At 68.2% G+C, this 57671-nt stretch carries 53 protein-coding genes (1 of these 53 running past the window's edge); 37 read left to right on the top strand and 16 right to left on the bottom strand.

Annotated features, from left to right (window positions below; translation table 11 throughout):
- On the bottom strand, positions 1 to 1179 hold the 5' portion of the coding sequence (locus tag B1790_RS15030) for a CoA-acylating methylmalonate-semialdehyde dehydrogenase (RefSeq protein WP_079924034.1). Its footprint begins 330 nt before the window's first position; the window shows 1179 of its 1509 coding nt (coding positions 1-1179); its start codon is at positions 1177 to 1179; its stop codon lies off the left edge, out of view.
- 80 nt (positions 1180 to 1259) lie between these two features.
- Between B1790_RS15030 and B1790_RS15025 the strand changes: the two genes are divergently transcribed.
- The gene (locus tag B1790_RS15025) at positions 1260 to 2870 is read left to right on the top strand and encodes a PucR family transcriptional regulator (protein ID WP_079924033.1); all 1611 of its coding nucleotides are present in this window, start codon (positions 1260 to 1262) and stop codon (positions 2868 to 2870) included.
- 29 nt (positions 2871 to 2899) lie between these two features.
- On the opposite strand, the gene B1790_RS15020 is transcribed toward B1790_RS15025, so the two are convergent.
- Complete coding sequence (locus B1790_RS15020) at positions 2900 to 3856, bottom strand: DUF808 domain-containing protein (RefSeq protein ID WP_079924032.1); 957 nt, start codon at positions 3854 to 3856, stop codon at positions 2900 to 2902.
- Positions 3857 to 3917: 61 nt separating this feature from the next.
- On the opposite strand from B1790_RS15020, the gene B1790_RS15015 reads away from it, so the two are divergent.
- A complete protein-coding gene (locus tag B1790_RS15015) occupies positions 3918 to 5057 on the top strand; it encodes an FAD-binding oxidoreductase (RefSeq protein ID WP_079924031.1) in 1140 nt (379 codons plus the stop codon).
- Here B1790_RS15015 and B1790_RS15010 read toward each other — a convergent pair.
- Positions 5023 to 5517, bottom strand: coding sequence for a MarR family winged helix-turn-helix transcriptional regulator (locus tag B1790_RS15010; protein ID WP_079924030.1), 495 nt, complete (start codon positions 5515 to 5517; stop codon positions 5023 to 5025). The two genes, B1790_RS15015 and B1790_RS15010, sit on opposite strands and share 35 nt — an antisense overlap.
- 81 nt (positions 5518 to 5598) lie before the next feature.
- On the opposite strand from B1790_RS15010, the gene B1790_RS15005 reads away from it, so the two are divergent.
- Both B1790_RS15005 and B1790_RS15000 read left to right on the top strand, forming a co-directional pair.
- Entirely contained in the window at positions 5599 to 6816 is a 1218-nt protein-coding gene (locus B1790_RS15005) for an FAD-dependent monooxygenase (RefSeq protein WP_233165135.1), read from the top strand.
- Positions 6817 to 6885: 69 nt separating this feature from the next.
- The gene (locus tag B1790_RS15000; RefSeq protein ID WP_079924028.1) at positions 6886 to 8238 is read left to right on the top strand and encodes an MFS transporter; all 1353 of its coding nucleotides are present in this window, start codon (positions 6886 to 6888) and stop codon (positions 8236 to 8238) included.
- Between the two features lie 3 nt (positions 8239 to 8241).
- Here B1790_RS15000 and B1790_RS14995 read toward each other — a convergent pair whose 3' ends face one another.
- Together B1790_RS14995 and B1790_RS14990 are read right to left on the bottom strand one after the other, a co-directional pair.
- Positions 8242 to 9105, bottom strand: coding sequence for a MurR/RpiR family transcriptional regulator (locus B1790_RS14995; RefSeq protein ID WP_079924027.1), 864 nt, complete (start codon positions 9103 to 9105; stop codon positions 8242 to 8244).
- Entirely contained in the window at positions 9102 to 9935 is an 834-nt protein-coding gene (locus tag B1790_RS14990) for a class II glutamine amidotransferase (protein WP_079924026.1), read from the bottom strand. Before B1790_RS14990 ends, B1790_RS14995 begins: the two co-directional genes overlap by 4 nt.
- Positions 9936 to 10141: 206 nt before the next feature.
- Between B1790_RS14990 and B1790_RS14985 the strand changes: the two genes are divergently transcribed.
- From B1790_RS14985 to B1790_RS14950, 8 genes are all read left to right on the top strand, one after another.
- Positions 10142 to 11410, top strand: a complete 1269-nt coding sequence (locus tag B1790_RS14985) for a glutamine synthetase family protein (protein ID WP_233165134.1) — start codon at positions 10142 to 10144, stop codon at positions 11408 to 11410.
- A gap of 37 nt (positions 11411 to 11447) precedes the next feature.
- The gene (locus tag B1790_RS14980) at positions 11448 to 12935 is read left to right on the top strand and encodes an APC family permease (protein ID WP_079924025.1); all 1488 of its coding nucleotides are present in this window, start codon (positions 11448 to 11450) and stop codon (positions 12933 to 12935) included.
- Positions 12932 to 14239 carry an aspartate aminotransferase family protein gene (locus B1790_RS14975; protein ID WP_079924024.1) on the top strand — a complete coding sequence of 436 codons (1308 nt, stop codon included), beginning with the start codon at positions 12932 to 12934 and terminating at the stop codon, positions 14237 to 14239. Before B1790_RS14980 ends, B1790_RS14975 begins: the two co-directional genes overlap by 4 nt.
- Complete coding sequence (locus B1790_RS14970) at positions 14226 to 15401, top strand: amidohydrolase family protein (RefSeq protein ID WP_079924023.1); 1176 nt, start codon at positions 14226 to 14228, stop codon at positions 15399 to 15401. The genes B1790_RS14975 and B1790_RS14970 overlap by 14 nt, the downstream gene beginning before the upstream one ends.
- The gene (locus B1790_RS35730; protein WP_198952014.1) at positions 15398 to 16843 is read left to right on the top strand and encodes an aminotransferase class I/II-fold pyridoxal phosphate-dependent enzyme; all 1446 of its coding nucleotides are present in this window, start codon (positions 15398 to 15400) and stop codon (positions 16841 to 16843) included. The genes B1790_RS14970 and B1790_RS35730 overlap by 4 nt, the downstream gene beginning before the upstream one ends.
- A 259-nt stretch (positions 16844 to 17102) precedes the next feature.
- Entirely contained in the window at positions 17103 to 18815 is a 1713-nt protein-coding gene (locus B1790_RS14960) for a BCCT family transporter (protein ID WP_233165139.1), read from the top strand.
- A gap of 67 nt (positions 18816 to 18882) precedes the next feature.
- Positions 18883 to 20064, top strand: coding sequence for a metallophosphoesterase (locus tag B1790_RS14955; protein ID WP_079924021.1), 1182 nt, complete (start codon positions 18883 to 18885; stop codon positions 20062 to 20064).
- Positions 20061 to 20933 (top strand): endonuclease/exonuclease/phosphatase family protein, encoded by an 873-nt coding sequence (locus B1790_RS14950; RefSeq protein WP_198952013.1) that lies wholly within the window; start codon positions 20061 to 20063, stop codon positions 20931 to 20933. Before B1790_RS14955 ends, B1790_RS14950 begins: the two co-directional genes overlap by 4 nt.
- A 12-nt stretch (positions 20934 to 20945) precedes the next feature.
- Here B1790_RS14950 and B1790_RS14945 read toward each other — a convergent pair whose 3' ends face one another.
- A complete protein-coding gene (locus B1790_RS14945) occupies positions 20946 to 21959 on the bottom strand; it encodes a GTP-binding protein (RefSeq protein WP_079924020.1) in 1014 nt (337 codons plus the stop codon).
- Positions 21960 to 21995: 36 nt separating this feature from the next.
- On the opposite strand from B1790_RS14945, the gene B1790_RS14940 reads away from it, so the two are divergent.
- From B1790_RS14940 to B1790_RS14930, 3 genes are all read left to right on the top strand, one after another.
- On the top strand, positions 21996 to 22619 hold the full coding sequence (locus B1790_RS14940) for a DUF3159 domain-containing protein (protein ID WP_079924019.1): 624 nt from the start codon (positions 21996 to 21998) through the stop codon (positions 22617 to 22619).
- A gap of 127 nt (positions 22620 to 22746) precedes the next feature.
- On the top strand, positions 22747 to 23961 hold the full coding sequence (locus tag B1790_RS14935; RefSeq protein WP_079924018.1) for an IS110 family transposase: 1215 nt from the start codon (positions 22747 to 22749) through the stop codon (positions 23959 to 23961).
- A 379-nt stretch (positions 23962 to 24340) separates the two neighbouring features.
- Positions 24341 to 24790 carry a nitroreductase/quinone reductase family protein gene (locus B1790_RS14930; RefSeq protein WP_079924017.1) on the top strand — a complete coding sequence of 150 codons (450 nt, stop codon included), beginning with the start codon at positions 24341 to 24343 and terminating at the stop codon, positions 24788 to 24790.
- A 1-nt stretch (position 24791) separates the two neighbouring features.
- Here the strand turns inward: B1790_RS14930 and B1790_RS14925 are convergent, their stop codons facing one another.
- From B1790_RS14925 to B1790_RS14915, 3 genes are read right to left on the bottom strand one after another with little or no spacing between them, the layout of a single operon-like run.
- Positions 24792 to 26063 carry an MFS transporter gene (locus B1790_RS14925; protein ID WP_079924016.1) on the bottom strand — a complete coding sequence of 424 codons (1272 nt, stop codon included), beginning with the start codon at positions 26061 to 26063 and terminating at the stop codon, positions 24792 to 24794.
- A complete protein-coding gene (locus B1790_RS14920) occupies positions 26060 to 26764 on the bottom strand; it encodes a 2,3-diphosphoglycerate-dependent phosphoglycerate mutase (RefSeq protein ID WP_369832353.1) in 705 nt (234 codons plus the stop codon). Before B1790_RS14920 ends, B1790_RS14925 begins: the two co-directional genes overlap by 4 nt.
- Positions 26761 to 27216 carry an RpiB/LacA/LacB family sugar-phosphate isomerase gene (locus B1790_RS14915; protein WP_079924015.1) on the bottom strand — a complete coding sequence of 152 codons (456 nt, stop codon included), beginning with the start codon at positions 27214 to 27216 and terminating at the stop codon, positions 26761 to 26763. Before B1790_RS14915 ends, B1790_RS14920 begins: the two co-directional genes overlap by 4 nt.
- A gap of 207 nt (positions 27217 to 27423) precedes the next feature.
- On the opposite strand from B1790_RS14915, the gene B1790_RS14910 reads away from it, so the two are divergent.
- Both B1790_RS14910 and B1790_RS14905 read left to right on the top strand, forming a co-directional pair.
- A complete protein-coding gene (locus B1790_RS14910; RefSeq protein WP_079924014.1) occupies positions 27424 to 27747 on the top strand; it encodes a 2Fe-2S iron-sulfur cluster-binding protein in 324 nt (107 codons plus the stop codon).
- The gene (locus tag B1790_RS14905; RefSeq protein ID WP_079924013.1) at positions 27744 to 28988 is read left to right on the top strand and encodes an NAD(P)/FAD-dependent oxidoreductase; all 1245 of its coding nucleotides are present in this window, start codon (positions 27744 to 27746) and stop codon (positions 28986 to 28988) included. The genes B1790_RS14910 and B1790_RS14905 overlap by 4 nt, the downstream gene beginning before the upstream one ends.
- A gap of 3 nt (positions 28989 to 28991) precedes the next feature.
- Here B1790_RS14905 and B1790_RS14900 read toward each other — a convergent pair whose 3' ends face one another.
- Positions 28992 to 29945: a 4,5-dihydroxyphthalate decarboxylase gene (locus B1790_RS14900; RefSeq protein ID WP_079924012.1), complete on the bottom strand. Its 954-nt coding sequence runs from the start codon at positions 29943 to 29945 to the stop codon at positions 28992 to 28994.
- An 89-nt stretch (positions 29946 to 30034) separates the two neighbouring features.
- Between B1790_RS14900 and B1790_RS14895 the strand changes: the two genes are divergently transcribed.
- The 16 genes from B1790_RS14895 to B1790_RS14820 all read left to right on the top strand — a co-directional run bounded on the left by B1790_RS14895 (position 30035) and on the right by B1790_RS14820 (position 47981).
- On the top strand, positions 30035 to 31159 hold the full coding sequence (locus B1790_RS14895; protein ID WP_079924011.1) for a zinc-binding dehydrogenase: 1125 nt from the start codon (positions 30035 to 30037) through the stop codon (positions 31157 to 31159).
- Between the two features lies 1 nt (position 31160).
- Positions 31161 to 31853 (top strand): 4-carboxy-4-hydroxy-2-oxoadipate aldolase/oxaloacetate decarboxylase, encoded by a 693-nt coding sequence (locus tag B1790_RS14890; protein WP_079924010.1) that lies wholly within the window; start codon positions 31161 to 31163, stop codon positions 31851 to 31853.
- A complete protein-coding gene (locus B1790_RS14885) occupies positions 31850 to 32869 on the top strand; it encodes an amidohydrolase family protein (protein ID WP_079924009.1) in 1020 nt (339 codons plus the stop codon). Before B1790_RS14890 ends, B1790_RS14885 begins: the two co-directional genes overlap by 4 nt.
- A 3-nt stretch (positions 32870 to 32872) precedes the next feature.
- On the top strand, positions 32873 to 33859 hold the full coding sequence (locus tag B1790_RS14880; protein WP_079924008.1) for an ABC transporter substrate-binding protein: 987 nt from the start codon (positions 32873 to 32875) through the stop codon (positions 33857 to 33859).
- Positions 33860 to 33968: 109 nt separating this feature from the next.
- Positions 33969 to 35072, top strand: a complete 1104-nt coding sequence (locus tag B1790_RS14875) for an ABC transporter substrate-binding protein (protein ID WP_079924007.1) — start codon at positions 33969 to 33971, stop codon at positions 35070 to 35072.
- 62 nt (positions 35073 to 35134) lie between these two features.
- Positions 35135 to 36202 (top strand): cupin domain-containing protein, encoded by a 1068-nt coding sequence (locus B1790_RS14870; RefSeq protein ID WP_079924006.1) that lies wholly within the window; start codon positions 35135 to 35137, stop codon positions 36200 to 36202.
- Positions 36193 to 37098, top strand: coding sequence for an AAA family ATPase (locus B1790_RS14865; protein ID WP_233165133.1), 906 nt, complete (start codon positions 36193 to 36195; stop codon positions 37096 to 37098). The genes B1790_RS14870 and B1790_RS14865 overlap by 10 nt, the downstream gene beginning before the upstream one ends.
- A gap of 10 nt (positions 37099 to 37108) precedes the next feature.
- A complete protein-coding gene (locus B1790_RS14860; protein ID WP_079924005.1) occupies positions 37109 to 37768 on the top strand; it encodes a cysteine hydrolase family protein in 660 nt (219 codons plus the stop codon).
- A 59-nt stretch (positions 37769 to 37827) separates the two neighbouring features.
- Positions 37828 to 38859 carry a cupin domain-containing protein gene (locus B1790_RS14855; RefSeq protein WP_079924063.1) on the top strand — a complete coding sequence of 344 codons (1032 nt, stop codon included), beginning with the start codon at positions 37828 to 37830 and terminating at the stop codon, positions 38857 to 38859.
- A gap of 275 nt (positions 38860 to 39134) precedes the next feature.
- Positions 39135 to 40238, top strand: a complete 1104-nt coding sequence (locus B1790_RS14850) for an ABC transporter substrate-binding protein (RefSeq protein ID WP_079924004.1) — start codon at positions 39135 to 39137, stop codon at positions 40236 to 40238.
- 56 nt (positions 40239 to 40294) lie between these two features.
- Complete coding sequence (locus B1790_RS14845) at positions 40295 to 42043, top strand: iron ABC transporter permease (protein WP_079924003.1); 1749 nt, start codon at positions 40295 to 40297, stop codon at positions 42041 to 42043.
- 30 nt (positions 42044 to 42073) lie between these two features.
- Positions 42074 to 43234: an ABC transporter ATP-binding protein gene (locus B1790_RS14840; RefSeq protein WP_079924002.1), complete on the top strand. Its 1161-nt coding sequence runs from the start codon at positions 42074 to 42076 to the stop codon at positions 43232 to 43234.
- 6 nt (positions 43235 to 43240) lie between these two features.
- Positions 43241 to 44515, top strand: coding sequence for an MFS transporter (locus tag B1790_RS14835; protein WP_079924001.1), 1275 nt, complete (start codon positions 43241 to 43243; stop codon positions 44513 to 44515).
- A 54-nt stretch (positions 44516 to 44569) separates the two neighbouring features.
- Positions 44570 to 45715 carry an ethanolamine ammonia lyase-activating protein gene (locus tag B1790_RS14830; protein WP_079924000.1) on the top strand — a complete coding sequence of 382 codons (1146 nt, stop codon included), beginning with the start codon at positions 44570 to 44572 and terminating at the stop codon, positions 45713 to 45715.
- A complete protein-coding gene (locus B1790_RS14825) occupies positions 45712 to 47244 on the top strand; it encodes an ethanolamine ammonia-lyase reactivating factor EutA (protein ID WP_079923999.1) in 1533 nt (510 codons plus the stop codon). The genes B1790_RS14830 and B1790_RS14825 overlap by 4 nt, the downstream gene beginning before the upstream one ends.
- A complete protein-coding gene (locus B1790_RS14820; protein WP_079923998.1) occupies positions 47241 to 47981 on the top strand; it encodes a class II aldolase/adducin family protein in 741 nt (246 codons plus the stop codon). Before B1790_RS14825 ends, B1790_RS14820 begins: the two co-directional genes overlap by 4 nt.
- A 4-nt stretch (positions 47982 to 47985) precedes the next feature.
- Here B1790_RS14820 and B1790_RS14815 read toward each other — a convergent pair whose 3' ends face one another.
- Positions 47986 to 48855, bottom strand: coding sequence for an NAD(P)-dependent oxidoreductase (locus B1790_RS14815; protein WP_079923997.1), 870 nt, complete (start codon positions 48853 to 48855; stop codon positions 47986 to 47988).
- A gap of 168 nt (positions 48856 to 49023) precedes the next feature.
- On the opposite strand from B1790_RS14815, the gene B1790_RS14810 reads away from it, so the two are divergent.
- From B1790_RS14810 to B1790_RS14795, 4 genes are read left to right on the top strand one after another with little or no spacing between them, the layout of a single operon-like run.
- Complete coding sequence (locus B1790_RS14810; RefSeq protein ID WP_233165132.1) at positions 49024 to 50256, top strand: Rieske 2Fe-2S domain-containing protein; 1233 nt, start codon at positions 49024 to 49026, stop codon at positions 50254 to 50256.
- The gene (locus tag B1790_RS14805) at positions 50253 to 50798 is read left to right on the top strand and encodes a 3-methyl-2-oxobutanoate hydroxymethyltransferase (RefSeq protein ID WP_233165131.1); all 546 of its coding nucleotides are present in this window, start codon (positions 50253 to 50255) and stop codon (positions 50796 to 50798) included. The genes B1790_RS14810 and B1790_RS14805 overlap by 4 nt, the downstream gene beginning before the upstream one ends.
- A 38-nt stretch (positions 50799 to 50836) precedes the next feature.
- Positions 50837 to 51661, top strand: a complete 825-nt coding sequence (locus B1790_RS14800; RefSeq protein WP_198952011.1) for a 3-methyl-2-oxobutanoate hydroxymethyltransferase — start codon at positions 50837 to 50839, stop codon at positions 51659 to 51661.
- Positions 51658 to 52527 (top strand): alpha/beta fold hydrolase, encoded by an 870-nt coding sequence (locus B1790_RS14795; RefSeq protein ID WP_233165130.1) that lies wholly within the window; start codon positions 51658 to 51660, stop codon positions 52525 to 52527. The genes B1790_RS14800 and B1790_RS14795 overlap by 4 nt, the downstream gene beginning before the upstream one ends.
- Here the strand turns inward: B1790_RS14795 and B1790_RS14790 are convergent.
- The 5 genes from B1790_RS14790 to pcaH form a co-directional block, all read right to left on the bottom strand.
- Positions 52519 to 53268, bottom strand: coding sequence for a FadR/GntR family transcriptional regulator (locus B1790_RS14790; RefSeq protein ID WP_079923994.1), 750 nt, complete (start codon positions 53266 to 53268; stop codon positions 52519 to 52521). The two genes, B1790_RS14795 and B1790_RS14790, sit on opposite strands and share 9 nt — an antisense overlap.
- Positions 53269 to 53678: 410 nt before the next feature.
- Positions 53679 to 54842, bottom strand: coding sequence for a 4-carboxymuconolactone decarboxylase (pcaC, locus tag B1790_RS14785; RefSeq protein WP_079923993.1), 1164 nt, complete (start codon positions 54840 to 54842; stop codon positions 53679 to 53681).
- Positions 54839 to 56035 carry a lyase family protein gene (locus B1790_RS14780; RefSeq protein WP_079923992.1) on the bottom strand — a complete coding sequence of 399 codons (1197 nt, stop codon included), beginning with the start codon at positions 56033 to 56035 and terminating at the stop codon, positions 54839 to 54841. The genes pcaC and B1790_RS14780 overlap by 4 nt, the downstream gene beginning before the upstream one ends.
- Positions 56032 to 56592 (bottom strand): protocatechuate 3,4-dioxygenase subunit alpha, encoded by a 561-nt coding sequence (pcaG, locus tag B1790_RS14775; protein WP_079923991.1) that lies wholly within the window; start codon positions 56590 to 56592, stop codon positions 56032 to 56034. Before pcaG ends, B1790_RS14780 begins: the two co-directional genes overlap by 4 nt.
- The gene (pcaH, locus tag B1790_RS14770; RefSeq protein ID WP_079923990.1) at positions 56592 to 57350 is read right to left on the bottom strand and encodes a protocatechuate 3,4-dioxygenase subunit beta; all 759 of its coding nucleotides are present in this window, start codon (positions 57348 to 57350) and stop codon (positions 56592 to 56594) included. Before pcaH ends, pcaG begins: the two co-directional genes overlap by 1 nt.
- Between the last annotated feature and the right edge of the window lie 321 nt (positions 57351 to 57671).

Below are 57671 nucleotides of genomic sequence, written 5' to 3'. Positions count from 1 at the left end.
CAGCACGGGGCCGAAGATCTCGTCGGTGTAGACGCTCATCTCGGGGGTGACGTTGTCGATCAGCGTCGGACCCAGCCAGAAGCCGTCGGACTCACCGTCGACGGAGATCCCGCGCCCGTCGACCACGATGGTCGCGCCGTCGGCCTCTCCGGCGTCGACGTAGGAGGCGACCTTGTCGCGGTGGGCCTTGGTGACCAGCGGCCCCATGTCGGAGTCCCGCGTGCCGTCACCGGTCTTGAGTCCCTTGGCGCGATCGGCGATCTTGGCGACCAACTCGTCGGCGATCGGGCCGACGGCGACGCAGGCGCTGATGGCCATGCAGCGTTCACCGGCCGAGCCGAAGCCGGCGTTGATCATGGCGTCGGCGGCCAGGTCGAGGTCGGCGTCGGGCAGCACGATGGCGTGGTTCTTGGCGCCACCGAGGGCCTGGACCCGCTTGCCGTGCAGCGTGCCGGTGGAGTAGACGTACTGCGCGATCGGCGTCGAGCCGACGAAGCTGATCGCCTTGACCGACGGGTTGGTGAGCAGTTCGTCGACCGCGACCTTGTCCCCCTGCAGCACGTTGAACACGCCGGCGGGCAGACCGGCCTCCGCCCACAGTTCGGCCAGCCAGAGCGCGGCCGACGGGTCCTTCTCGCTGGGCTTGAGCACGACGGTGTTGCCCGCGGCGATGGCGATCGGGAAGAACCACATGGGCACCATGGCCGGGAAGTTGAACGGGCTGATGATGCCGACGACGCCAAGCGGCTGGCGGATGGAGGCGACGTCGACGTTGGTCGAGGCGTTCTCGGTCATGCCGCCCTTGAGCAGATGCGCGATGCCGCAGGCGAATTCGACGACTTCCTGGCCGCGGCTGACCTCGCCGAGGGCGTCGGAGACGACCTTGCCGTGCTCGCTGGTGATGATCTCGGCCAACTCGCCCTTGCGGGCGTTGAGCAGCTCGCGGAACGCGAACAGGATGGTGGTGCGCTTCGCCAGCGACGTGTCGCGCCAGGCCGGGTAGGCCGCGGCGGCGGCGTCGATCACGACGCGGGCGTCGGCGACGTCGGCAAGGGCGAGTTCGCCGGTGACCTGACCGGTGGCGGGGTTGGTCACCGACGAGGTGCGGTCGCCGGATCCGGCGAAGCCCTTGCCGTCGGCCCAGTGGGCGATGGTCTTGACGCGGGTGCTGAGTGTCATGCCTCGATTCTCGCCGCGTTCACGGCGTGAGTTGTCCGACGATCTGTAACGAATCAGCCGAATGAACTTACGATGTGTAGATGCAGCCGACCGTGCGCGAGATCCTGGCGTTGCCGGTGCTGCAGGCCGGTGATCCCGTCCTGGTCTGCGGTGCCGACCGCCCCGACGCGCTGGACCGGCCGGTCCGCTGGGTACACGTCAGCGACCTGCCCGATCTGTCCAACCTGCTGGAGGGCGGCGAGCTGGTGCTCACCACCGGGCAGGCGCTGACCGACGAGCAGCACCGCGACGCCTACCTCCCGCAGCTCGCGCAGGCCGGGGCCGTGGCGCTCGTCGTCGAACTCGGGACGCACGTCGACGAGGTGCCGCCCTCGGTGGTGGCGGCAGGCGCGCATCTCGACCTGCCCGTCGTCGCGCTGCGGCGCCCAGTGCGCTTCGTCGAGGTCACCGAGGAGGTGCACCGCCGGATCGTGGCCGAGCAGTACGCCGAGGTCGACTACGCCCGCCGGGTGCACGAGGCGTTCACCAACCTCAGCATGCGCCGAGCGTCGGTGGACGAGATCGTCGCGGCCGCGGCCGACATGCTCGACATGCCGATCGTCCTCGAAGACCTCAACCACCAGGCACTGGCCTTCGTCCGACGGGGGCTCTCGCTCACCGAGCTGCTCGGCGACTGGGAGCGCCGGTCGCGGGTCGACGTCGGTACGTGGGTGACGCGCCCGGTCGGTCCGTATCGGCAGGAGTGGGGCCGGCTGGTTGCGCCGCTGGGGCGGGCCGACGGCGACGAGCCGGACGACCGCACCGTGACGACTCTGGAGCGAGCTGCCCAGGCGCTGGCGTTGCACCGGATGGTCGAGCAGGACCGCACGTCACTCGAATTGCGGGCACAGAGCGGGCTGGTCGACGACCTGCTGCGCGGGCGGATCAGGGACGAGGGCGAGGCGACCGCCCGCGCGCATGCACTCGGATTGCGGCCGGCGCTGACCTACGTTCCGATGACCGTCCGGGTACCGCAGACCGCCAACGCCAACCAGCTGTTGACCCAGCAGCGGCGCAGCCGAACCCTGGACGCGGTGGTCCACGCGATCAGGTCCGGCGGGCACAGCGTGCTGGCCGCCAGCAGGGACGACGGCCAGATCGACCTGCTGCTCGCACCGCAGTCCAAGGCGATGGCCGTCGCCGACCCCGGCCCCGAACGCGCCCTCATCGAGGTGACCACCGCGATGCGCCACGCCGTCGTCCAGGTCGACGGCGTCTCGTCGTGCGTCATCGGCGTCGGGCCGGAGTCGAGCCGGCTCGTCGACGCCGCGGGCGGGCTCGAGGAATCCGCCCACGTCGCCGAGGTCGCGCTGGCGATGGCGGACGGCCGACCGTTCTTCAGGGCGGCCGACGTACGGCTGCGCGGTTTGATCGCCCTGATTCGCTCCGAGGCGAGGGTGCAGGCATTCGCCGAGACGGAGCTGCGCGGACTCCTGGAGCGACGGGCCACGCACGGCGACGAGATGTTCGATCTGCTTGCCGGCTACCTGGACGAAGGCGGCAACAAGGCGGCGCTGGCCAAGCGTTTACATCTCTCGCGGCCGACGCTGTACGCGCGTCTCGCGGCCGTCGAGCGCCTGCTCGGGGTGGACCTCGACGACGCGGAGTCTCGCACCTCGCTGCACGTCGCGATGATGGTGCTGGCGCGCTAGTGCCTCTTCTCGCCGAGTGTGGAGTCGAGCTACGCCGATCTGCCCTCGTGCGTGGCAGAAGTCCACACTCGGCGGGTGACGTGCACGACGGCCACCACGACGGCGCCGACGACGAGTCCGATCACCGCGGAGATGCCGGTGTTCACCAGCCAAGCCAACAGGCCGCCGACGCTGCCTGTCGCGTGGCGGACGTTCTCCTCGAGGTGGTGCACGAACCCGTACGGCGGGTGCCAGCCGAGAGTGTCGGTACCGAGCAGCAGGATGTGGCCGCCGACCCAGAGCATCGCGACCGTGCCGATGGCCGACAGCGCCGTCAGCAGCTTCGGCATGCCGACCACCAGACCGCGGCCGACCTTCTGCGCGAACGCGGACGCGCGCTGGGTGAGGGCCAGGCCGACGTCGTCCATCTTCACGATGAGGGCGACGACGCCGTACACCGCGGCGGTGATCACGAATGCGACGACGATCAGGATGATGAGCCGCGGCCAGAAGGACTGGTCGGCCACCTCGTTGAGCGCGATCACCATGATCTCGGCCGACAGGATGAAGTCGGTGCGGATGGCTCCGCTGGTCATCTGCTTCTCGGCGTCCTCGCCGACCGCGGCAGCCGGCGCGGCGTGCGCGTCGTGCCCCCGGATCTTGCCCCATACCTTCTCCGCGCCTTCGAAACAGAGATAGGTGGCGCCCAGCATCAGGATCGGGGTCAGCAGCCACGGCACGAACTGGCTGAGCAGCAGCGCGGCGGGCAGGATGAAGAGCAACTTGTTGCGCAACGAGCCGAGTGCGATCCGCTTGATCATCGGCAACTCGCGGTCCGCGGTGATGCCGTGTACGTATTGCGGCGTCACGGCCGTGTCGTCGATGACGACGCCTGCCGCCTTCGCGGTGGCGCGACCCGCCGCGGCGCCGATGTCGTCGACCGAGGCCGCCGCGAGCCGGGCCAGGGCGGCGACGTCGTCGAGCAGCCCGAACAACCCCGCGCTCATGCGTGTTCTCTGCTCAGCCTCATGGCTCCCGAGGATACGTGGAGTCTGGGAAGCTGCTGTCATGACTTCGACCGACACCCGCGCCGACGTCGTCGTCGTGGGCGGCGGAATCGCCGGGGTGTCGATCGCCTACGAACTGTCGACGGCGGTGCGGGTCACGCTGCTCGAGATGGAGCCGACGCTGGCCTATCACACCACCGGCCGGTCGGCCGCGACGTTCCTGGAAACCTATGGCGGCGAACAGATTCGGGCTCTGACGACGGGTAGCAGGGCGTTCTTCAGCGATCCGCCCGAGGTCTTCGAATCGACGCTGATGACCCCGCGGCCGTCCCTGCAATTCGCGACCACCGGCCGCGCCGCGGTGATCGAGCGGATGCACGCCGCGGTGCTGCGGCAGGTGGCGGACGCCGAACTGCTCGACGGCGACCGGTGCCACGAGCTGTTCCCGTTGCTGCGACCTGAGGTGGTCGAGCGCGGAATGTACGAACCGCGGGCGATGGCGCTCGACGTGGCGGCCCTGCACCAGGGGTATGTGCGCGGGGCGCGCCGCAACGGAGCCGAGATCGTCCGGACCGCCCAGGTGGTGTCGTTGCAACGGCTGGGGGACGCGTGGACCGCGACCACCGCTGACGGCGGCACCCATCGGGCGCCGGTGGTGGTCGACGCCGCGGGCGCGTGGGCCGACGTGCTGGCCGCCGCGGCCGGCGTGCGGCCCGTCGGGTTGACGCCGGTGCGGCGCACCATCTTCATGGTCGACTCGCCGCTGGGTGAGGCCAGCCGGGGATGGCCCAACTGCAGCGACGTCGACCAGTCCTTCTACGTCAAGACCGCAGGGGCGCAGTTCCTGTGCTCGCCCGCCGACGAGACGCCGTGCCCGCCGAGTGACGCCAAGCCGGACGAGCTCGAAATCGCCAGGGCCATCGACGCGATCAACGCCACGACGACGATCGGGGTGCGCAGCATCGGTGCGTCGTGGGCGGGCTTGCGCACGTTCGCGCCGGACCGCAACTTCGTCGTCGGCGAGGACGCCGACGCTCCGGGCTTCTTCTGGCTTGCGGGGCAGGGCGGCTACGGAATCCAGACAGCGCCCGCCACGGCACGGCTGGGCGCGGCCCTCGTGCTCGGCCAACCCGTCCCCGCCGACCTCGTCGCCCGCGGGCTCGACGTCACTCGGTTGGCGCCGCATCGGCTTCGGTCATGACGCCGACGAGCTGATCGAAGAAGGAGCAGACGGCCTTCTGCTGGGCCGGTGTCATGGCGTGTCCGACGTCGTCGAGGGCGCGCACGATCGGCGCCCACGTGTCGAACAGCAGGTCAACCGCGTGGGGTAGCACCCGAACGGCGACCCGCCTGCGGTCGTCCACGTCGCGGACGCGTTCGAGCAGCCCGTCGGACTCGAGGCGGTCGAGCAGCACCGTCACCGAGGCCGACCGGATGTCCAGTCGACGGCTCAACTCCGTTGGTCCCATCGGGCCGTGAACGTCGAGCAGTCGCAGGGCCTGCATGTCGGTGGCGTTGAGGCCCATCCGCCGCGCCTGCCGCCGCTGAAGCTCGTCGTGAGCTTCCAGGAAGCCGCGCATGGCGATCGTCGGCCCGCTCAGGTTGGACAGCCAGTGGCCCGTCGCGTCGCGCTCGTGTCTCTCGTCGCTCTTCGGTTTCACGCGGCTCTCCCGTGGGCAGATACTTCATAGAACATGTATTACGGTATTCTAGGTAAATCCTCTCCGATTGGACACCATCTCGTGACTCGCCACGCCGTCATCTCCGGATCGGGTATCGCCGGACCCGCCCTGGCCCATCAACTCGCCGCCAGGGGTTGGCGGACCACCGTCCTCGAGCGCTTCCCGCAGGCCCGCAGTGAGGGGCAGAACGTCGACGTCCGCGGCGCCGCCCGTGAGGTGGTGCGCCGCATGGGCATCGAGGCCGACGTGCGGGCGGCCAACACCGGTGAGGTCGGCATGCGCTTCGTAGCTGCAGACGGCTCGCCCGTGGCGTCCTTTCCGATGGGCGGTCCCGGTGAATCCGACGGTCCCACCGCCGAATTGGAAATCCTCCGGGGCGAGCTGTCCCGGATTTTGATCGAGCACACCCGCGAGACCACCGGCTACCGCTTCGGCACGCAGATCGCCGACCTCACCGACCGCGGCGACCACGTCTCGGTTGCGCTTGACGACGGGTCGAGCGTCGACGCCGACGTCGTCGTCATCGCCGAGGGCCTGCGCTCGACCTCGCGGCGATTCGTCACCCCGACCCAGGTCAACGACCTCGGCATGTACTTCGCCTACGTCACCGTGCCGCGGCTGGCCGCCGACGACCAGTGGTGGAACTGGCAGCACGCTCCCGGCTCGCTGGCCGTGCACGTCCGGCCCGACAATCTCGGAACCTCAAGGGCCATACTGACATTCATCTCCGACGTGCGAGGGCTGGAGGATCTCGAACGGGCCGACCAGGTCGCCATCCTGCGTCGCACCTTCGCCGACGTCGGCGGGCTCGCGCCCCGGGTGCTTGCCGAACTCGACGACGCGCCGCTGTTCTTCGACGCCCTCGGCCAGGTGAGCTCGTCGCAGTGGACGCGCGGTCGCGTCGCGCTTCTCGGCGACGCGGCGTACACCAACGCGACCTTCGGCGGCGGCGGCACCAGCCTGGGGCTGATCGGCGCCTACGTGCTCGCCGGCGAACTGTCCCGCGGTGACGACGACCGCGCCGCCCTGGTCCGCTACGAGCAGCTGATGCGCCCGCACGTGGAAACCACTGCGCCACAGTCGATCATGAAGACCATTCGGCGGGCCAATCCGCGCACCGAGGGAGGCATCCGGGCGCTGCACGCCGGGGCGATGGTCGCGGCAGGCCCCGTCGGCCGGGGTGCGATGAAGCTGGCAGGCAAGCGGCTGGTCCGCGTGGCGGCCGACGACCTGCACCTGCCCGAGTATCCAGACGCGGTGGTTCAGCACGCCGGGTGACACCTGGCTACGGTGACAGCCGTGTCGTCGCCCGAGTCGCGAGAAGAACCGGCTCCGTTCCCGCGGGGGATGGCGCTGCTGGTGGCCGGCGCGTTCTTCATGGAGATCGTCGACGCCACGATCATCAACCCGGCGATACCTCTGATCGCGTCGTCGTTCGGGGTCGACCCGGTGGACGTCAACCTCGCGATCTCGGCCTACCTCGTCACCCTTGCGGTGCTCATCCCGGCCAGCGGATGGGTCGCCGACCGCTTCGGTGCCCGGCCGGTCTTCGCCGCCGCCATCGCGATCTTCACCCTCGCGTCGCTCGGGTGCGCGCTCAGTGTCTCCCTGCCGATGCTCGTCGGGATGCGCGTCCTGCAGGGCGTCGGCGGCGCCATGATGGTGCCCGTCGGCCGACTGGCGGTGCTACGCGTCAGCGGCAAGGCCAGCCTGGTCCGGACGATCGCGCTGTTGACGTGGCCAGCGCTGGCGGCACCGGTGCTGGCCCCGGTCCTCGGCGGCGCGATCGCGACCCTTGGCTCCTGGCGGTGGATCTTCTTCGTCAACATCCCGATCGGCGTCGTCGGTTTCCTGTTGTCGCTCAAGCTGATCAGCGGCGAGAGAGATCCGGTGCCGCGGCCGCTGGACTGGCGGGGGCTGCTCGTCCTCGGCGCGGGCATCGCGGCGGCCCTGATGGCGTTGGAGAGCATCCGGGTCGCAGGCACTGACTGGCTGCTGGTCGCCGCGGGCGGTGCGACGGCCCCGGTGCTGCTGGCCGTGGCGGCCTGGCACCTGCTGCACACCCGTCATCCCCTCATCGAGCTGCGGGTGCTGCGGGTGCCGACGCTGCGGATCACGGTGACCGCCGGATCGCTGTACCGCCTCGTCATCACCGCGGTGCCGTTCTTGTTGCCGCTGCAATTCCAACTGGTCTTCGGATGGACGCCGTTCCTCTCGGGTCTGTTGGTCGCGGTGCTGTTCGTCGGAAACATCGCGATCAAGCCGGCGACGACGCCGTTGATGCGGCGCTTCGGGATTCGTCGAGTGCTCATCGTCAACGGCGTGCTCTCGGTGGGCTGCTACGGGCTGCTCGCGAGCCTGGGCCCGATGACGCCGGTCGCCGTCATCGGGGTGGTCTTGTTCCTCAGCGGCGTCCTGCGATCGGTCGGCTTCACCGCCTACGTCACGCTGGCCTTCTCCGACGTCGACGGCGACCACCTGACGCATGCGAACACACTCAACGCGGCCGTGCAGGAACTAGCCTCCGGTCTCGGGATCGCCGTTGCGGCACTGCTGCTCAGCACGTTGACCCCACTGGCGGTGACACCGCACACCGCGTACGCGTGGACCTTCCTGGTGCTCGGTGCGCTGATGGCACTCACCGTGGTCGAGTCGTTCCGGTTGCCGCGTGACGCGGCCGCCGCGGTGACCGCCCGCTAGCGCTCAGTCCAGAAGTTCGCTGCGGCGCTGTTCCTCCCACAGCGCCATCCTGGTTCTCGCCGGCTCGCCGACCGCGTCCATCACCAGCGGAATGAGCAGCTCGGTGAGCAGGAACCCCGCCGCCATGCTCTGGTAGGTGGTGCCCACCGTGCTCGACGCCGTCAGCACGACCTCGGCCTCCGGGGCGACGGGGCAGGCCAGGTCGTCGGTGACGAGCAGCACCGTCGCGCCGGCCCGATGTACGCGGGCGGCCAGATCGGCGGCGCTGCGCTGATATCGGTGATAGTCGAACAGCATCACGACGTCGCGGCGGGTCAGTTCGATCATGGTGCCCAGATCGCGACCGGTGGGGTCGGTGAGCAGCCGCACGCCGGGCCGCAGCTGCTCCAGGTGCGCGGCGAGATGCATTGCCAGCAGGTGTGAGAACCGTCCACCGTGCAGGTACAGCGGTCGGCTGGTGTCGGCAAGCAGCGCGATCGCGGCCTCCACGGCCGGGCCGGGCATCTGCGCCAGCGTCTCCTCGGCGCGTTCGTTCTGAGCGCGGGCCTGGTGCAGGAGGCGATCCAGCGGGCCGGCATCCGCCGAGCCGGTCGGGGTGGCCGGCAGCCGGGTGATCGGCCCGTTGGACTGGGCCGTCAGCTCGGCGCGCAACGCCACCTGAAGATCGGTGAACCCCTCGTAGCCAAGGGTTTGCGCGAACCGGAGCACGGTCGGCGGGCTCACCTCGGCGCGCTCGGCGAGCCGTGCCGCACTGGCCAGCCCGGCGCTGGGATAGTCGGCGAGCAGTGCCCGGCCGACCCGACGCTCGGCCTTGCTCAGCGACGGCAGGGCGGCGCCGGCGCGCGCGGCGACGGTCTCGTCGGTCACGCCGGTTTCGCCGGTCGCGTCGCGTCGGGCAGAACCAGCGGATGCGTCGTCACCGACAAATCATGCATCGAGATGGCGACGACGGATTCGGGTGCCACGGGTTCCCATGGCAGATCGCCGAATCCGGTCGAGCCGACGACGATCCTGGCGTCGTCGCCATCGCCAACGCGCGCGATGCGCAGGGCGAAGTAGTCCTCGAGGTGTTCCGACGGCAGGTCGGTGGCACTGATCTCCGCGATGTCCTCGGCGGGCAGGATGCTGTGGGCGTGCGCGTGGACGACGATCAGCTGGTCCTCGCCGAGGACGAGGGCGTTGAGGCTGGCGTTGGGGTGGCTCTTCCGTAACTGGGCGACGGCGCGCCGCACCGCCTCGGCGAGAGTGCTTGTCGCACCGCGGTGTTGACGGATCAGCGCGAAGTAGCGCTCGCTGTCGGTGGTGCCGCGCATGGACGCCGCGATCGCGGGCTCGAGCAGGCCGTCCAACGAGTCCATCGGCTTGATCGACCCGTTGTGGGCCATCGCGAGACCGTCGGCGAGGAACGGGTGGGAGTTGCGCGGCTCGACCGCGAGCCCGGTGGTCGCCCAGCGGAGGTGGACAAGCGACGCGGTTGGGCGGAGTTCACGGGTGGCCGCGACGAACTCGGGATCGTCGAGCGCGCTGCCCGCCGACACCATGACGCGCGGGACGTCACCGACGTGGTCGACGCCCGCGACGCCCCACCCGTCGCCGTGGATCTTCGTCAGCGCGAGGAAGTCCGTCAGTACCGCGTCCCCGACGGCGGAGGCGATGGACACCGGCGTCAGCGAGACGACACCCAAGAGTCGACACATGCAGGCATCCTCCGATCGATGATCTTATGAATCAACCATAAACCGTCGAATTTAAAGAATCTGAAACATTCATGACATAGGTTTCTCGCAGACTCACTGGGCGCCCCGGCATCGGGACCGCTCGGCGGCGAGTGAAGCGACGGGAGAGAGAATCAGTGTCGATCGACGACCGCATCACTGACCTGCGCGCCAAAGGCGTTGAACTGGTGGCTGGTTCGGTGACCGATCCGGCCGGTGTGACCAGGGCCAAGTACGTTCCCCTGCGCAGGCTCGGGGACTTTCAGCGCTCCGGCATGGGGGTGTCGCCCTCGTGGAGTGTCTTCTGCGTCGACAGTGGAATCGCCTTCACCCCGACCATCGGTGTCGCCGGTGACCTGCGGATTCGGATCGACCCGGCGACCGCCCAGGTCGTCGACGACGGCATTGCGTGGGCGCCGGGCAACCTCACCGACCAGGCGGGTGACCCGGCGCCGCTGTGCGTGCGCTCCCTGTTGGCGCGCACCGAACGGGCCGCGGTGGACCGCGGCCTGACCGCCCTGGTCGGCGCCGAACTGGAATGCACGATGATCGCCCCCGACGGAGGGCCGGCGTCGTCGGGACCGTGGTCGCCCTACGGGATCAGGACGTCGCTGGAGCATTCGGCGTTCCTCGTCGACCTCGCCACCACCGCCGACCGCGCGGGCCTGAGCATCGAACAGATCCACACCGAGTACGGTCACGACCAACTCGAGGTGTCGCTGGCGCCCACCACGGCGGTCGCCGCCGCGGACGCCGTCATCCTGACCCGCATCGTCCTCGGCCGGGCGGCGGCGCGGCACGGGCTGCAAATCTCGTTCGCCCCCGTGCCATTCGAGGGCGCTGCGGGCAACGGGGCGCACCTGCACCTGTCGTTGGCCGACGCCGACGGCCCGCTGTTCTCCGGTGGGGACGGGCCATACGGAATCCGGTCGGCCGGAGGGTCTGCGATCGCAGGCGTCGTCGACGCACTTCCCGATCTGCTCGGGGTCTACGCGGGTTCGGCACTGTCGGCGCTGCGGCTCAAGCCGGGTAACTGGGCAGGCGCCGTTGCGTGCTGGGGTTTGGAGAATCGCGAAGCCGCCGTGCGGTTCATCGCGGCCACCCCGGGAAGCCCGCACGGTGCCAACGCGGAGCTGAAACTCGTCGACCCGAGCGCCAACCCGTACCTGGCGGCGGCGGCCTTCCTTGGCAGCGCCCTCCGCGGTGTCGACCTCGGGCTGGAGCTGCCCGCCGAGGTCCCCGAGAATCCCGCCGAATCCGCCACTGCCCCAGCGCCGCTGGCCACCGACCAACTCTCCGCGGTCGACGCCCTCGAACGCTCAGAGGTCGCGGCGGAGCTGCTCACCCCCGAGATGATCGAAGCAGTGGTCGCCGTGCGGCGACACGAACTCGCGACCTACGGCGGCCGACCAGCCGCCGAGACCACGCAGGCACTACGCCTGGCGTGGAGCTGTTGACCCAGCGTTTGCCACCCCAGGAACCGAGGAGACATCGATGAGCACGAGTACGTCACCGGCCAGTCCATCGGAGGAAACCGGTCAACTTCCGCACCGCCGCCTCCCGTTCTGGGTGGCGCTGGCCATGTCCGTCGCCCTGGTCGGGCCGACACTGGCCATGTCCGGCAACGGTCAGGGTCTGATCGCCACGGTTGGCAAGGCCATCCCCCTGGTGTTCCTCATCGGTCTCGTCGGGGTGTCGCTGGTCGGGTACAGCTTCGTCCGCCTCACCAGGCACCTCAACCACGCCGGGTCGGCGTACGGCTTGGTAGGCGGGACCATCGGGCCGCGGGCCGGGTTCTTCTCCGGCTTCGCGATGCTCGGCGCCTACGTCGGGTTCTCCATCGGCACCCTGGCGTTGACCGCGGCGTTCACCAACGCGTTCATCGCCCAACTGCAACCGTCCAACCCGGACCCGTATCAGGTGCCGTGGCTGCTGGTGGTCGTGATTGGCGCCGCCATCTCATTCCTGTTGTCCGGCCGTGACATTCGACTGCTGGCGAAGATCCTGCTGGTGATCGAGGGCATCGGCATCGTGTCGATGGTGGCCCTGGTGGTGGTGATCTTCGCCAAGGGCGGAGCACCGTCGACCGGGGTCGACTTCAGCGTCTTCACCTTCGACGGCGTCTCCAGCTCCGCGGTGATCAGCGGCGTGGTGGCCGCGTTCCTGTCGTGGGCGGGTTTCGAGGCCTGCGCCTCGATGGGCGAGGAAACCGACGACCCCGGCCGCAACATCCCGAGGGCGCTGGCGGGAACGCTGCTCCTCACCGGTGTGCTGTTCGTGGTCGTGATGTTCGCCCAGGTGGTCGGATTCGGCACCGACGCCGCCGGTCTCGAGGCATTCCAGAGTTCGGGAAACACGTTGGGGGACTTGGGCAGCACGTACGTCGGGCAGTGGTTCAGCCTGCTCATCATCTTCACCGCCACCGTGGCGGCGTTCGGCTGCCACCTGGCGACGTCCGCGACGTCCGGCCGGATGCTGTACGCGTTCGGTCGGGACGGCTTCGGCCCCAAGGCGTTGGCCAACATCCACGAGGGCACCGGCGGTCCCCGCTTCGCCACCTGGTTGGTGGTCGGCGTCGCGCTGGTGGTCGACCTGCTCTGCGGAGCCTTCCGCTGGCCGGACATGGGCACCGGCAACCCCGCCATCGACACCTACTTCCTGTTCGCCGTCGCAGGCTCGGTATGCCTCATGGTCTGCTACCTGCTGGTGGAACTCGCCGCCGCGTGGTTCGTCGGCGCGCCCAAGTTCGTCCGCGTGCACGGTGGCGGGGGCAAGGTGCTCGGCTTGGCGCTCCCGCTGCTCGGCGCGGTGGTGATCGCAGTGATCCTGTGGTTCAACGTCAAGGACGCGACGGAGTGGACCGCCGCACCCCTGCTCGGACTGTACTGGTGCGCAGTCGGTTTGGTGATCGCGCTGGCCGCGTCCGGAATCGCCAAACGAGTCGGGGCGTCGCTGAGCGCCGAGCTGGCCGCGACGGAATGAGCTCGCTCTACGCCCGGGACGAGGCTGCTGTCGCGGGAATCGAGAAGCTTCGGTTCTTCCCGTTGGAGGTGGTGTCGGGCCACGGTTCGACGTTGGTGACCCCCGACGGTCGCGAGCTGCTCGACCTGTCTGCGACGTGGACGGCGAGCGGGCTCGGGCACGGGCACCCGGCCGTCGTCGAGGCGGTCAGTCGCGCGATCCGGAACGCGCCGGGGTCCGGCGGGCTCTCGGCGGTCCACCCCGACTCGGTGGGTTTGGCCGAGGACCTCCTGGCGCTGGTGCCCGGCAGTGGAGAGCGGCGGGTCTACCTTGGACACGCCGGCTCCGACGCCAACGACGTCGCGCTGCGGGCCTGCCGGCACGCGACCGGCAAGCGCACCGTCATCGCCTTCGAGCACAGTTACCACGGCGGAGTCGGGGTCGCGATGGGCGTGTCCGGCGTGCACGTGGACGCGGGCGCACCCGCCGATCCGGATGCGGTGTTCCTGGCCTATCCCAACCCCTTTCGGCCCGGGCCCGACGGGGTGGAGGCCGACGTCACGGCCTGCCTGGCGCTGGCCGAGGAGCACCTGGCCAGCGACACCATCGCCTGCCTGATCGTCGAGCCGATCCTGTCCGACGGCGGCCTCGTCGTGCCACCCGACGGCTTCCTGGCCCAGCTGCACGAGCTGTGCAGGCGCTTTCGCGTGCCGATGATCTGCGACGAGGTGAAGATGGGTCTCGGAAGGCCCGGCACGCTGCACGCCTTCACCCACGACGGCGTCGAACCCGACATCGTCACGTTCGGCAAGGTGCTCGGCGGCGGCCTACCCCTTTCGGCTGCGGTGGGGCCCGCCGAGATCCTCGACAACCCGCCTGCGGCAGCACTTCTCACCACGGCGGGCAACCCGGTGTGCACCGCGGCGGGCCGCGCGGTGCTGGCCACCGTCGTCGGAGAGAACCTGCCGGAACGGGCGGCCACCGTCGGCAAGGTGCTCGCCGACGGGCTTCGCGCGCTGGCCGGCTCACCGGGCGCCGACCGCATCGGTGACGTCCGTGGGCGTGGGCTGGCGATCGGGCTGGAACTCGTCGACCCCGGCACCGGGGAGCGTGCCCCCCGGCTGGCGGCGGAGGTGGTCTACCGTGCGTGGGAGTTGGGAGCGGTCGTCTACTACGTCGGCGGCAACGTCCTGGAGATCACGCCACCGCTGGTGCTCACCGAAGCCGAGGCGGGCCGGGCGGTCGAGATCTTGGGCGCGGCCATCGCCGACGCGGCCGCAGGACGTGTCAACGCCGAGGAGGTGGCTCGATATGCAGGCTGGTGAATTGCCGGACGTCTTCGCCGGCGTACGCGGTGACGTGCCGGAACCCCTGGCCGCGCACCTGCAGACCGTCGAACTGGTCGACCATCACGTGCACGGCACCTTCAGCCAGCCCGTCGACCGGGCCGACTTCGAGGCCTCGATCAACGAGGGGTCCACCGATCCCGTCCCGAGCTTCATGACCCAATTCGACTCTCCGCTCGGCCTTTCCATCCGCCGATGGTGTGCGCCCCTGCTGGGACTCGAGCCGCTGGCCAGCGCCGACGACTACTGGGCGCGGCGCAGCGAGTTCTCACCGGACGACCTGTCGCGGATCATGCTGCCCGCGGCGCGCATCGGACGCTGGGTCGTCGACACCGGGTTCAAGGGCGACCTCATCACCACGCCCGAGCACCTCACCGCACTCAGCGGCGTGCCGTCATCGGAGATCCTGCGTTTGGAGCGCCTCACCGAGGACCTGATCGAGGGCGGCACGTCTGCCGAGGACTTCCCCGACGCCTTTCGGGCCGCGCTGCGGGCCGCGGTCGACGACCCACACGTGGTCGGCACCAAGACCATTGCGGCCTACCGCGTCGGGTTCGACGTCGACTGGACCCGCCCGTCGGACGCCGACGTCGTCGCGCACGCAAGGGCCTTCGTCGCCGGACCCCGGCCGCTCCGAGTCGACGACGCCCTGTTGATCGCCTTCGGCGTGCACGAGGCCGCCGCGCACGGGCTGCCGATTCAGGTGCACGTCGGCTTCGGTGATCGTGACATGGATCTGCACCGCAGCGACCCGATGTTGCTGTTGCCCCTGCTTCGCACGATGACGCCCGTCCCGGTATTGCTGTTGCACTGCTACCCCTTTCAACGCCAGGCCGGGTACCTGGCCCAAGCGTTCGACCACGTCAACTTCGACGTCGGCCTGGCGGTCAACTACCTCGGGGTGCGGTCGACGGGTCTGGTCGCCGAGGCGATGGAGACGGCGCCGTTCGCCAAGCAGCTGTACTCCTCGGATGCGTTCGGGCCACCCGAACTGCACGTCCTCGGGTCGGTGCTGTGGCGCCGCGCCATGGGCGTCGTGCTCGGCGAATGGGTGCGTGCCGGTGACTGCACCGACGACGACGCCATCCACGTCGTCGACCTCATCGGTGTCACCAATGCGCAACGGGTGTATGGACTTTGAAGCATGACACCGCCCCGCTGTTCGACTCGCTGAGGGCGTTCGTCGAGCGCGACCAGGCGCCGTTCTACAGCCCCGGTCACAAGGGCGGCCGCACCCTCGACCCGTGGTTCCGCGCGCACCTGGCCGACGTCGACCTGAACAACCTGCCCGACACCGACACGCTGCACTGCCCCGAGGGGCCGATCGCCGAGGCCGAGGAGCTGATCGCCGACGCGTGGGGCGTTGGGCAGAGCTTCATCCTGGTGCAGGGGTCGACGAGCGGGAACATCGCCGTCGCGCTGTCGGCGCTGCGTCCAGGTGAGCCGGTCCTGGTGGCGCGCAACGCCCACAAGTCGGTGCTCGCGGGTCTGGTCCAGGTCGGGGCCAAGCCAGTCTGGTTGGAACCCCGGTGGGACGCTCGCTTTGGCGTCGCACACGGTCTCGACGCCGACGTCGTCGAGCGGGCCTTCGCCGAGTCGGCCGCCAAGGCGCTCTGGGTGTTGCACCCCACGTACTACGGCACCACCGGTGACATCGCCGCACTGGCCGAGCTGTGCCGCCGCTACGACGCCAAACTGCTCGTCGACGGCGCACATTCGCCACACTTCGCCTTCCACCCGGACCTTCCCACTCCCGGCGAACGGTCCGGGGCGGCGGCCACCGTCCAGTCGGTCCACAAGATTCTCTCCGGGCTGAGCCAGGCCGCCGTGCTGCACGTCGACCCGACGCAACTCGACCCCGCGACGGTGCGCCGGGCTCTTCAGCTGATCCAGACCACCAGCCCGCACTTCGCGATCATGGCGTCGATCGACCTCGCCCGGCGCCAAATGACGACCGACGGCCGGGAGATGCTCGAGGCGACACTTGATCGCGCCCGCCGCACCGCGGACCGGTTGGCTGCCGTCCCGGGGTTGACGGTGCTGCGCCCGGAGCACCTTGCGGGCCCTGGCACCGGGTTGCACCAGCTCGACGAAACCAAGATGCTCGTCGGAACGTCGACCCTGGACATGGACGCGCGCGACGTGGTCGCCCGGCTCAACGCGGTCCACGGCGTCCAACCGGAGCTGAGCGGCACCGGACATGTCCTGTGCATCAGCACGATTGGCAACACCGAGGCGGACATGGACCGGCTGGTCGCCGGTTTCGACGAGGTGGCCCGACGCGCAGGAACGCGGCCAGAGGCGAGCCACGGGATGGTCGCCGACGTGTTGGCCGTGCGGCCGGAGCCGGTGCTCACCCCGCGGGAGGCGTTCTTCGCCGGTGCGGAGTCGGTGCGGCTGTCGGAGGCAGCCGGCCGGATCGCCGCCGAGGCCATCACGCCATACCCACCCGGCATCCCCTTGGTGATGCCGGGGGAGCGGCTCGACGGCGAGGTTCTCGCACTGCTGACGGCGTTGCGGGACCGCGGAAATCCGATCAGCGCGTCCGACCCGACGATGGGGTTCGTGAAGGTCGTCACCTGAGATCCCGCCCTCGCCAACAGTCGCAAGCCTGCGAAAATTCTCGGCGTGTCGTGCACATATGCGTCTGGTCGCGGGGGCGTGGGGACACCGTGTCGGGCGCGTCGTCGACGTTGCTCAGGTTGACGGGCCTGCTGTGAGGGAGTTGTGTGTTGTTCGCCCGTATGCCGACCGTTAACCGAAGGCAGCTCACGTGACGACTGACGCGAAATCCGAGATCGACCGTTCGAACGAGCCCGACGAACACCGCAAACGCCGCCGAGTGGTGTCCGTTCTGCAAACCGGTCGCGGCGGCGTTATCCCGCATCCCGCCCTCGACGTTCCGGTCGACGAGAAGGAACAGGCGCGCAGCCGGGGCGTCGACTGGGTGGTGTTCGGCGTCACCGCCGTCATCGCGCTTGGCTTCCTGGTGTGGGGATTCCTCAGCACACCGTCACTGAAGAGCGTGTCCGGCTCGGCGCTGACCTGGACGATGGAGAACACCGGATGGCTGTTCGTCGTGACGTCGTCGGCGTTCGTGCTGTTCGTGCTCTGGTTGGCCGTCAGCCGGTTCGGCGCCATCCCGCTCGGCCGTGACGACGAGGAGCCCGAGTTCAGAACGATCTCGTGGATCGCGATGATGTTCAGCGCAGGCATGGGCATCGGACTGATGTTCTACGGTGTCGCCGAGCCGCTGTCGCACCTCGTCACGCCCCCGCCGGGCACCGGTGAAGCCGGAAATCCCGAAGCCATGCAGACCGCGATGGCCACCACGTTGTTCCATTGGACCCTGCACCCGTGGGCCATCTACGCCGTGGTCGGTCTTGCCATCGCCTACGGGGTGTACCGCAAGGGCCGCCTGCAGCTGATCAGCGCCGCGTTCGCCCCCCTGATCGGTGACAAGGCCAACGGACCGCTCGGCAAGGTCATCGACATGCTCGCGATCTTCGCGACGCTGTTCGGCTCGGCCGCATCACTTGGCTTGGGCGCGTTGCAGATTCGCAGTGGACTCAACATCGTCGCCGGTATCAGTGCCACGGGCAACGCGGTGCTGGTCATCATCATCGCCGTCCTCACCGTCGCCTTCATCTTCTCCGCGGTGTCGGGCGTTGCCAAGGGCATTCAGTGGCTCTCCAACATCAACATGGTGCTCGCACTGAGCCTCGCGGTCTTCGTATTCTTAGTCGGCCCAACGGTCTTCATCCTCAACGTGATCCCGACGTCGCTGGGCAGCTACCTGCAGGACATGGCGATGATGTCGGCCCGTAGCGGCGCGGAGGGTCCCGCCGTGGACACCTGGCTGCAGAGCTGGACGGTCTTCTACTGGGCATGGTGGCTGTCGTGGACGCCGTTCGTCGGCATGTTCATCGCGCGAATCTCCCGCGGCCGCACCATCCGTCAGTTCGTGACCGGTGTACTGCTGGTGCCGAGTGTGGTGTCGTTGATCTGGTTCGCGATCTTCGGTGGCGCGGCGATCAGCATTCAGCAGAGCGGCGTCGACCTCGCAGGCGAGGGCACCACCGAAGGCCAGCTGTTCACCCTGCTCGACCAGTTCCCGTTCGCCACGGTCGCCAGCATCGTCGTGATCGTGTTGGTCGCCATCTTCTTCGTCTCGGGCGCCGATGCGGCCTCCATCGTGATGGGTTCGCTGTCCGAACGCGGGACCATCGAGCCGTCCCGTGGCACGGTCGTGTTCTGGGGCGCCGCAACGGGAGCCGTGGCGGCAGTCATGCTGCTCGTCGGTGGTGACGACGCTTTGACCGGCCTGCAGTCGTTGACGATCCTGGCGGCGCTGCCGTTCGTGTTGGTGATGGTTGGCTTGGCGGTCGCCCTGGTCAAGGACCTCCGCACCGATCCCATGATGATCCGACAGCGCTACGCCGCCGAGGCAATCGACGACGCGGTGATCGCAGGTGTCGTCGAGCACGGCGACGACTTCGTCATCGCGATCGAGAAGGATCCCGACGCCCCTGACGAGGCGGTCGTCGGCCGCTAAGGGGTCGACGCGCGACGGTGTGGGTAGCCTCGGCGGTAACCCACGACCCGGATCGAGGCGCTCCGCCATGTCAGACCACCAGTCGACTCAGACCGAGCCGCACGCTCGCCAACGGCGTAGGTGGTGGGTGGGCCTGGTCCCATTCGTCATCTCGCTGATCCTGCTCGCGGTGCCGTGGTGGACGTTGCTGGCGGCGCAGACGCGCTGGCCGACGGCCGTCGTGCTCGTCGGCACGGCGGTCTTCGTGGCGGCCTTCGTCGCCCTGCCCGCCCTGATGATCCTCGGGCACGGCGGCCGCCGCCCCGATTGGATGGCGGTCACCGCCGACACCCTCCTCGGGGCGGTGTGGGTGCTGTTCACCTGTTCGGTGTTGGCCCTGGTGCTGAGGGTCGCGTTGGCCGCCTTCGGAGTCGACGACCCGACGAGGTCGCGCGTCGTCGCGTTCACCGTCGTCGCACTGACGCTGGCCGTCCTCGCCTGGGGCCACTACGAGGCGATGCGCGTGCCGCGCGTCAGGTCACTCGAGGTCGCCGTGCCGCGGCTCGGCGCAGGGCTCGACAGCCTGCGGGTGGTCATGGTCACCGACACCCACTACGGGCCGATCGACCGGAGCAGATGGTCGGCGGGCGTGACGGACCGCGTCAACGAGCTCGACGCGGACCTCGTCTGCCACGTCGGCGACATCGCCGACGGCACCGTCGCGATGCGTGAGGCGCAGGCCGCCCCGCTGAAGGCGATGCGCGGCAGCCTCGCCCGCGTCTACGTCACCGGCAACCACGAGTACTACGGGGAGGCGTTGGGATGGCTCGACTACATGGCCGGCATCGGCTGGGACGTCTTGCACAACCGCCACATCGTGGTCGAGCGCGGCGGTGACCGGTTGGTGGTCGCGGGAGTCGACGACGCGACCGCCGCGGGTTCCGGAGTGACCGGTCATGGAGCCGACCTGTCGGCAGCGCTGGCCGGGACGGACCCGAACCTTCCGGTGCTCCTGCTGGCACATCAGCCCAAGCAGATTCCCGAGGCCGTCGCGGCGGGGGTGGACCTGCAGATATCCGGACACACCCACGGCGGCCAGATCTGGCCGTTCAACTTCTTCGTCCGGCTCGATCAACCCGTCGTCCACGGGCTGAGCCGCCACGGCGAACGCACCCAGCTCTACGCCGGTCGTGGCACCGGGTTCTGGGGGCCGCCGTTCCGCATCTTCGCACCCAGTGAGATCACGGTGCTGACGCTGCGTCGAGCGTGAGGTCGCGACGGCGCAGTGTCCGCGTCGGCTCGTTCGACGTGGGGTCGAAGCGGTGGGTCGACGGCGGTGGCGCCGCGCCGGTGGTCCGCGACGAGCTGGTGGTGGCGACGTTCAACGTGTGGTTCAGCGACTTTCACGCCGAGGCGCGTTACCGTGCGATCGCCGACGTGCTGGCTCGAAAGATGCCGGACGTCATGGTGTTTCAAGAGATCACCCCGGCCGCGTTGGCGGTGTTCCTCGCCGAACCCTGGATCCGGGTGCGGTACCGGCGGGCCGAGGTCACCGGCGGTGACCTCGGCAACTACGGCATGCTGATGCTGTCCCGGTTGCCGATCACCAACGTCACCTACACCCGGCTACCCACCAACCTGGCCCGCGGCTTCATGACCGCGGAACTCGACCCCGGCGGCCAGCCCCTGACCGTCGTCGCACTGCATCTCGAGAGCGGAAAGGCGGCCGCCGGACTGCGCTCGCGCCAGCTGGGCCAGGTCTTCCGCGCACTGCGCCGAACCGAGAACGCCGTCGTACTCGGCGATTTCAACATGCGCGACTCCGAGAACGGGCGCATCGGCGAGCCGTACCACGACATCTGGCCGATGCTGCGACCGGACGAGGACGGGTTCACCGAGGACACGACGATCAACCTGATGCGGCTCGACAGCAAGAACAAGCAACGCCACGTCCGCTTCGACCGGGTACTCCTGAAGGGCGGCGGTTGGGCGGCGACCGACGTCGAACTGCTTGGAACGGAGCCGATCTCCAGCGCGCTGCCGAGGGTGTTCCCCTCCGACCACTTCGGCGTGCTGTGCCGGCTGAAGCCGCAGCCGGTCACCGAAGGTGCCCGCCCGCACCGATTCTGGCGCCGCTAAGTCGCTAAGTCGCTAGATGCTGAGTCGCCGGTACCGCTGGAGTCGTCGCATGCTCACCGCGGACACGGTGCCGGCGTGGGGGCGCAACGCGGCGTCGACCCTGGCACGCACCTCGTCGAGGTCGAAGTGGGTGCCGATCGCAACCAGACAGTTGGTGCGGGCCTTGGGCGGCGCCGCCGCCACGTGCACCGACGATCCGACCACGTTGACGACGTAGCTGCGCACTCGCTCGCGGGCGCGGACGGCGACGGTGCCCTTCAGCCGATAGACGCCCGCGGGCGGATTTTCGAGCAGGTCGAGCAGCACGCCGGGGTCGACGCAGCCGTCGCCGGTCGCCGTCACCGACGCGGCGTGAACGTGATCGGGCTGGTCGGCGTGCGCGTCGACGAGGAGGTCGCGGATCGACAGCTGACCCGAGCCGTCGTCGTCGTTCACGTCGTACAACAGGGACGGGTCGATCCTGGCGCCGACCGCCCCGACCACGTGCGCGTCCGGATTGCGTTCGCGGATCCGCGCCTCGATGCGGGCCACCGTGGCGTCCCTGGTGTCCTCGGGGAGCTGGTCGAGTTTGTTCACCACGATCAGCGACGCCGCCCCGTACCTGGCGAGCGGGCCGCCACCGCGGTCCACGACGTCGAAGTGCGTGACGGCGTCGATGACGTCGACGACACCGCCCGGCCGCACCCGCTCGACACCGCTGAACCGGATCAGCCTCGACACCGCGACCGGATCGGCCAAGCCGCTCGCCTCGACCACGATGGCGTCCAAGGCCAACCGGGGGTCTGACAGCTTCTCCAGCGCCTCGTCCAGCCCGTTGTCGTCGTCGAGGCAGCAGACGCAGCCACCGGCGATGGACACGGGTTCGTCGACCTGACCCGACACCAGCGCGGCGTCGACGTTGACGTCACCGAAGTCGTTGATGACGACGCCGATTCGCGCACCTGGCGCGCGGAGGACGTGGTTGAGCAGGCTGGTCTTGCCGGCACCGAGGTACCCGGTCAGGGCGATGACGGGGATGGCGGGCACCCGAGGAGTGTAGGGGGAGTCGGTACCCTCGGCGAAGTGGATGCCCCGACGCCCCTGAGCTCACTGCTCGTGCGCGCGGGCGGCGTCCGGGGACTGATCTACACCTCGCTTCCGGTCACCGCCTTCGGCGCGGCCAACGTGGTGGTGTCGTTGCAGTGGGCGTTGGGGATCGCGCTGGGCGTCGCCGCGCTGATCCTGCTCTGGCAATTGGTACGACGGGAATCCGTCCGACCCGCGCTGTTCGGCTTCGCCGCGGTCGCCGTCGGCGCGGGCGCGGCCTTCGTCACCGGCCGGGCCAAGGACTTCTATCTGCCAGGCATCGTCACCTACGTCCTGCTGGGGACCGTGTTCACCGTGTCGGTGCTCATCCGCCGACCGCTCATCGGCGTCGGCTGGGCGTGGATCACCGGCCGGGACGACGCCTGGCGGCGGGTGCGCCGCGTCCGCCGCGCCTTCGACCTGGTCACCGTCATGATGGCCGTTGCGTCGTGGACACGATTCGGCGTGCAGTACTACCTGTACGAGACCGATCAGGCCGAGCTGCTGGCCGCCGCGCGCGTCGTGATGGGGTGGCCCATCTGGATCGTCACCTCGACCCTGATCTACTTGGCCATCCGGACCGCCATCCGTGCGCTGCCGCGTTCGGCCGAGGCGGGTTGATATGACTTGAGTTAGTCCTTCACAAACGCCTCCGGGGGTGTCAGGAAGGGATTGTCAAAGATTCCTTCGAGGACCTCTGAGCGTTGGCGCGCTCTGGGTTCTCCTGGCACGCCCCGGAGGTGTTGTTGTGTCTGTGCTGAATGCTCCAGTCACGTCGTCCACGATCGTCGTTGCCGTCGATGTCGGCAAGACCTCGGCGATGGTGTCGGTGACCGACGGCGCTCGTCGACGGTTGATGGGCCCGGTTGAGTTCCCCATGACCTGTTTGGGTCTGGGCGCTGCAGCGCAGCGCGTGCTGGCCGTGGCGTCGTTGTGTCCGCAGATCAAAGTGGGTGTAGAAGCCGCTGGGCATTACCACCGGCCGGTGGTGGATTACCGTTGGCCACCGGGCTGGGAGGTGCTGGAACTCAATCCCGCCCATGTCGCCGAGCAGCGCCGGGTGATGGGCCGGCGGCGGGTGAAGACCGACGGGATCGATCTCGAGGCGATCACCGAGTTGGTACTGGCCGGTCGCGGCCGGGTGATCGGGGAGCGTGAGGTGCTCATCGGCGAGCTGGCGGCGTGGGCCCAGCACCGCTCGCGCCGGGTCGCGACCCGCACGGCGACCAAGAATCAGCTACTCGCTCAACTCGATCGGGCGTTCCCCGGGCTGACCTTGGCGTTACCGGATGTGCTGGGCACCAAGATCGGGCGGCTGGTCGCCGCCGAGTTCACCGATCCGGCGCGATTGTCGGGGTTGGGGGTGAATCGACTGATCCGCTTCGCCGCCGCCCGCGACGTGCAGTTGCGCCGCCCGGTCGCCGAGCGTGTGATCGCGGCGGCAAAGGACGCCCTGCCGACCCGCGATGCCGTGGTGGCCCGACGCGTGCTGGCCGCTGACGTGGCCCTGTTGACCGACCTGGACACCGGGATCGCCGCCGCCGAAGCCGAACTCGCCCGGCTGTTACCGTCAAGCCCGTTCAGCACCCTGACGTCGGTGCCGGGCTGGGGCGTGGTCAGAGTCTCCAATTACGCTGCTGCCCTTGGTGATCCGAATAGATGGCCGGGTTACAAGCAGATCTACCGCGCATCGGGACTCTCACCGATGCAGTACGAGTCCGCGCACAAACGCCGCGACGGATCGATCAGTCGCGAGGGTAGTGTGGCGCTGCGCCGAGCGCTCATCGATCTGGGTATCGGTTTGTGGCTGACCGAGCCCGCCGCCAAGACCTACGCGCACGGACTCAAGGGCCGGGGCAAGCGTGGCGGCATCATTGCCTGTGCGCTGGCCCACCGCGCCAACCGCATCGCCCACGCTCTGGTCCGCGATCACGCCGTCTACGATCCCGCGCGCTGGAGCTGAACCACCCCGGACGGAGTCCCTCGCCGAAAGGAGCTCGGAGAACACTCTTCACAACCCCGGCCGGTAGTGCCACGCTGAACGGACGGGACGAAGGGCCGGATCAGATGCCGCGCGGGTTATGGCGGATCCCCTCCTCGGGTTACGCCGCGTCTAACTTGGCACCCGGCCCTTCGCCTCCACGGCAGCCCGAACGACGCCAGATGACCCGATCACGAGGTCGCATACGTCAACGTGGGCGCCAGGCACCCATCACTTTCAGACGGCCACCGACATCACAGCACCACCACGACGTCCGAACACCGGATGTCGCCACGCCATGCCAAACTCAACCATTGACACGACCTACCGCCAGTTAGACCGAGTCGGAAGGGATCCACCCATGAGCTTCATGGACGAGCACCTCAAGTCGTACCTCGCCTCGGGCGGCGCAGAGGGCCACATCCTGGACCTGAGCTCCGTCGGCGGCCACGCCGTCACGACCCACTGCCTGATCAAGGTGGTCGGGCGCAAGTCCGGCACGCCGTACGTCAGGCCGCTCATCTACGGCAACGTCGGCGGCGAGATCGTGATCGTCGCGTCCAAGGGCGGCGCCGACACCGATCCCGAGTGGTACCTCAACATTCGCGAGAGCGAGACGATCGGCGTGCAGATCGCCACGCAGGCGTTCGAAGCCACCTGGCGCGAGCCCGAATACGAGGAGCGCCATCAGGTGTGGTCTTACATGACGCACCTGTTTCCGCCCTACCTGGGCTACCAGACGTCGACGACGCGGCACATCCCCGTGGTGATGCTGCGCGCGGAGCGCCCCATCCCCGTCTTCACCGAGTGACCTAGGGCCGGCGACGAGCAGCCAATCCCTGACGCACGGACTCGATCGCGTCCCCCGCTGCCCAACCAGGGGAGCCTGCGCGCCTCAGGTAGAGCCAACATCCGAGGGACGTCGCGATCGTCCCGAGACCCCCTACGGCGCAACTCACCCGCGGACTCGCCTCGCTGCAGATCCATCCGATCAGTGGCCCGCCGAGGGGAGTGGTGCCGTTGGTGGCAAGCACGAGCAGCGAGATGACCCGGCCACGCACCGCCGGATCGGAGTGCAGCTGCAGCAGCGTCGTGGCCGTGACGCGGAACGTCACGCTGCACGCGCCGACGACGAAGAGCAGAACGTAGGCGACTGCGAGGCTGGGGGCAGCGCCGGTGAGTGTCAGCGCCAGACCCATCACGCAACCGTTGACGACGAGCCACAGCGAGGTGCCGCGCAGCACGCCTGCGAGTGCGAGGCCACCGAGCACGGCACCCAGGCCCATGCTGGTGAAGGCGAAGCCGACGGCGCGGGCGTCGCCGCCGAAGCTGTCCCGAGTCAGTGTCGGCACCAATACGTTCCAGTTGAAGGCGATGATTCCGCTCACCGTCATGAGGACCAGTGCCGACGCGAGTTGCGGCCGTGCCGACACGTAGCGCAGCGTGTCGACGAGGCGGCCACTGGTGGGGAAGGCGCCGTCGTGAACCGGCGGGTGCGGGCGAACCAGCAACAGCACGACGATCACCGGCAGGTACGAGGCGGCGTTGATGAAGAACGCCGCAGAGATGCCGACACCGGCGATCAGCATGCCGGCGACGGCCGGTCCCGCGACCTTGCCGGAATTTTGGATGATGCCGTTGAGGGTCACCGCATTGGTCAGGGTCGCGGGGGTGGCGATGTCGTTGACGAACGTGAGGCGGGCCGGCTTGTCGACGGCGTCGGCGAATCCCTGCAGGAGAGCCGCCGCCAGCACGACCCAGATGTTCACGTCGTCGAGATAGGTCAGAACACCCAGTGCCACTGCCGGAACCATGCCCCCTAGCGCCGTACAGAGCAGGATGCGCCGCTTGGAAAAGCGATCGGCGAGCGCGCCGGCGAGCGTGGTGAACAGCAGTGTGGGCAGCTGCTGAACGGCGACGGTGACGCCGAGCAGGACCGGCGAGTCGGTCAGTTCGAGCACTAGCCAGGCCTGCGCGAGCTTCTGCATCCAGGTTCCGCTGACTGAGACCGCCTGTCCGAACGCGTAGCGGCGGTAGTCGCGGATTGCAAGGGCGCTGAACGTTGCGGCCAGATATCTCCTCACTTCCTACCGCGCCCCTGAGCCCGAACCTCCGCGATGCCCGCCAGGGCCAAGTCGGCGTCCAGGTAGGAACCGCCCGCAGTGCGGGGGACGAGTCCGTCGTCGAGCTGGTACAGCAGCGGCACGCCGGTCGGCACGTTCAGCGTCGTCACCTGCTGCGGGGAGAGGCCGTCGAGGTGCATGCACAGCGCGCGAAGCGAATTGCCGTGCGCGACGACGATCGTCGTTCGGCCTGCCCGCAGGTCGGCGGCAACCGCGGTGTCCCAGTAGGCCACCACGCGTCGGCGAACGTCCGCGAGCGATTCTCCGTCGACGACCGCGCCCGGCAGTCCGGCGGGCGGTGGCGCGACGTCGTAGGAGCGTCGGATCTCGTCGTATGGCGCGTCGCCGAACTCCTGGCGCACCGAGGTGCGGGTGCGTCCCTGGAGCCGTCCGTAGTGTCGCTCGTTCAATTGCCAAGAGCGATGCACCTCGACGCTCGTCCTCTTCAGCGCGTCGAGCACCAGGTCCGCGGTGTCGACGGCGCGGCGCAGCAGCGAGGTGTGCACCGCTGCGGGTCGCAGCCCCGCGTCGCGGATCAGCTCACCGGCGCGGACCGCCTCCCTGCGTCCCCGGGCGGTGAGGTCGACGTCTAGCCAACCGCCGAACACGTCGTCTGCGTTGGCCGTGCTCTCCCCGTGTCGCAACAGGACGAGATCGCTCACTGCAATGTCTCGCCGCGCTCGAGTGCAGCGATCTGATCGAGGCGATCTTGGTGGCGGCCGCCTTTGAAGGTCGTCTCCAGCCATACGGTCAGAATGCGTTCCGCGAGCGCGGGTGCGACCACCTTGGCACCCATGACCAGCACGTTGGCGTCGTTGTGGGCTCTGGCGATCTCCGCGGTGAAAGCGCAGTGGCACAACGCCGCGCGGACACCGCGAACCTTGTTCGCCGCGATCTGTTCACCGCACCCGCTGCCCCCGAGGATCACGCCGAACTCGTCGGTGCCGTCGACCACGCGGGCGCCGACGTCGGCGCACAACGGCGGGTAGTCGACGGTGATTGCAGCGTCGTCTACCCCGCGGTCGTGTACGACGTGACCGCGTTCGACGAGCCACGCGGACAGTCGGCCCTTCAACGCCACGGCGTTGTGATCGGCAGCGATGGCGATCTGCATCGGGCAACTCCCTCGGTCGTCGACGTCGACTGGCAGTGATAATGGAATGACCATAATTCCATATGTCTTTCGCCTATTCGACCTCTTGGGGCGATCGGGGGGCACGGTCGTGCCCCGTCGCTCCGGGCTTGAGGCCCGAATGTCTTGAGCATCTGCGTCGCGCCAGTTACGGTATAAAGGTCATACCAAACTCGGGAGGAGTTCCTGATGCCCAAGGTCGTCTTCATCACCCTCGGTGGTGCGGAGCGCATCGTCGACGCCCACCTCGGCGAATCGGTCATGTCGGCCGCCGTGCGCCACGGCATTCCGGGGATCATCGGGGAATGCGGCGGCAACTGCAGTTGCGCGACGTGTCACGTCTACGTCGCCGACGAGTCGATCGACGAGGTGGGGTCCGTCGGTGACATGGAGGACGACCTCCTCGACCTCGGCGTCGCCGATCGCCGCGAGTCCAGCAGGCTGGGCTGCCAGATCACGATGACCGACGCGCTCGACGGACTCGTGGTGCAGGTCCCCGAGGAGCAGGGGTGACGGGCACGCTCGTCGTCGGGGCGAGCCAGGCCGGCGTCCAGCTCGCGGTATCGCTGCGTGATTGCGGCGATACCGCCCCCATCACGCTGATCGGCGACGAGCCCCACGTGCCCTATCAGCGTCCGCCGCTGTCGAAGGCCTACCTGCATGGCACGACCGATCTCGATCAGATGATGTTGCGCGCACCGGATTACCTGGCCGACCGCGACATCGACCTGATCATTGGCGACCGCGTCGAACGCATGTCCTGCGCCGGCGCTGGAGGCGAGGCCGTCACCTCGTCCGGCTTGCGGCTCCCCTTCGAACGGCTGGCGCTCACCGTCGGGGCGCGACCCCGCCGTCTGGCGGTTCCGGGAGCCGATCTCGCGGGAGTGCGCTATCTCCGTACCGCCGACGATGCCGCGACGCTGCGCGACCTGCAGGCCGGGGCGAGCGCGATCGTGGTGGTCGGTGGCGGGTTCATCGGGCTCGAGGCGGCGGCCGTCGCCTGCGCGCAGGGCAAGCACGTGGCGGTCGTCGAGGCAGGGGACCGCTTGATCGGCCGGGCCGTCGCACCGGTGATGTCGGAGTTCTACCTGGCCGCCCACCGCCGTCGCGGGGTCGACGTGCGGCTCGGGGCGCAGGTCGTCGCGATGGAGGGTCGCGATTCGCGGGTCGCGGCGGTGGTGCTGTCCGACGGGACGCGGATCGCGGCCGATCTCGTCATCGTCGGCATTGGGGTCGAGCCTCGAATCGAACTCGCCGAGCAGCTCGGTCTGCACGTGTCAGGGGGCATCGTCGTCGATGCGCTGGCCCGCACCAGCCTGGCTGGCGTCGTCGCTGCCGGCGACTGCACGGTGCAGCCGCATCCCCTCGGTGGCGAGGGGCTCGTCCGGCTCGAATCGGTGCAGAACGCCGTCAGCCAGGCGAAGACGGCGGCGGCTACGCTCGCGGGACGTCACCAACCCAACGTGGCGGTACCGTGGTTCTGGTCCGACCAGTTCGACCTCAAGCTCCAAATCGCCGGTCTCTCACAGGGTTACGACCACTGGGTGGTCCGTGGCGACGTCTCGGAAGAGGCCTTCTCGGTGCTGTACTACCGAGGCGGTGACCTGCTCGCCGTCGATGCCGTCAACGCGGGTGCCGACTACATGGCGGTGCGCAAGGCGCTGACGCAGGGCGCCACGATCTCGCCCGACGCGGCAGCGGATCGGGCGACGCCGCTGCGCGAGCGCATCGTCCCGGCCGCGGTCGGCGCCTGACGATCAGGCGACGAGCTCGCGGGTTGCCGGGTCGAACACCTCGTCGACGGTGACCGGCGCCCGCAGGATTCCCTGTCGTGTCGCATGGTCGATCAACGTCGTCAGTATCGCCCGGTTCGGCTCGATGCCGTAGGGCAGTGGGTCGGCGCCCGTCGCGCGAAGGACCGCGGCGTACACCTCGTCGGTGGCGGTCGGTGCGGTGACGGTGCCTCCGCGGAGCGTGTCGACGTAGTGCAGCTTGGCAGCGGCGAAGGCATCGAACACGTCGACCCCGGCATGCGGGTACTGCTGCAGCACTTCATCTTTGATGACGACCAGATGGTTGACGGGATAGAACCCGCGCTGTTCGAGCGCGACCAGGGCAGCCTTGTCCGGTTCGGGTATCAGCGGCGCCACGTCGGGATGGTCGACGTCGACGCCGATCACCGCGTCGAGCTCACCGGCGAGAAGCATCGCGGCGAGGTCGGCCCCCTGGCCGGCCGGCACGACGTTGGACGGCGGCAGGTAGGACGCGACGTGCTCGTCGCCGGAGAGCACCCACGTCACCTTCTCCAGGTCGACGCCGTACTCGTCGGCGAGGATTCCGCGCGCCCACACCCCGGTCGTCACCGTGTACCCGCGGTTCACTCCGACCCGGCGCCCCTCCAGGTCTTTCGGTTCGCGGATCTGCGATCGCGTGTCGTACAGCACGGCGCCGTGGTGGAAGCCGCGGACCAGGAAGATGGGCAGCGCCGTGAAGGCCACGCCGTGCTCACGGGCGGTGAGGTAGGTGGTCAACGCCATCTCGCTGACGTCGAACTCCAGCGAGCGCACCATCCGGCGGAAGCCCTTCACCAGAACGGGGACGTCCTCGAAGTCCAGCCACAGGCCGCGCGGCGTCACCGTGCCGTCCTTGAGGGCCCGGTTACTGCCCTGGGTGCGGGTCATGGTGCGCAGGATGGGTTCTGCGGTGCTCATCGTGTCTCCAACTCGCTATGGTGGACGTAACCATGATGGTATTACCATTATGCCAACGCAGACGAGACTCGATGTCAAGGGGTGAATGAATGGTCGACCAGGTTCTGGCCGCCGTCCGAACGGCGCCGAACACCACCGAACTTCGTGAACTGCCAATGCCGGAGGTGGCCGACGACTCGGCGCTGCTGAAGGTCGAGGTGGCGGGCATCTGCGGCACCGACGTGAAGATGTACCGCACGCCACCGTTCGACGATCCGGTGATCATGGGACACGAGAACGTCGGCACCATCGTCGCGGCGGGCCCGCGGTTCCGTCAGCTCCACGGCGTGGCCGACGGTGACCGGGTCTTCGTCGAGCACTACGTCGGCTGCTACAACTGCCAGTGGTGTCGCATCGGCGAATACCGACACTGCGAGGCCACCGACTGGCGCACCAACGCCGACGCCCGACGCTACGGCTACACCACGCTGAATCACCCTGGGACGCTGTGGGGTGGGTTCGCCGAGTACATGTACCTGCCCTGGAATGCGGTCCTGCACAAGGTTCCCGACGGGGTGAGCGCCGAACTCGCCGGACTGGTCACCCCGCTGTCGAACGGCATCGAGTGGGCGCTGTTCGCGGTCGGCGTCGGGTACGGCGCCTCGGTGCTCATCCAGGGGCCGGGACAGCAGGGCCTGTCACAGGTCGTGGCGTGCAAGCAGGCCGGCGCCACCAAGATCATCGTCACCGGCACCACCCGCGATCGGGCACGTCTGGACCTTGCGCTGGCGCTGGGTGCCGACGAGGCCGTCGACGTCACGGAAGTGAATGCCTATGAGCAGGTGATGGATTCGACGAACGGCAGGGGCGTCGACTACGTCCTGGACTGCACCTCACGGGCAGGGACGACGCCCGTGCTGTTCGGCATCGACGTGCTCAAGCGCCGCGAAGGCACCCTGTTGATCCAAGGTGAGCTGGCTGCCTTCCCCGACTTCCCGGTCAAACAGCTCGCCGAGAAGGCCATCACCATCAAGAGCGCGCGCGGGCACAGCTACCGCGCGTGTGACCTCGCGCTGGAGCAGCTGGCCTCGGGGCGGTTCCCCCTCGAGCGGCTCAGCACGCACAAGTTCGGCCTCGATCAGGTCGACCACGCCATCCGAGCGCTCGCCGGTGACACCGGGGAGCGCGATGTCATCCACATCTCACTGATGCCCTGGCTGGGAAGGGAGTCCTGACGTGCCCGTCGTCGTCTGCAATCCACCGCGCACCGATGCCGAGATCGTCGATGGTCTCGGACGATTCGGGGTGGCCACCATCCACGAGGCGCAGGGTCGAACCGGCCTGCTCGCGCCTTACATGAACCCCATTTACACCGGAGCCCGGGTGTGCGGCACCGCAGTCACCGTGAGCGTGCCGCCCGGAGACAACTGGATGATCCACGTCGCCGTGGAGCAGTGCGCCCAGGGTGACGTCCTGGTGGTGGCGCCGACGACGCCTGCGGACGACGGGTACTTCGGCGACCTGCTCGCGACCGCGCTGGCGGCCAGGGGAGTGCGCGGCCTGGTGATCGACGCGGGCTGCCGGGACGTCGCGGATCTTTCGCGGATGCAGTTTCCGGTGTGGTCGAAGTGCGTGTCCGCGCAGGGCACCATCAAGCAACGGCTCGGTGCGGTCAACGTCCCCGTGGTGTGCGCGGGATGCACGATCGAGGCCGGCGACGTCGTGGTCGGCGACGACGACGGCGTGGTCGTCGTGAAGCGCGCCGACGCGGCGCAGGTGCTCGCCGCCTCCGGCCAGCGCGAGGCCAAGGAAGCGGTGTCGCGAGAGCGCTACCGGCAGGGGGAACTGAGCCTCGACGTGAACGACATGCGTGGAGCTCTGCGCGACGCCGGACTGCGCTACGTCCAGTACTCGGAGGCCGACGCGTGATCATCGACATCCACGGCCACTACACCACGGCACCGCCTGCGCACCAGGCGTTCCGGGACGATCAGCTGGCCGCGCTGAACGACCCGACCCTTGGCGCACCGCGGTCGGCCGTCATCAGTGACGACGAGATACGCGACAGCGTCGAGAACAACCAGCTGCGAACCATGCGCGAGCGCGGCGGCGACGTCATGCTGTTCTCTCCCAAGGCCTCCGGGATGGAACACCACGTACCCGATCAGGCGGTGGCGACGGCGTGGGCCCGGTCCTGCAACGACCTGGTGTACCGGGTCGGCGAACTGTTCCCCACCTCCTTCGTGCCGGTGGCCCAGTTGCCGCAGACGCCGGGCGGTGAGATCGCACCCTTGGTCGACGAATTACGAAGGTGCGTCACCGAACTCGGCTTCGTGGGGTGCAACGTGAACCCCGACCCCGCCGCGGGCTACTGGACGTCGCCCCCGATGACCGACGAGTACTGGTTCCCGCTGTACGAGGCCATGGTCGAATTGGACTGCCCGGCGATGGTCCACGTCTCGACGTCCTGCAATCCCAACTTTCACACCCTTGGCGCCCACTATCTCAACGCCGACACGAGCGTGTTCATGCAGCTGCTGCAGGCCGACCTCTTCATGAAGTTCCCCAGCCTGACGTTCGTCATCCCGCACGGGGGTGGCGCGGTGCCCTACCACTGGGGCCGATTCCGGGGGTTGGCGGCGCGGATGGGCCGACCCGATCCCGCCGAACTGCTGCGCAACGTGTACTTCGACACCTGCGTGTACCACCAGCCGGGAATCGACCTGCTGCAGCGGGTCGTCCCGGTGGACAACATCCTCTTCGCCTCCGAGATGCTCGGCGCGGTGCGCGGCGAGGACCCCGACACCGGGATCGCGTGGGACGACACCGCGCGGTACGTGGCGGCACTGAACCTGCCGGAGAGCGAGCGGCAGGCGATCTTCGAACGCAACGCCCGTCGGGTCTACCCGCTTCTGGACCGGCGGCTGGCCGCCAGGAAGGCGTGAACGATGACGCGGCTGCAATTGACCTTCGCGTGCGGCGACTACGACCGCACCCGGGCCCTCGAGGACGGTAGCGTCCGGCCGGACGGTGTCGACCTGACCTACCTGCGGCTGCCGGTGGAGGAGACGTTCTTTCGGATGCTCCGGCATCGCGAGTTCGACGTCGCCGAGATGTCGCTGTCGACCTACGTCGCGACCCTGGACGCCGAGCCGCGACCCTTCGTGGCGTTGCCGGTGTTCACCTCGCGAATGTTTCGCCACGGCGGCATCTACGTCAACGCCGACGCGGGTATCGAGGCACCGTCGGATCTGCGCGGAAAGCGAGTGGGGTGTCCGGAGTTTCAACTGACCGCCGGGGTGTGGATCAGGGGAATCCTGGCCGAACACCATGGCGTGCCGGTTGACTCGGTGACCTACTACACCGGCGGCCAGGAGGCCCCGGGCCGCATCGAGAAGGGCGCCGTCGACACCGCTCTTGACATCCGGCCGATCCCCGACGGCGCCACGCTGTCGGAGATGCTGGCCGACGGACGGCTCGACGCATTGCAGACGCCCCGGGTGCCCAGCCCCTTCGCCGCCGGCGACCGTCGGGTGCGGCGGCTGTTCGACGACGTCGTCGCCGTCGAACGCGACTACTACGCGACCACGGGAGTCTTCCCGATCATGCATGTCGTCGTGCTACGCGCCGACGTGTACGAACGCCACCGGTGGGTGGCGCAGTCGTTGTACAAGGCATGTCTGGCCGCGCGCGACGACGCCTACCGACGCGTCTACGACTCGTCGGCCCTGCGGTTCATGGAACCGTGGTTGATCCAGCACATCGAACAGTCGCGTGAGCTGCTCGGTGACGACTTCTGGTCCTACGGCGTCACTTCCAACACGAGGGCTCTCGAGGTGTTTCTCCAATATCACCACGAACAGGGGCTGTCCAGGCGGTGGTATGCCCCCGCCGACCTGTTCGCGCCGGAGACCGCCGAGGCATTCGTCATCTGACGGGGTCAAGAGTGCCGAACCACTTCACGAGTGCGGGTCGACATGATACAAATCACAGTGGTGGTCTGAATGTCAGTCCATTAACCTGATTGAGCCCCCGGGAGTGGCGATGAGGAAGCATTTCGTTCTCTGCACGGTAGTGTCCCTGGTCCTGCTTATCGCAGGCTGCAGCAGTCCTACCGCCGGCCCACCCAGTGGCGCCGCGGCGCCAGGGGCCGAACAGGCGCAGAAGGTCTACGACCAGATCAACGGCTTGTCGGGGCAGGAGCGCACCGACACTCTGCTCGACCTCGCGAAGAAGGACGGCGCGCTGTCGCTGTACACGTCGAACACCGACATGGATGCCTTGGTCAAGGCATTCGAGAGCAAGTACGGGCTCAAGGTGGAGACCTACCGCGCGAACTCCGAGACCGTCCTGCAACGCATCCTGCAGGAGTCCAGCGCCAACTATCAGGGCGCCGACCTCGTCGAGACGAACGCGGGCGAGCTCAACGCCCTCCAATCCGAGAAATTGCTCAGCAACTACGAGGGTGCGCTTCGGGACAAGGTTCGTCCGGAGGGGCAGAAGGACGGCTGGACCGCCGACCGCTTCAACGCCTTCGTGGTGGGCTGGAACACCCAGAAGGTCGCTCCTGGAACCGAACCCACGTCGCTGAAGGATCTGGTCGCTCCGCAGTGGCGTAACCGCGTCGGCCTGGAAATCGGCGACGTCGACTGGTTCGCCGCGATGCACGACTACTACAAGTCGCAGGGCATGTCCGAAGACGAGGTCATGGGCTTCTTCCGACAGCTGGCCGCCAACTCCAAGATCACGAAGGGTCACACCGTGATGGGCGAGCTGTTGTCGGCCGGTCAATTCGACGTCGGCGCGTCCATCTACTCCCACACCGTGGACAACGCCGCGGCGAAGGGTGCCCCGGTGGCCTGGAAGGTGGCGGACAAGCCCGTCCAACCGGTCGTGTTGCGGCCCAACGGTGCCGGGCTGATCAAGTCGGCCAAGCATCCCGCCGCTGCCATGCTGTTCATGGACTTCCTGCTGACCGACGGCCAGCAGCAGATCGCCGAGGCGAACCGCATCGGCGCCATTCCCACCGCCGACGATCCACTGGCCGGGGTCGAGACGGTCACGGTGCCCGAGCAGGAACTGCTCGACAATCCGCAGAAGTGGAGCGACCTGTACAAGACGATCACCGACGGCGGCGGTCAGGCCTGACGGCGCGCCTGTCGAGCCGCACGGCCAGAACCGCAACCCCGACACGGAGGAACCGAACGACAATGGTCTCGCACACCACCACGAAGGTCTCGCACTACCACGTACAGAAGAAGCGTCGCGCCGACTTCATCGAGGAGTGGCGGGGATACCAGAAGACCGTCGTCGCCCACGAAGACGTGTCGATGGAGGAGACCGCCCGTGGCACGCGGGTTGGGGTGTACGTCGGGCTCGACGGCGACCGCCCGACCCGTTCGATGGACGCCCTCGTGCACGAGATCGACCCCGGGGTGGTCTCGACGGTGCACCGCCACTCGTGGGACGCCATGGTGCTGGTGGTCGCGGGCCACGGCTGGACCGAAGTCGACGGTGAGAGAATCACCTGGGCCCCAGGTGATTCGGTGCATCTGCCCGCCTGGGCGTGGCACCGCTCGGGGAACGACGGCACGGAGACTGCGCGGTACGTCACGTTCTCCAGCGAGCCGCTGTTGGAGACCATGGGCATGTCGGTGATCGAAGACGCCGGTCATACCCCGGTCGGCGAACTCGCGCCCCGCCCCGCATACACGCCGGAGGTGACCGGCGACGATCCGTACGCCCGGCGGTTGCGCCGCCTGGCCCACGATCAGACCGCGCGCCGGTCGGGCCGGCTGCACACCAGCTGGGACGAGTTGGAGCTGCTGCCAACGCCACGCGGAACCCGAACGACGTTCCTGCTGGACCGGGCCATCGGATATCAGGCGTCGGGAATCTCGATGGCGATGTTCGAACTCGGTCCCGGCCGTGGGCAATCGATGCACCGTCATGCCGGCGAGGCGTGGCTGTACGTGCTGGAGGGCACCGGGCACAGTTACCTCGGCACGGAGCCCGAAGGTGGAACGGACCACCAGTGGAAGAAGGGCGACCTCATCGTCGTCGACCACTTCCTCTGGCATCAGCACTTCAACGACGACCCACAGAACACGGCAAAAGTGGTCCGCATCCACATGTTCGACAGTTTGCTCGACACCATGCGCGTCCTAATGGATCCGATGGTGCTGTTCGAAGAGCCACCCGAGCACATCCGGGACGCGCAGGCCGGTGACATCACCACCATCGAGTGGCCGGAGGTTCGGCGACCGACGTGGCCGTGACGCCGCGGGCGATGCCGCCCGGGGTGTTGTCGATTCACGCGCTTCCCTCCGACCACCACGACGGCCCGTGGGACCACATCCTGACCGCCGACGGCGTCAAGGACCGCCTGCTCAACCATGCGCTGCTGACCCTGCTGCACGGTCCGGCGCTCGGCACGCTGGCCGGTCTCCCACACGGGTTGATCGTCCTGTCCGGCCCACCGGGGACGGGAAAGACGACGCTGGCGCGGGGATTGGCGCAGACCGCGGCGCGTGAGGTCGCCCCGCGGGGGGCGACCACCTACGTCGAGATCGACCCGCACGCGTTTCCGAGCGAGCTGCTCGGCGAGAGCCAGCGCAACATCACCGCGCTGATGGCGGACACCATTCCCGAGCTCGCCGCCCGTCGCCCGCACACCATCGTGCTGATCGACGAGGTGGAGAGTTTCGCGGTGCGCCGATCGTCGGCGTCGTTCGCGGCCAACCCGGTGGACGTGCATCGGGCCACCGACGCGCTGTTGGCCGGTATCGACGCCGTGGCAATGGATTCGCCGCGGGTGTTGTTCGTCGCGACGACCAACTTCACCGATGCCGTCGACGAGGCGTTCCTGTCCCGGGCTGACCTCGTGCTGACGCTGGCACTGCCCGACACCCCCACCATCGCCCGGATCGTCGGGCACGGGCTGGCCGAACTGTCGGTCCTGTGGCCGGGCATCGCGGCGCTGGCCGCGGACGAGGGGTTGCACGCCAAGATCGCGGGCGCCTGCGCGGGCCTGGACGGACGACGGGTCCGCAAACTGCTGCTCTCCGCGCTGACCCAGCGGCGGGAGGTGACTCGCGATCCCAACGTGCTGACCGTGGACGACCTCCTGTCGGCCGTCGAGGTGGTCGTGCCAGAGCATCGAGATCGACCATGAGGAGCGAAACATGCCGGACAACAACCGACTTCCGATGATCCACTACGACTACGCCGCCACCGCACTGGTGGTCTTCGACATGTTGGAGGCATACCGCGGGCCAATCGAGGCGGCCGGTACGTTGGCGCCGACCGCGCGGTTGATCGAGGCATGTCGACGGGTCGAGGTGCCGATCTTCTACGCCCGCGCCGACCACCGCGCCGACGGTGCGGACTTTGCGCGCACGATGAGCGACACCGACCCGCAGTTCCGCCCCTGGGGACGCATGAACCCGCCGCCGACCGCTCCGCGCTTCGCGTCCGGTACCCCCGAGTCGGCCGTGCTTGCCGAGATAGCCCCCTGCCCAGGCGATTACGACGTGCCCAAGCATCGGTGGTCGGCGTTTCACGGCACGCACCTAGAGCTGTCCCTGCGCAGCAGGGGTGTCGACACCATCCTGCTCGTAGGGGGCTCGACGCACGTCGGCATCGCGTCGACCGCCTTCGACGCGAGGGACCACGACCTGCAGGTCACGATCGTCGGGGACTGCTGCCACGGCCATGACGAGCAGCGCACGTTCTTTCTGGAAAAGGTGTTCCCGAGAATGTGCAACGTACGATCGGTCGACGAGGTGGTCCGTGGTCTGGAGCCGCCGCAGGCGGTCCGGCTCGCCGCTGGACAGCGGATGTGACGCCGATTACCATCGTCAATGGTAAAACCATTGGACATCAACGCTTGAAGGAGAACAGCATGGCCGAGAAGGGCCGGGTTTTCGTCCGCGGGCTCACCTCCCAGACCTATGGTCTTGGCGAGTTCCGCCGCCAGCAATTGGCCAACGACAGGGTCCGTGACGACGACTTCGTCGTGGACGACGCCAAGGTGGCGCACTCCGGTGACAGCGAGCAGTCGCGGACCTGGTGGCGGGTCGGACCGGGCGACGAGGACTTCCTGACGCAGACGATTCAGGTCCACTTCGTCGAATTGCCTCCGCAATCGTCGAACCACGGCCACGGTCACCAGAACGAGGCGGCCTTCTACATCCTCGAGGGACGCGGGTACGAGATCCACGATGACCAGCGATACGACTGGTCGAAGGACGATCTGGTGTTCGTGCACACCGACTCGGTGCACCGTCACTTCAACCCCTACGACGAGAAGGCGCTGGCACTGGTCGTCAAGGCCAAGTGCACGTGGATGTTCATGGGCCTGATCCAGCAGGGCCGAAGTGGGCCGGTGGACAACGAGGAGTCCTTCGGCCCGCGCGAGGACTGGTCGCAGATCTGGACCCCCGGCGTGCTGGACCGCAAGAAGGTGATCGGTCCCGCCGACACGCAGTGGGAAACCACGCCCCTGGGGCACATTAGGACCATCGCGTCACCCGAGCAGACCGATGCCCGCATCTTCAGCGTCGACGCCTACGAGCTCGACATCGAGGCCGGCGGCCACTCGGGCAAGTACTGGAAGATGGCCGACGAGGTCTTCTATGTGCTCTCGGGCGCCGGGTATGCGCTGCAGTGGGAGGTCGAGGCGGAGATCGCCGAGAAGTACTACGCGCGCATCGCGCTCAAGCCCAAGCGGTACGAGATCAAGAAGGGCGACACTCTCTACGTGCCGCAGAATCACGTCTGCCAGATCTTTGCCGAAGACGGTGAGCCGCTGCGCCTGTTCAACGCGCAGAACCGGGTCTTCAAGCACCTCGGCTACGACCAGACGCACTTCTTCGAGCCCGCATCGGGCGCATCCAGCTCGACGGTCGGCGCGCTCGCCGACGCCAACGCCTAGACCCATCCGCTTGGCCCTTGGTTCGGCGGTCTGCCGCTGGCGGCCGCCGAACCAAGCTCATCCTTGATTTGCCCGTGGATTCACGCCTCCGTCTGCGAAACCGTGGCGAGGTGGGGTGCCATCATGCCTGCTCACGTGTGTAAGTAGCCTCACAAATGTCGCAGAAGATGATGGACATCACATTCCAATGGTCCTACAATAAGTCCAACAAACGTCGGGTGTGCGCCCGGAGGTCCGCCCCAACGCAGCTGTCTCCGTAGATAGGACGTGAGGTAATGGCAAACCGACTAGGTCGACTCATCGCCACGGTGGGTCTGGCGATCGCGCTCGCAGGCTGTGGTGGCTCGCCCACGGCAGCACCGGGCGCCTCCGGTGGCGGCGACACCGCCTCGAAGTTCGAGCCGTACGAATCGCTATCCGGACAGGAACGACGCGACAAGCTCGTCGCCGACGCCAAGGCCGAAGGCGAGCTGTCGCTGTACACCTCCATGACGAGTGACGTCGCGGACGCGGTCACCAAGGCCTTCACCGCGCAGACGGGCGTCAAGGTCAGCCTCTACCGCGCCGCCTCGGAAACCGTCCTGCAACGGATCCTGCAGGAGTCCAGTGCCCGGCACGCCGGCGCGGACGTCGTCGAGACCGACGCCCTTGAGATGGCTGCGCTCAGCAAGGAGAAGCTGATCGCGCCCTACACCGGTGAGCGCCGCGACGCCGTGGGTGCCGAGGGGCAGTTCGACAACTGGACCGCCAGCCGCTACAACCTGTTCTCGCCGAGCTGGAACACCACCAAGGTGCCCGCCGGATCGCAGCCGACGTCATGGGAAGCCCTGGCCGATCCGAAGTTCAACGGCCAGCTCGCGATGGAACTCAACGACTACGACTGGTACCTGACGCTCTACGAGTACTGGGAAAAGCACGGCAAGTCCACCGCGGAAATCGACCAGCTGTTCGGTGCCATGGCCGACGGCGCGAAGGTGGTCAAGGGGCACACGGTGATGGGCGAATTGCTCTCGGCCGGACAGTATTCGCTCGCCGCGTCGAACTACACGTACCTGGTGCAGCGCGCAGCGGACAAGGGTGCTCCGGTGGCATACCAGCCGCTGGTGCAGCCCGTCATCGCCCGTCCCCAGGGCGTCGCGTTGCTGGACTCCGCGCCGCACCCGGCAGCCTCCCTGCTGTTCGAGGACTGGCTGCTCACCGAGGGTCAGCAGGTCTTCGTCGACCTCGGCCTGACGCCGTCGATCGAACCGCAGGGACTGAAGGACCCGCTCGAGGGCCTGGAGGTCATCTCGGTCGACGTCGACAAGCTGCTGAACGAGCAGAAGCAGTGGAGCGACAAGTACAACGCGCTACTGGAGAAGAGCGACAAACTCGGCTGACCCAGCACTCACCCCACGCCCGGCCTCAACCCTGCCGATTCCCCCGAGGTGACCACATGACAATCGCGCCCCCCAGGCCGTCGACGCCGATGCCGTCGTTCGACGACGGGCCATCCGACCCGCCGCTGTGGCGAAGGCTCCTGCCGACGCCGAAGTTCCTCACCCTGAGCGTCGTGGTGCTGATCGTCGCCTACCTGGCGATCGTTCCGCTCTACTACCTCTTCTGGGGAACCTTCTTCGATGCGACCGGCTTTACGGTCGACGGCTTCAAACGTGCCTACGGCAACGACCAGATCTTCGACCTCGTCGGCAACTCGCTCTGGTTCGCCGTCGGCGCCGCCGCGCTGTCCATGGTGCTCGGCACCGGTCTGGCCTATTTGCAGGTGCGTACCGACGTTCCCTTCAAGGCGTTGTTCTTCGCGGCCTCGATCATTCCACTGGTGATCCCCGGCATCCTGTACACCATTTCGTGGATTCTGTTGGGCAGCCCCGACATCGGGTTGATCAACCACTATCTGGAGCCGATCTTCGGCAGCGCGGTGATCGACGTCTTCAGCATCTGGGGCATGATCTGGGTCGAAGGTCTTCAGCTCTCACCGATCGTGTTCCTGCTCATGGTGGCCTCGTTCCGGGCAATGGATCCCTCGCTGGAGGAGTCCGCCCTGATGTCGGGTGCAGGCCGCTGGACGGTGTTCCGCAAGGTCACCATCCCGCTGGCTCGTCCCGCCATCGTCGCGGCGATCCTGATCATGGTGGTGCGCAGCCTTGAGAGCTTCGAGGTGCCCGCCCTGCTCGGACTGCAGAACGGCATCTACGTGTTCACCAGCCGGATCTACTTCGTGCTGCGGGACTATCCGCCCGATCTGTCCGCGGCGGGCGCGCTGGCCATCGGGTTGCTGGTGCTGGCCATCATTGGTGTGATCATCTCCAACTATGCCGGCCGCGCCGGGAAGAACTTCCAGACGGTGACCGGCAAGGGCTTTCGGCCTCGCCCGATGGAGCTGGGTCGGTGGCGACCGCTGGCCGGACTGCTGATCATCGCGTACTTCGTGCTCACCGTCCTGGCGCCGCTACTGGTGCTGCTCTACACCTCCCTGCTGAAGTTCTACGCGCCGCCGTCGAAGGACACGTTCTCGACGATGACGTTGGACAACTACCGGCAGCTGATTCACACCTCCAGTGCGTTGACGGCGTTGAAGAACTCGTTGATCCTCGGTCTGGCGTCGGCGACCCTCGTGATGGCCGTGATGGCGGTGGCGGCCTGGATCGTCGTGCGCTCGCAGCTTCGTGGGCGAAAGGTGTTGGACGCGTTGGCGTTCATGCCGCTGGTGGTGCCCGGCCTGGTCATGGGTCTGGCCCTGAGCTTCGTCTACTTGCGCAGCCCGATCCCGATCTACGGAACGCTGTTCATCCTGTTGATCTCCTACTGCACGCGATACCTGCCCTACGGCATGCGCTATGCGGTCACGTCGATGCAGCAGATCTCCAACGAGCTCGAAGAATCGGCGCTGGTGAACGGCGCCAGCTGGTGGCAGACGTTTCGTCGCGTGCTTTTGCCGCTGTTGATGCCCGGACTGGTGGCTGGGTGGATCTACATCCTCGTGGTGTCCTTCCGCGAGCTCTCGAGCTCGATCCTGTTGTACAGCCCCGGAAACGAAGTCCTCTCGATTCTGATCTTCGAGCAGTTTGAGAACGGACAGTTCACGGTTCTCTCCGCACTCGGCGTCGTGATGGTGCTGACCCTGGTCGTCCTGGTGACGATCGCCTACAAGCTCGGGGCCAAGGTCGGCCTCAAGCAGGACTGATCCATCGATCCGCTGGAAAGGAACCCCGACGTGCTTGAAGTCCAGAATCTCGTCAAGTCGTACGACGGCGAGCGCAAGAAGCGCCAGCGTCACAACCAGCCGCCGACCAACGGCACGCCGCAGGCGCGGGTGTTCGCGGTCAAAGACATCAGCTTCGCGGTCAAGCCGGGTGAGTTGTTCACTCTGCTCGGGCCGTCGGGCTGCGGAAAGTCGACGACACTGAGATCGGTTGCGGGACTGGAGACCCCGGATTCCGGAGTCGTGTCCGTTGGCGAACGTGTGCTCTTCGCCGCCGGCGGGACGGCGAACAAGAAGGTGAACGTGCCCGCCAACAAGCGTGGCCTGGGGATGGTGTTCCAGTCCTACGCGATCTGGCCGCACATGACGGTCTTCGAGAACGTGGCCTTCCCGCTGCGCGTGAAGCCGCGCTCGCAGCGGCCCGGCAAGCGCGAGATCACCGAGCGGGTGCATCGGGTGCTCGAGACCATGGAGCTCCTGCAATACGCCGATCGCCACGCCACGAAGCTCTCCGGTGGGCAGCAGCAGAGGTTGGCGCTTGCCCGCGCCATCGTCATCGAACCGTCGCTGCTGTTGCTCGACGAACCGCTGTCCAACCTGGACGCGAAGCTCCGGGAGTCCCTGCGCTTCGAGTTGAAGCGTCTGCAACGGGAACTTGGCATCACCTCGATCTACGTGACCCATGACCAGATCGAAGCCCTGTCGCTGTCGTCGAACATCGCCGTGATGCGCGCCGGTGAGGTCGTCCAACTGGGCAAGCCGCGCGACATCTACGAGAACCCTCAGAGCAAGTTCGTCGCCGAATTCATCGGCACGTCGAACTTCATCGACGGGACGGTGGCCTCCCGAGAGGGGGACCGCTACGTGGTCGAGACCCGCGACGGACGTCTGACGCTGGAGTCCGGCGCGCAGATGCCCATCGGGACCGAGGTGATCGTCTCGATTCGGCCGGAGGCCGTCCAGCTGAGCACCGAACGCCCCGTCGGGGTGGACAACGTCTGGGAGGGCAACGTCACCACCCGAGCCTTCCTCGGCGATGCCGTCGACCACGTGATCGCCGTCGGTAAGCACGAGATTCGGGCCCGCTGCCTGCCCCACGTGTCGCACGCGCCGGGCTCGTCGGTCTTCCTGCAGATGGAGACCAGCAAGCTGGCCCTCGTGCCGGTCGACTGAGCGGGGATGGGTCTCCGGAACGTCCCGGACGTCCTGAGGAATCGCGACTTCAACCTGTACTGGGCCGGTGTGGTGCTGTCCCAAATCGGTACGCGGGCAACGGTTGCGGCCAACCTCTACCACGTCTACCACCTGACCGGATCGATCGCGCAGACCGGCCTGGTTGGGGCGGGCCAGGCGTTCGCGCTGCTCGTCCTGAGTCCGCTCGGCGGGGTGCTCGCCGACCGCTGGGACCGGCGGCGCCTGCTGCAGGCGTCCCAAGCGGTCGCCATGGTGGTGGCGGGCGGCCTTGCGATCGCGACGCTCACCGGCCACATCGTCGCCTGGCAGGTGGTGCTGTCAGTCGTATTGACCACGGCCGCTTCGACGTTCGATCAGCCGGCTCGCCAGGCGTTGATCCCGGCGTTGGTGCCGAGGGTTCAGTTGCCGCAGGCCTTCGCCCTGATCAACCCGTCGCGGGAAGTCGCGGTGCTGTTGGGGCCCGCCATCGCGGGGATCCTCATCGCGTTCGGGGGGCCCGGTCTGGTCTACGCGGTGGACGCGGTGACCTACGCGGCCCTGGTGGTCGTCCTTCAGCTCCTGCGGGTGCCCTCGCTCGAGGGGGCGGGTACCGCCGTGTCGATCTGGCGGCAACTGGTCGACGGCGTCGCCTTCGTGCGGGGCCGCCGGATGATTTGGATGCTGATGTCGCTGGATTTGTCGGCGACCATCTTCGGGGCGTACCGGGTGCTCCTTCCTGCGCTGTGCGCCACGGTGTTTCACGTCGGTCCCCAGGGGTATGGGCTGCTTTCGGCCGCCCCGTCGGCGGGGGCCCTACTGGCCACCTACACGATCTTCCGCGTCGTCGACCGCACTCAGCGGCTGGGCCGGGTGCTGTTGATCGGCACCGTGCTCTACGGCGTGTCCAACGTCTTCCTGGCCCAGGCGCACCTGTTCTGGATCGCCGTGCTGGCGGGTCTGCTGATCGGTGCCTGCGACGCCATGGCCACGACCATCCGGCAGGCCGCGGTGCAGCTCGAGACGCCCGACGAATTGCGGGGAAGGGTCTCGGCGATCTACCAGATGGCCTCGCGCGGCGGCCCGGCGCTCGGCGACACACTGATGGGCGGGGTCGCCGGACTGCTGGGGCCGGTGTTCGCGCTGACGGTGGGCGGCGCGCTGGCCGGTCTCTACGCCGGCAGCTTCCTGGTGCGGGCCAACCCGGTGCTCACCTACACCGGTGTGGCCGGCGAACGCGCCGCTGCGCGCGCACCGACCGGCAAACCGCCCGAGTCGGGTTGACACCAAACCCATTGGTAATACCATTAGTTCACACAATGACAACGGAGGAAGAACGTGGCGAAGGACGCAATCGTTTCGGAGACGCTGGCGAAGAAGTTCGCGACCGAGAAGGACTCGCCGTACGTGCGGTGGGTTGCCAACGAGGGTCTCGACATCATCAGCGCCCACTACGTGCCGAACCTCAACACGGTCGAACTCAAGCCGTGGGCCCGCCGCGGGGGTCGCGGCGTCTTCATCAACCACGAGGCCTCCCGCACCTCCAACGACTGCTACGTCTGCGAGATCCCCGCCGGTGGCGAACTGGCGCCGCAGCGCCAGCTGTTCGAGGAGATGATCCTGGTGCTCTCGGGGCACGGCTCCACGGCGGTGTGGAACGACGCCGGACAGAAGGTGACCTTCGAGTGGGGGCCCGGCGCGTTGTTCGCCATCCCGCTCAACGCCTGGCATCAGCACTTCAACGGATCCGGGTCCACGGCCGCCCGATTCGTGTCGTCGACCAACATGCCTCCCGTCATCAACCTGTATGACGAGGCGGACTTCGTGTTCGACACCGCTCACGACTTCCCGGGACGCTTCGCAGGTGAGCCGGACTACTTCGCTCCCAAGGACGAGCAGGACGGTCTGCTGCTCAAGACGAACTTCGTCGCCAACGCGATCGACCTACCCCTGGTCTCGGCGAAGGAGCGTGGCGCCGGCGGCGGTCACATCCGGTTCTCGATGGCCAGAGGCTCGATGAACAGCCACATCTCGCAGTTCGGCACCGCCACCTACAAGAAGGGCCACCGGCACGGCCCCGGGGCCCACGTGATCATTCTGAGCGGCCAGGGATTCAGCCTGATGTGGCCCGAGGGCGAGGAGCCGCGTCGCTACGAGTGGCAGCCCGGCACCCTCATCGTTCCGCCGAACATGTGGTTCCACCAGCACTTCAACACCGGCGCCGATCCCGCCCGGTATCTCGCGTTCAAACACGAGGTGGTCTCCATCCGCAACGCGCAGGGGGTGCCGAAGGCGTGGATCAGCCGACGGATCGGCGGTGACCAGATTGACTATGCCGACGAGTCACCCGTCATCCGTCAGACGTTCGCCAAGGCACTGGCCGACGCCGGGCTGACGCCCAAGATGGACGAGGCTTACGCCGCCGAGCTCCCCGACCTGCCGCCCAAGCCCGCGGAGGCGGTTGCGGTGCCGTCGCCGGCATGAGCCACGACGCCGACCACGAGCACGACGAGCCCGACGTACCGCTGGCGGAAAATCCAATCTGGCAGCAGGACAACGTCACCATGCACAGCGTGGGGGTCGACATCGGCAGCTCGGGTACCCAGGTGGCCTTCTCGCGGCTTCGGTTGCGCCGTCATGGCGAGGATCTGACGAGCCGCTACGTCGTGGTGGCGCGGGACACCCTGTTCGAGTCCGAGGTGTCGCTCACGCCCTTCACCGACGACTTCGAGATCGACGCAGCCGCACTGGGTCTCATCCTTGATACCGCCTACGCCGACGCGGGACGGCAACCCCACGACGTGGACACCGGCGTGGTGATCCTCACCGGCGAGGCACTGCGTCGGCGCAACGCCGAACGCATCGCGGCGGTGGTCGCGGAACGGGCCGGTGACCTGGTGTGCGCCAGCGCCGGTCACCACATGGAGGCGATGCTCGCGGCCTACGGCTCCGGAGCGGCGTTGGCGTCGCACGAGCGCGGCTGCCGCATTCTCAACGTCGACATCGGCGGGGGCACAACCAAGTTCGCCGTGATCGAGCATGGACGGGTGCTGGCGACGGCGGCCCTGCACGTCGGTGGCCGACTGATCGCGGTGGCCGACGGCAAGGTCAGTCGGATCGAGCCCGGTGGTCGAATGCACGCGGCAGCCTCGGGTTTCGACATCGGTCTCGGTGACCCAGTGGCATCCGACGTGCTCGACCTCATCGCCGCGTCGATGGCGGATCTGGTCGTCGCGGCCATCCGTGGCGAGCCCGCGGCCGATCACCTGTTTCTCACCGAACCGGTCGCCGACCTCGGGCGCCTGGACGGGGTGATCTTCTCCGGCGGCGTCGCCGAATACGTCTACGGCATGGAGACCCGGGACTTCGGCGACCTTGGCCGTCGACTCGGGGTGGCGCTGGCCGCCCGCGCGGCTGCCGGGGAGCTGCCTGCGCCGTTGATGTCGGCCGCCGAACGCATCCGCGCGACGGTTCTTGGCGCGTCGGAGTACACCGTGCAACTCAGCGGGATCACCAGCTTCATCCCGGCTCCGGCCTCGACGCTGCCCCGGCGCAACCTGCAGGTGGCCCGGCCGGTGTTCCCGCTTGGAGCGGACGTCGAAGCTCGCGTGGTGGCCTCGGCCATCACCGATCACCTTTCGGCCTTCGGACTGCACGACACCGAGGCCGACATCGCCGTCGCGCTGGACTTCTCCGGCCCGCCGAGCTACCGGCGGTTGCGCCCGTACGCGGAGGGCATCCGCAACGGCCTGGCGCGGCGGCTCGCGGCGGGGCGGGCGCTGTACCTGATGGTCGACGCCGACATCGCGCTGACCTTGGGAACCATCCTGCGCGAGGAACTGGGCATTGCCGTCGACATGCTGATTCTCGACGGTGTCGTGTTGCGCGACTTCGACTTCGTCGACCTCGGCCGTGTCCGCCAGCCCTCGAACACCGTTCCCGTCACCATCAAGTCGCTGGTGTTCGGCGTCGATTCGACGGCGCCGCGCGCCACGGCCGACCTCACGGCATGACGCCCGTCTCGGCCCCATCTCTCGACGAGCTGCGAAGCACCGTCGCCACGGCCTGCCGCATCCTCGCACATCAGGGCCTGGCGGCCGACGTGCTCGGCCACGTCAGCGTCCGGGTGGACGTGGATCGGATGCTGCTGCGCTGCCGGGGTCCGCACGACCGGGGGCTGCTGTTCACCCTTGCCGACGACGTTCGACTCGTCGACTTCGACGGGCGTGGCGATCTTGGCGACGGTTACGCGGTGCCCAACGAGTTCCGGATCCACTCCGAACTGTTGCGAGCCCGACCCGACGTCAACGCCGTCGTGCACGCCCACCCGCGCGACGTCGTGATCGCCGATCTGGGAGGCGTCGAACTGCGACAGGTGTTCGGCGCGTACAACATTCCCGCCGCGCGGCTGGCTCACCGAGGCGTTCCGGTCTACCCGCGGTCGGTGCTGGTGCGCACTCCCGAACTCGGGCGAGCCGTGGCCGACGCCGTCGGCGACCGCGACGTCTGCGTGCTGCGCGGGCACGGCATCGTGACCGCGGGGGAGTCGGTGGCGCAGGCCGTCATGCGCGCCCTGGACCTCACCGAGTTGTCCCGGACGTGCGCCGACGTGGTTCGCCTCGGCGCGACCGCCGACCCGGTGCCGGACGAGGACCGTCGCGAGCTGCCCGACCTGGGGTCGGCGTTCGACGACACGTCCAGGTGGCGGCACTACGTCGGGCGGTTGGCGATTGCCGGTCTCGCACCGTGAGCGGCTAGAGACCACCATCCTCGGGCTCCAGCGGTGCGACGGGCCGTCCCAGGTAGGTGCATTCCGGACCGTAGAGCAGTGCGGACACGTCGGCGGCGGTCAGCGTCTTGACGAGCTGGTCGACCTGTCCGGTCAGCGGCAGCATCAGGCCCGCGCTCTGGGCGAGTTCGATGGCGAAGTCCATGTCCTTCTCCTGCCAGGTGAAACGGGTGGAGTCCCACCGTCGCAGGGTGCCGTTGTCACCGGGGCACTTCATCAGCACCTCGCGCATGCGTTGGGCGTCGAGTCCGTACCGCTTGGCGATGGCGAGCGTCTCGAAATTGGCCACGCAGTGGATCCAGTGAAGAAGGTTGTTGCAAGTCTTGGCGATCTGACCGGCCCCGAGCGGCCCTACGTGCTCCACACCGCGGCTGTAGGTCATCATCACCGGCCTGGCCCGCTCGACGTCGGCCTCCTCGCCACCGCACAGCGAGAGCAGGTTGCCCTCCCTGGCGCCGAGCGCGCCGAAGACCACCGGTGCGTCGATGATCCGTCGTCCCCTCGGTTCGACGATGGCGGCGAGCCGCTTCATGAACTCCAGGCTGTGGGTACCCGCGACCACGATGAGCTGACCCGCGCCGAGCGGACCTGTTCCGTCCCCTGCCACCAGTTCCTCGGCGACGGACTGCATTTGATCATCGGTGCGCAGACAGGCGACGACCACGTCGGCTTCGTCGGCCATCTGCGCGAGTCCGGAGGCGATCGTCGCGCCCGCGGCCGCGGCGGCGGCAAGCCGACCGGGGTCGACGTCATGGGCGAGCACGTCCAGACCGCCCGTCACCATGTGGCCCGCCATCGGAAGTCCCATGTCCCCAACGCCGACGATCCCGATCATGACTTTGCCTCCCGCGGTTGTGCCTCAACTCTTGGCTTGTAATGGCTAATGGTATTACAGTTGGTTCATTGTGATGACTGACTCATCGCGAATCGAACGGAGAGAGAGCCACCGGTGCTGAGGGCAGAGATCAACGAGTTGTTGACCCGAACGGGTCCGGGTACACCAATGGGTGAGCTGTTCCGCCAGTACTGGATACCGGCGATGCTCGCCGAGGAACTTCCCGAGAACGACAGTCCGCCGGTACGGGTCAAGCTCCTCGGCGAACGGATGGTCGCGTTCCGGGACAGTGACGGGCGTTACGGCCTCATCGACGAGTTCTGCGCACACCGCGGGGCGTCGCTGTGGTTCGGCCGCAACGAGGGTTCGGGGTTGCGCTGTCCGTACCACGGCTGGAAGTACGACGTGACCGGTCAGGCGATCGAGATACCGTCCGAACCGGAGAACAGCACCTTCTGCTCACACGTCAAGCTGACGTCCTACCCGTTGCTCAAGGTGGGTGACTTGCTGTGGACCTACATGGGAGATCCGCAGAAGCAGCCGCCGCTGCCGGAGTACGAGTTCGCCACCGTGCCCGCCGATCAGACCTTCACCTCCAAGCGGTGGCAGGAGTCCAACTGGCTACAGGCGTTCGAGGGTGGAATCGACTCGAGTCACGTCTCGTTCCTCCACTCCGGGGGACTCAAGACGGATCCGCTGTTCAAGGGCGCCAAGGGCAATCAATACAACATGAACGACTTCAAGCCCTACTTCGAGGTGGCCGATTCGGAGGGTGGGTTGTTCGTCGGAGCCCGCCGCAACGCCGAAGCCGACACCTACTACTGGCGGATCACGCCGTGGGTGATGCCGTGCTTCACGATGGTGCCGCCGCGCGGTGACCATCCGGTGCACGGACACTTCTGGATTCCCATCGACGACGAGAACTGCTGGACGTACTCCTTCGACTATCACCCCGTTCGGGCGCTGAGCAACGACGAGGTGCAGGCGATGCGCGACGGCCACGGCGTCCACAGCGAGAACATTCCCGGCACGTTCCGTCCGATGGCCAACAAGGACAACGACTATCTGATCGACCGCGAGGCCCAACGGCGCGGCGACACGTACTCGGGCGTCAAGGGCATCGCCATGCAGGACGCCTCGCTGCAGGAGAGCATGGGGCCGATCGTAGACCGCACCAAGGAGATGCTGGTCTCCGCCGACGCCGGCATCATCAAGGCTCGGCAGAAGCTCAAGAAGGCGGCTGAGGCGTTGCGGGACAAGGGCATCACGCCTCCCGGTGTGGATCCGGCGCATCACCGCGTGCGCTCGGCCGCGGTCGTACTCCCGCGCGATGCCGCGTTCGTCGAAGCGTGTCGCGAGGACCTCTCGGTGCGCGAAGGCGTGCGGCAGTCGTCGGTATGAACTCCTACGATCCGCCGCTGGGTGGCCGCCCGATACTGGGCAACAGCTGCGCGCGGGCCACGACAGCCGTCGAGATGCGCTACCGCATCGACCGGCCGATCCGCGGTCGCCAGGGCGCTCGCGTCATCGCCCTTGACCAGGGCGCGGCCGCGATCGTCGCGCGGATCGCCGAATACGCCTGGGGCAGTGCCCGTTTCTACGAACTGGCTGAGCCCGCGACCGAGGTCGGGGACGCGGGCTTGCAATCGGTGAGCTTGCGCCCGGTGAGCGTGTCCCGCAACGGTCACCACCCGACCCTGGTCGACGAGCTCGACGACGCCGACGTGGTGGTGATGATCGCGACGACCGGTAGCGACGACGCGGCAGCCACCATCATCGGGGCGGCCTGCACGGTGCGTGCCATCACGACCGCCGGGTTGGTCATCGGCGAGCAGGCGGCGGTGGCCGACACCGTGGCCGCGATCCGACCGCATGCGCGGGTGCTCGCGATCAGTAGTGACGAACAGGACGTCGTCGACGTCCTGACGGCCCTACGGGCCTGACGGACTCGACTGGAGGGACCGCAATGGGAGGCCGGGACGTGAAGACTCAAGTGACACTGGCTGATCTACAGTCGATGAAGGAGACGGGACAGAAGATCGTCGGGGTCGTCGCCTGGGATTACCAGATGGCGCGCATCGTCGACCGGGCCGGGGTCGACCTGGTCTCGGTGGGCGACACGGTCGGCGTCAACCTGTGGGGGCAGGCCAACCCCCTCGAGATCACGATGGATCAGATGATGGTGGTCTGCCAGGCCGTGCGGCGGGGTGTCGGCCGGGCACTACTCAGCGCGGACTTTCCCTTCGGCCCGCTGCAGGAGGGGCCCAAGAGTGCGGTGCGCGCGGCAATCAAGATGGTCAAGGAGGCCGGTGTCGACGTCGTCAAGCTCGACGGCGCGGCCGACCACCTCGACGCCGTCGCCGCCGTCACGAAGGCGGGCATCCCCGTCTTCGCCCAGTTCGGGATTACCCCCCAGACGTCGCTGAAGTACGGCATCACCTACAGCGCGACACCCAGTCCGGACGACACCGTCCCCGAGGAGTTGCTCGACGAGATGGTCGCCGAGGCCAAGCGCCTCGAGGCGGCCGGAGCCGTGCTGCTCAACTTCACCAACTCGGGTCCCGTGGTTGGACCGGCTGTGGCACAGGCGGTCTCGATCCCGGTACTCGGTGGCTTCGGCGGTGGGCCGTGGCTCGACGGCCGCGTCCGGATGGCCACCGCGGCGATCGGCTACAGCGCGAACGGTCTCGACGCACCACCGGACACCTACGCCAACGTCGCGCAGATCGCCTTCGACGCCATCACCGCCTACGCAGACGACGTCCGTTCGGCGCAGCAGATCGCCGGCGGCATCGGCCGCGCGTGATCGGCGGCGAAGCGGTGACGTCCAGGGCCCTTCTCGACGGGATCGAGACCCGCTACGAGGTCGAGGGGTCAGGGCCGCCGCTGCTGATGTTCTCGCCGGGCGGCTTCAACGCAGCGCTGGAGAATTGGCGCACCCACGGTTTGTACCGCCGCACCGCGATGCTCGACCAACTGCGGGAACGCTTCACCTGCATCTCCTTCGACAAACGCGAATCTGGACAGTCGGGTGGTCGAGTGGAGCGGATTTCCTGGGCGGACTACGTGCGCCAGGGCGTGGCGCTGGTGGATCACCTGGGCTTCGACCGGGTGCACGTGATGGGCGGTTGCGTGGGCTGCTCGATAGCCGCAGGCATGGCGGTGGCCGACCCGGCGAGAGTGTCGGCGATGGTCCTGTTCTCACCCGCGGGCGGCGTGCGGTACCGGCTGAAGCAGCACGCCAGATTCGCTGCGCATCTGGCGTTCGTGGACTCCGACGGGCTGGCCGGTGTGATCGCTCTCGCGGCGAGCACCGATGCCGGCTTCTCCGACGACGGCCGAGTGGGGCCGTGGGTGTCGGTGCTGCGCTCGGACCCGTCGTTCGCGCAGCGCTACGGTCAGCTGGATCCCGACTGGTATCGCGGCGTGGTCGCCGGGATGGCACGGCTGATGTTCGACCGGGACACCGTGCCGGGCGCGGAGCCCGAAGATCTTCTCGCGTTGGACGTTCCGACGCTCATAGTGCCGGGGCAGGACAGTTCGCACGCACCGTCGGCGGCCCGCTATCTGCAGGAGTGCCTACCGTCGGCGCAATACTGGGACGTTCCGGTCGCCGAGCAGACCGCGACCACCGCGCCGGCCAGGGTCGTCGACTTCCTGGCGTCAGCTTGAGACTTCCTTGGAGATGTGCCGGGCCGTGCGACCGATGTGGCTGCGCATCACGGCGGTGGCCTTCTCGACGTCGCCCTTGCTCACCGCGGTGACGAATTGTCGGTGTTCCCGATTGCCCTTGATGCCCATCTCCGGATGCTCGTCCTTGACGTGCTGGAGGGACATCAGCGTCGGGCCGTGGAAGGACTCCGAGAGCATGACGATGGCGTCATTGTGCGTGGCCTGCGCCACCCGGCCGTGGAACTCGGCCGACAGCGCCATGGGGTAGGAGCCATGCGCGAGTGCGGCGTCCCCACGGTCGCAAATTTCCAGCAGCGCGTCGATGTCCTCCTTGGTCGCACGGTCGCAGACCAGAGGAATGATGCCAAGCTCCAAGACTTGTCGAGCCTCGGTGACTTCGCGTGCGGTGACTGCCGACATGCTCAACAGATCGACGATTCCTTCGCCGACCCGCTTGCTGGTGGGCGCGGTAACGAAGGCGCCACCGCGGGCGCCGACCTTGATCCGCACGATGCCGTTGGCTTCGAGACCGCGAAGCGCTTCTCGCACGGTGACCCGGCTGACCCCGAACTGTTCGCCGAGGTCACGCTCCGCAGGGAGCCGGTCCCCGGGCTTCAACTGCCCGTCCCTGATCAGCAACCGAATCTGGTCGACGATGAGTTCTGAGGCTCGCCCGGGAATGACGCGGCTGAATATTCCCTCCGCGGAGCGAGGTGTCGCGACGGTGCCCTCTGGTGTCATGGACCAATGATAAAGCCACCAGACCATCAACGGGGCTTTCTCCATCTCGCGGGGGCGGCCGTTTGCAGACCAGGCCGCCGCTCTTCCGGTCTGCCGACCCTCTCGTGGGCGACACGGCTAGCTCGCGGACCCGTGCGGCTCACCAAAGATTCTGAGGCGTCCTTGATCCCTCGAGCATGCGATTCCGGTCGTCGCATCGTTTTTTGACGCGTGCCGGTGGTGAGCCACTACTGATTAGAACTCGTCACGGAAATGACGGACCATTCGCCTTCTCGAATCGAAGTCGTCGACCGAGCCAACCTCCGCTGCCACCCTGATGTGGACGCCGGTCTCGCAATCAGCCTAGGCGCGTCCACCACGGCGAGGATGCTCGCGGAATCATGAATCGCATTGCGGCTCTCGTACTTTGCTCAAGCAGAGGGTTCGGCGAGCACTGCCGACGCGATCCGGAACGCGGTGTTCGCGTCGGGCACCCCGCAGTAGATCGCGGCCTGCATCAGCAGTTCCTTGATCTCGTCCTCGGTCAGGCCGTTGCGGAGGGCGGCGCGCACGTGCATCGCCAGCTCTTCGTGATGTCCCCTGGCGACGAGCGCGGTCAGGGTGATCATCGAGCGGCTGCGGCGGTCGAGGCCGGGGCGGGTCCAGATGGTGCCCCAGGCGTACTCGGTGATCATGTGTTGGAAGTCCGCGGTGAAGTCGGTGGTGGCCGCAACGGCGCGGTCGACGTGGGCGTCCCCGAGCACGGCGCGACGGACGGCCATGCCCGCGTCGTACACCCCGGCGGTGGTCTCGGGGCGGGTAGCACCGACGCCGCAGTGCACGGCGATCAGGTCGGCCACCGCCGCCGGGGACTCGGCGGGTGCCAGGTGGCCGACTCCGTCGAGCACCACCAGCCGGCCGTTGCGCACTCCGGAAGTGATGCGCTGCAACGACTCCGGGGGCGTCGGGACGTCGTGGGAGCCGGCGACGGCGAGCACGGGTGTCTCGATCTCGCCGAGTCGCTCAGTGACGTCGAAGCCTGCCAACGCTTCACACGTTTGGGCGTAGCTCTCGGCATCGGCGTCGCGCAGGGCACCGAGTAGGGCGGTGGCCCGGTCGGGTTGGCGGTCGGCGAACCCGGGGCCGAACCAGCGTTGTGCGGAGCCGGCCATTACGGCGGCCGTCCCGCCGGCGCGGACGGTGGCGGCCCGGTCGTGCCAGCCGTCGACGGTGCCGATCTTCGCGCCGCTGCACAGCACGGTGGCCGACGTGACCCGGTGCGGCGCGTCGAGCAGGAGCTGCAGTCCGACGGCGCCGCCGACGGAGTCGCCCGCGTAGTGGAACGTGTCGGCGCCGAGCCGGTCGGCCAACCCCAGCACGGCCGCGGCGAGGTCGGCGACGGTGAACGGTTCGGCGGCAGGGCTGCGGCCATGGCCCGGGAGGTCCCAGGCGACCACGCGCAGGTGAGCCCGCAGGTGTCGGACGGCCGGTGCCCACAGCGTGTCGGCGGAGGTGCCCAGCGACGGTCCGAGCAACAGGACGGGGGCGTCGGCGGCGCCGCCGGCGTCGGTGCCGACGAGGCGGGGCACGGTCATGGCGCATCCTTCAGGTAGTCGGCGGCGCGGTCCAGTGTCGCGTCGACGAGTCGGTCGGCGACGCCTTCGTACGTCGAATTCGGCTGTCGTCCCGTGAGTTTCGCCATCGTACGCTGCTCGGCGCCGAGGTCGCCAGCGGCGGCCAGATTGGCGGACGCCCGGTCGGCGTCGACTCGCAGGCCGGTGAGCAGTTCGGTGGTGTGCACCGCGGCGACGACGGTGCGCCGCGCGAGGGTCGCGACGGTGGCCCACTCGGCGTGCCAGCCGCCGTCGGCGCGTTCGTCGACGCTGACCGCGGCGGCGGTGTGCAGCGTTCCGGCCAGCGGACCCGCGGTCAGGGCGGCGCGGCGGATCAGCACGGACCTGACCGGGTTGTTCTTGTGCGGCATCGTCGACGACCCGCCACCGCTGCCCTCGGCGAATTCGCCGATCTCGGTGCGGCTTCCGGTGGCGACGTCGGCGGCGAGATGACCCCACGCGTCGCACAGCCCGGCCAAGGCGTCCCCGATCCGGGTCAGGGGAGCCCGGGTGGTGTGCCACGGTGGCGCGGCCGCCAACCCGAGCCGGCCGGCGACCCCGTCGGTCAGGTCGCACGCGCCGTCGACCGAGCCGGCCAGCTCGACGACCGCGGCCAGGGTCCCGACCGCACCGCCGAGCTGGGCGGGCAGTCCGGCCCGCAGACTAGCGAGCGGGACGGCGGCGTCGAGCAGGCCGTTCAGCCAGGCGGCGACCTTTGCCCCGATGGTGCTGGGCAGCGCGGCCTGGGTCAGGGTGCGTGCCAGCATCGGTGTGCGGCGGTGTGTTTCGGCCAGGGCTGCGAGGGCCTGGATCTGGGTGACGACCTCCTCGGTGAGGCGGGCCAGCACGTCGCGTAGGCACAGCATCAGTGCGGTGTCGACGACGTCCTGGCTGGTGAGCCCGCGGTGCAACCACCGTGACGTCGGCTCGGGGGTGCGTTCGCGCAGCAGCGCGACCAGTGCGGACGCGGGGTTGCCGTCGGCGTCGGCGGCGCGGGCGATCTGCTCGAGGCCCACCTCGACGGGCAGGGTGAATACGGCTGCGGCCGGGGCGATCCTGGCATCGACGAGGCCGTCCAGCCAGGCCTGTTCGACGGCGATCATGGCGCGCAGGAAGGCGGAGCCACTCATCGCGTTCCCGGCGAGGTGGTCCCCGGGCCAGAACAGGTCGGTCACGCCCGGTGGCCGGGGTAGCGCAGGAACACCGTCTCGTCGGGTCCTTGCAGGCTGACGTCGAACCGCAGCCCGGTCTGATCCGGGGTGGCGATGAGGGTGTCGCGCCGCTCGGCGGGCAGCGAGGCCAGCAGCGGGTCGGCGGCCAGGTGGTCCCCCGGCAGGTACGCCCGGGTGAACAGCCGATTCAGCAGGCCGCGGGCGAAGATCGTCACCAGGATGAACGGTGCCGCACCAGGATTGGCCGACCCGGGTGGCACCGTCGAGAAGGAGTAGTGGCCCTCGTCGTCGGTGGCGGCGCGGCCCCAGCCGGTGAACGTCCACCCGTCGCGGTGCAGCGCGCCGCTCGCGGTGGGCACGTGGCCGTCGGCGTCGGCCTGCCAGATCTCCAACAGCGCGTCGGGAACCGGAGTGCCGTCGCCGTCGGTGACCACGCCGTGGAACCGGATCGACCCGGGGGAACCGGGCGGCACCAGGTCGGCTCCCCGGTCGAACGGCAGGGCGTAGCCGAAGAACGGGCCGACGGTCTGGCCGGGGGTGGCGGTCAGCAGGGTGCTCATCAGTGCTCGTCCTCGGGGTTCTCGACGGGGGTGCGCGCCGGGCCGGTCAGTACGACGTCCCAGCGGTACCCGGTGGCCCACTCGTGGGTGGTGACGTCGTGGTCGTAGGCGGCCACCAGTCGCTCGCGGGCCGTGCGGTCGGTGATCGCCTGGTAGATCGGATCCAGGGCGAACAGCGGGTCGCCGGGGAAGTACATCTGGGTGATCATCCGCTGGGTGAAGTCGGTGCCGAACAGGGAGAAGTGAATGTGCGCCGGGCGCCACGCATTTCGGTGGTTCTTCCACGGGTACGGGCCGGGTTTGATGGTGGTGAACCGGTAGTTGCCGTCGTCGTCGGTCAGGCAGCGCCCGGTCCCGGTGAAGTTGGGGTCGATCGGGGCGGGGTGTTGGTCGCGTTGGTGGATGTAGCGGCCCGCGGCGTTGGCCTGCCAGATCTCGACCAGTTGGCGGCGTACGGGGCGGCCGTCGCCGTCGACGATGCGCCCGGTGACCACCATCCGCTCGCCGATCGGCTCGCCGCGCCCGCCGATGGTCAGGTCGGACTCCAAGGCGCCGACGTCGCGCGGCCCGAAGCACGGGGTCCAGAGTTCCACGCCCTCCGGGTCGGCGTGGTGCAGGTCCTTCGTGGGGTGCCGCAGCACGCTGCTGCGATACGGCGGGTAGTCCAGCCGCGGTTGGGTCTCCTCGACCCCGGCCCGCTGATACGCGGATTCGATCGCCTCGATCTCCGCACTCACTACGGACTGTTCCTGAAACATGCCGACAGTTGCGCTCACACCACGATGATGTCGGGCGCACACCCGGAAGGCGAGGATGTGCTTCCACTGAGTGGAAGGCGACCGATGGTTGGCAACTCGTCGACCGCAGGTGTGACCCTCCCCGGACTAGCTCGACGTTCCGACCTTCCGACGACGACGTACCCCAGGTCTGTGGACTTGACCCGGACTGAGTCGCCAACGGCTCCACATGGGGGGCGGGCGATGCCAGAGGATCAGCCACCGTCGAACATCACGAGCCGGTCGCCCCCATTCGACCCCGAACGACAAAGATCCCGAGCCGCAACAGAACCCACGCGAGAA

It is taken from the genome of Mycobacterium sp. AT1 (assembly GCF_002043095.1).
Taxonomy (GTDB): domain Bacteria; phylum Actinomycetota; class Actinomycetes; order Mycobacteriales; family Mycobacteriaceae; genus Mycobacterium.
This window is presented reverse-complemented; position numbering and strand designations above follow the sequence as displayed.

Excerpts from the sequence above, each read along its gene's own strand:
- B1790_RS14980 (WP_079924025.1), top strand. The coding sequence starts at position 11,448 with ATGAGCACGAGTACGTCACCGGCCAGTCCATCGGAGGAAACCGGTCAA.
- B1790_RS14880 (WP_079924008.1), top strand. The coding sequence starts at position 32,873 with ATGACGCGGCTGCAATTGACCTTCGCGTGCGGCGACTACGACCGCACC.
- B1790_RS14930 (WP_079924017.1), top strand. The coding sequence starts at position 24,341 with ATGAGCTTCATGGACGAGCACCTCAAGTCGTACCTCGCCTCGGGCGGC.
- B1790_RS14820 (WP_079923998.1), top strand. The coding sequence starts at position 47,241 with ATGACGCCCGTCTCGGCCCCATCTCTCGACGAGCTGCGAAGCACCGTC.
- B1790_RS14810 (WP_233165132.1), top strand. The coding sequence starts at position 49,024 with ATGGGTGAGCTGTTCCGCCAGTACTGGATACCGGCGATGCTCGCCGAG.
- pcaH (WP_079923990.1), bottom strand. The coding sequence starts at position 57,350 with ATGTTTCAGGAACAGTCCGTAGTGAGTGCGGAGATCGAGGCGATCGAA.
- B1790_RS14855 (WP_079924063.1), top strand. The coding sequence starts at position 37,828 with ATGGCCGAGAAGGGCCGGGTTTTCGTCCGCGGGCTCACCTCCCAGACC.
- B1790_RS14915 (WP_079924015.1), bottom strand. The coding sequence starts at position 27,216 with ATGCAGATCGCCATCGCTGCCGATCACAACGCCGTGGCGTTGAAGGGC.
- B1790_RS14825 (WP_079923999.1), top strand. The coding sequence starts at position 45,712 with ATGAGCCACGACGCCGACCACGAGCACGACGAGCCCGACGTACCGCTG.
- B1790_RS14870 (WP_079924006.1), top strand. The coding sequence starts at position 35,135 with ATGGTCTCGCACACCACCACGAAGGTCTCGCACTACCACGTACAGAAG.
- B1790_RS15015 (WP_079924031.1), top strand. The coding sequence starts at position 3,918 with ATGACTTCGACCGACACCCGCGCCGACGTCGTCGTCGTGGGCGGCGGA.
- B1790_RS14975 (WP_079924024.1), top strand. The coding sequence starts at position 12,932 with ATGAGCTCGCTCTACGCCCGGGACGAGGCTGCTGTCGCGGGAATCGAG.
- pcaG (WP_079923991.1), bottom strand. The coding sequence starts at position 56,592 with ATGAGCACCCTGCTGACCGCCACCCCCGGCCAGACCGTCGGCCCGTTC.
- B1790_RS15000 (WP_079924028.1), top strand. The coding sequence starts at position 6,886 with ATGGCGCTGCTGGTGGCCGGCGCGTTCTTCATGGAGATCGTCGACGCC.
- B1790_RS14805 (WP_233165131.1), top strand. The coding sequence starts at position 50,253 with ATGAACTCCTACGATCCGCCGCTGGGTGGCCGCCCGATACTGGGCAAC.
- B1790_RS14835 (WP_079924001.1), top strand. The coding sequence starts at position 43,241 with ATGGGTCTCCGGAACGTCCCGGACGTCCTGAGGAATCGCGACTTCAAC.
- B1790_RS14845 (WP_079924003.1), top strand. The coding sequence starts at position 40,295 with ATGACAATCGCGCCCCCCAGGCCGTCGACGCCGATGCCGTCGTTCGAC.
- B1790_RS14895 (WP_079924011.1), top strand. The coding sequence starts at position 30,035 with ATGGTCGACCAGGTTCTGGCCGCCGTCCGAACGGCGCCGAACACCACC.
- B1790_RS14990 (WP_079924026.1), bottom strand. The coding sequence starts at position 9,935 with ATGTGTCGACTCTTGGGTGTCGTCTCGCTGACGCCGGTGTCCATCGCC.
- B1790_RS15020 (WP_079924032.1), bottom strand. The coding sequence starts at position 3,856 with ATGAGCGCGGGGTTGTTCGGGCTGCTCGACGACGTCGCCGCCCTGGCC.
- B1790_RS14860 (WP_079924005.1), top strand. The coding sequence starts at position 37,109 with ATGCCGGACAACAACCGACTTCCGATGATCCACTACGACTACGCCGCC.
- B1790_RS14875 (WP_079924007.1), top strand. The coding sequence starts at position 33,969 with ATGAGGAAGCATTTCGTTCTCTGCACGGTAGTGTCCCTGGTCCTGCTT.
- B1790_RS14900 (WP_079924012.1), bottom strand. The coding sequence starts at position 29,945 with ATGAGCACCGCAGAACCCATCCTGCGCACCATGACCCGCACCCAGGGC.
- B1790_RS15025 (WP_079924033.1), top strand. The coding sequence starts at position 1,260 with ATGCAGCCGACCGTGCGCGAGATCCTGGCGTTGCCGGTGCTGCAGGCC.
- B1790_RS14815 (WP_079923997.1), bottom strand. The coding sequence starts at position 48,855 with ATGATCGGGATCGTCGGCGTTGGGGACATGGGACTTCCGATGGCGGGC.
- B1790_RS14790 (WP_079923994.1), bottom strand. The coding sequence starts at position 53,268 with ATGACACCAGAGGGCACCGTCGCGACACCTCGCTCCGCGGAGGGAATA.
- B1790_RS14850 (WP_079924004.1), top strand. The coding sequence starts at position 39,135 with ATGGCAAACCGACTAGGTCGACTCATCGCCACGGTGGGTCTGGCGATC.
- B1790_RS14955 (WP_079924021.1), top strand. The coding sequence starts at position 18,883 with ATGTCAGACCACCAGTCGACTCAGACCGAGCCGCACGCTCGCCAACGG.
- pcaC (WP_079923993.1), bottom strand. The coding sequence starts at position 54,842 with ATGACCGTGCCCCGCCTCGTCGGCACCGACGCCGGCGGCGCCGCCGAC.
- B1790_RS14910 (WP_079924014.1), top strand. The coding sequence starts at position 27,424 with ATGCCCAAGGTCGTCTTCATCACCCTCGGTGGTGCGGAGCGCATCGTC.
- B1790_RS14970 (WP_079924023.1), top strand. The coding sequence starts at position 14,226 with ATGCAGGCTGGTGAATTGCCGGACGTCTTCGCCGGCGTACGCGGTGAC.